Raw genomic sequence first — 57,671 nt, 5'->3', positions numbered from 1 at the left:
GTGACGCTGTTGGAGCATGCTGATGTCGTTCTCTCAAGAGATGCAGCAACGTATAATCATATCGAATCGCTCATGCGCCATCCCGATCATCTTGTCGGTGGGTGTCCTTCAGTCTACATTTCTGATTTAGCTAACAGAGAATTTTCAAAAGATGGTCAGCAAGAAGCGCGTTTCCCGTTGCTTGCGGTACGTAATCCCGATCAGATGAATATTCCCCTATCTCAAAAAATGAAGATGCACCATCTGTCAGAGCGGTGTCTTGATTTACTTGAATCACGAACCAATAAACCGGCGCGCGTACTGTGCAACGATCAAAGAGATATTGAATATGCTATGTCGTTTGGACGAGATATCCTATACACAAGCGACGTGTATGAATACTTCAATATTTTAAATAGCGTTGAAGCCGCTATCTCATTTCGTGTACATACAAGTCTACCGCTTTGGTCGCTTAGAAGACCTACTCTAAACCTTTCTTATGATGAACGTTCGGAAAGCCTGATTAACACACTGGGAATGGAAGCGTGCGACTTAAATATTATTGAGCGCCGAGAAACAATCTTCGAAGATTTAAAAAATCATGTTGAGAATATGCCAGAATCTGTCGCGATCCCCCCTTGTTGGGATACCCTTCATGATATTCAAGTCGAAGGAATCAATCGTTTCTTGACTAAATTGAGGCCGGTAAAATGAAAATAATTGCTGAAGCGGCCATGAATCACTTTGGTTCAGTTCCTTTGCTGTGGACCAATACAGAGGTTGCGTTAAATGCTGGTGCTGATTACGTAAAATTTCAACTAATACGCGATGAAACCCTATATGCCCCAGGTGATTACGAATATGGCACCTACGATATTGATGATGTTCGTTGGTTAAGGCACCACTCTCGAATTCCTCATGAACAATATAAAAGTATTGTAGAGCGTGCATCCACTAAAAGGGGATATCGCTGTGTTACATCAACCCCTTTCGATTTGTTATCGCTTGAAGAGCTTATCGAAACAGAACCTCCATTCATAAAGATTGCGAGCGGTGATAACAATTACAATGATCTTCTTGATGCTGCTGGATCCAGTGGCTTTCCAGTAATTCTCTCCACCGGTATGTCAACCATTGAGCAAATAGATCAATCGGTCGAACGGTTATTGAGTCATACTTCCAATATCGTTCTCATGCACTGTGTGGCGGAATACCCCCATGATTTGTCTAACGCCATGTTGGGCACTATTCCTTGGTTACAAAATCGATACGGTATTCCTATTGGTTTCTCTGACCACTCTGACGGTTACGCCGCCGCAGTTTTAGCGGCTTCTTTAGGGGTGGAATGGATAGAAAAGCATTTTTCATTATCACCCGCAAATGGCGGTCTTGATGTAAAGCACTCCCTAGACGGGGAAGCGCTCGCTGTGTTTTGTAAAATGGTAAAAGATACCCAAAGTGCGATGCAAAGTGTACGCTCAGAGCCAACTGAAGCGGAACTTTATACCGCAAAAAGAGCGCGCAGAGGACTTTACTTCAGGCACGCACTGCCTAAAGGTCACGTTATTACCAAAGAGGATATAGCTTATTTGCGTCCAGAAAGGGACTTTCCTCTGGAGTCATTAGATGTGGTTGTTGGTCAGACTCTGCTTACTGATGCCACTGCAGGTAAGCCTATAGACAAAACAGATATTAAATGAACATTGTTGCAAGCGTACTCATCGTTGCCGAAATAGGAAAAAATGTGGGGTGGGGCCATGTTGCTCGCGCTCAACTTTTGAGAGAAATACTTTCGCCTAAAATGGCTGTAACGTTAAAAGTCGTTAATCGAGAGCCGTGGGGTGATCCCTTGCTCGAAGATGAGTACGCTCTGCGCAATATTGTTGATGCCGATATCGTTTTTCTCGATGGATTATCTCTAAAGAAAGAAACTGAATGCTACGTAAGGGCGCCGAAGAAGATATCGCTGTCTTATATTTCAGATGTTAATGAAGATGTCGATTACGTTGTTGCACCTAGCTTAAATGGGATGACTGCACCAGCTCACTTTCTCACGGATTTGTCTGCTGTGCTATGCAACATCCCTTCGTCGAAATGGATGGAAAGTGCTTCGAAGCCTATCAAAGCCCGTAATACACGACTGATAGGTGTTTGTATGGGGGGAGGTGATGCAGATGGAGTGGCGCCTTCTATCGTTGATGCGTTAGCTGAGCAAGGATATGAGCCACTTGTTTATCCACCTCAGAAAAATAAATCGCTATCGCTTAACGAGTTTTTACACCGTAAGCTGAAAGATAAAGAATCGCAAGCTTTCTCCTATAGTGACCTAAAGGCGTGCAACGCAGTTATATGTCAAGGTGGTCTTAGTGCTGTTGAATTAGCGTTAATGGGAATGCCGACCGTGATTCGTCGGCGAACAAACTTTAGTGAGGCATATCGCTTTTTGTATTCATATGGGTGTGCACTGCCATCAACAGAAAATACTATTCCATCGCTGATAAATGCTATTGAGAAAATTGCCGATGACCCTCAATTGCGTCAGCGTATGTCGTTGGCGGGTAAATCGCTTAACACACACGTAGATAAATCGTTTTGGTTCTCGTTAACCAATAGACTGATGAGTAATTAATTATGAAAATATGCCGCTTCTGTCAGGGTAGTGATTTGAAAATTTGGACGGGTAATTATTATCGGTGTAATGACTGCCTGTATATTTGCACGGTACCTGTACCAACGCCAACTGAAATTAGTAACCATTACGCGCATTACCATGAAAAAAATCATCAGGCTTCGGAAGTAAAAAATAAGGCGCGCGCAGTATCTTACATACAAGAAGTGGATTGGATTAAAAGCCAAATTACCGATCCATTAGAAGGGCCTGTATTTGACTATGGTGCCTCTGGTGGCTACTTCCTAGATGCCTTGGTTGAACACGGTGGAATTAAAAACGTACGGGCCTTTGGAGATGACTTATCCATTGGCGCGGTAGAGACATTGACACAGAAAGGATATCACTTGAGTGTTGATAAAGTAGGAAAGGGGACGATGAACCTTGTCGTTCTGCGAGGAGTGTTAGAGCACTTGGTGGACTTTAGGGCGTTATTAAAACAGCTTACGGATTTAGTGTCAGAAGAGGGATATTTCTTTATCACTGCAACACCAGATTCGAGCTCTACGGTCGCCAATTTGTATCGGGATGAATGGGTTCAACATCATTATCCTAGCCATTTTCAACATTTTTCAGCGGCATTGGTTGATGAATTGTTTGCTGAGCTAAATTTTGTACTTGCTGATCATGTGGATCTCTATCGAGACTCTGTCTACCGTTCAGATCAGGACAATGAAAACTGGTTATCTTCCGTGCACAAACGAGATTCACAAAAGCGACACGCTTATTGGGGATCTATGATGACCAGGCTTTATAAACGCGCATAATTTCTGTTGTTTTGCAGCTTTATTTCAATAAATGTACTGGCAAGCGTTTTTCGTAATAGTCGTAAATAAGATTAATAAATTCTAAATCTGTTACATGACTGCTTCTCGAACGATTTTTTGCCAGTTTTTCGTTAAATCTATGTGCTGGTATTTTGAAAGCATGAACGTCTATCCCTTTCTGAAATTTAACAATATTCCAAAGCGACGTAGATAAAAAACCACACACTGTTTTAGGCGCGTGGGTTTGACTTATAAGGAAATTCTCGGCTGTTAGTTCAGTGTGTATAATCGTAATTTTTCCCGTTGCTGCAAGTGATTCGATCAAAGTATGATCTTCTCTCGGGTGTGGCAGGTAGAGCATTCGCTTACCTTTGAACTGGTCACAAATCTCATTTAAACATATTTCGTAATCGCTAGCGGTCATGTGATTTATTTTTACAAACGGTTGACCCAAAAAAAGAACGGAATCAGATTTCTGGTCATCATGGGTAAAACACAGTTGCTTCATCGGGTTGTTCACGACGTTAAAATAATCACAAGCTTCATAATCAAACACGGTAAAGAGGTCATATCTAACGGGCTTTAAGTTCCATAGACCATATTTTATTTTAACAGCTTCAATAGTGCGTTGCCTTTCAATGTTGCGGCTAACTGACATGTCATAATAGAGGCCATACCTCGTTAAACTGTGAATTGCTAATAATGTTCCAGTGCCATCATCCATGAGGATGGTCGAGGGATTTTGAAGAGAGTTGACGATATCCACAAAAATGTAGAGGCGTGCATCAGCAAAAAAGACAAAGTCTAAAGACTCTGCTTTCAACGTATCTAAATGTTGAGCATATGCCTTAGTACCTTCTTCAATATCGTGATCATTACGAGTACAAAATATAGTTTTTGCATGGGGAGGCAAAAGTTGTTTTATCATTAACCGCCACTTAGGGTTGTGATCGCTTGCCACGATAAAAAAGGTACTTTGTTCAATATTAAACTCTGTTATTGCTTCTAGCGCATTAATAACATGTAGCGGAGTTTGAACTAAAAATAGGGCAGTGCGTGCCATCAGTATTTTACCTTTCGTATATTTATAGTGTGACTTAGAAGGTCTTTTCAGAACACGCTCGACGACTGATAAAAACCGCCAAAAATCCTTCATTATTAACTATACAACTATCTGTGAACAGAATAATAATTATAGCGGCGTGGTGGTGTCCTACTTTTCATTACGAACGCCTTTATTTCCTGCACTTCTCGTGATTCATTGGCAAATATTTTATCAATAAATCCTAGGTAAAAGGCAGGTTTATAGAAAGTGATATCAAGGTATGTCGGTTTATACGCTTAACTGGTTAGATGTTGAGCAGTATCATGCTATAATACATCATGGAAAAGTTTAAAATGGTGGCAATTATGCAGGTAAATAACAGCAGCACATCATCCTTATTCAATCAAATTCAAGATAAACAGACTGATCTGTTTGAAAAGTTAGCGTCTGGCAAAAAGGTCAATAATGCTTCAGACGGCGCAGCGGCCCAGCAGATTATTGACCGTTTAACGTCTGAGGTTGAAGGCAATCGTCAGGCTGTGAACAACGTTTATGATGGCATTTCGTTAGCTCAAGTCGCTGAAGGCGGTTTAAGCAACATTAACGATGATGTAAATCGTATACGCGAGCTTACTATTCAGTCTGGTAACGGTGTGTTAAGCGACGGCGACCGTCAAGCGCTGCAATCTGAAATATCACAGCTTCAAGAGAATATCAGCTTTACCATTGAGCAAACCAATTTTGCTGGTAAACCTTTGTTGTCTGACAATGGCGCGTTGAGTTTTCAAGTTGGGGCGAATGGTGGCAACTCAGTTGATGTTAAAACCCAAGATATTGGTAGCCAACTATCTGACGTACTTTCTATCGATTTAACTTCTGGTAGCAGTATTGATGATGCGTTAAATGCTACCGACGAAGCGATTGAAATTTTAGGTGGCGCACGTGGCGATTTAGGTGCTACGCAAAATAGTTTGGCTAGTACTGCTCGAAATTTAACCCAATCCAATGTGAACACGGCAGAAGCACGTAGTCGAATTCAAGATTTAGATTACGCTCAAGCAAGCTCTCAACAAGCGGCAAATAATGTCCAAGGGCAAGCGGCTTTAACGGTTCAAGCCCAAGCGAATCAGCAGCAAGGGCAGGTTTTGGCACTGCTCAGTTAAACATTAAATTTGAGTGAGTTATTCGAAAGAAGCAGGGAAACCTGCTTTTTTTATTGCTACATTTCCGAAAACACCAGTTGCGCTGCGATCTTTTGTCGTTACAATTTACAAATGCGCTAAACTGTAAATAATAACAAAGCGTTCTCGGGGATTTGATGAAGGATATTTTGCTGGTTAGTGATAGCCAGGAACTAATTCATAGCTTAGAAACCATAGTCACCTTTTTGGGAGAGTCGTGTCAGTCACGAGGGCTTTCTGACTGTGAAAGTTACCTGAAAGAAAAGGGTGCAGATGCCGTACTTATTGAGTACGCGTCGTCGTCAGTGGTGAATTCACTGGTTGCTCGTTTTCCACACATACCATTCGTCGCCATTTTACATTCAAATGGTGAGGTGGCCGCTTCGTGCAATTTAGTCAGCGTGATCACCTTACCGCTTACTTACCCAGTACTTACGCAATCAATTCACCGATGCCAAGAATATAGCCGCAGAAAGCCGGGTAAAACCCGCGCTGGTGGCTCTAAAACCCGCCTGTTTAGAAGTTTGGTGGGCAAGAGTGATGAAATTCAGGTTGTGCGTCGTTTGGTAGAGCAAGTGGCTCCTACAGAGGCAACGGTGCTAATTTTGGGGGAGTCTGGTACGGGAAAAGAAGTGGTGGCACGTAATGTACACTTCTTGTCAGAACGTAAAGATGGCCCTTTTATTCCCGTTAACTGCGGTGCTATACCCGGCGAGCTTCTTGAAAGTGAATTGTTTGGTCACGAAAAAGGCGCCTTTACCGGTGCGATTAGTGCTCGAAAAGGCCGCTTTGAATTAGCTGAGGGTGGAACATTATTTCTAGATGAAATTGGCGACATGCCGTTGCAGATGCAAGTCAAACTGCTTCGGGTACTGCAAGAGCGTATTTACGAGCGAGTAGGTGGTAGCAAGCCTCAACAATGCAATGTTCGTATTATTGCGGCTACCCATCGTCATCTAGAAACTATGATCAAAGAAGATAAGTTTCGTGAAGATCTCTACTACCGCTTAAACGTGTTCCCTATCGATAGCCCTGCATTACGTCAACGAAAAGACGACATCCCGTTACTGCTGCAAGAACTCAACAGCCGTATTCAAGGGGATGGTGTAGATAGTGTGAGGTTCACTGAACGCGCAATAGAATCGTTAATGGAGCATAATTGGGCGGGTAATGTTCGTGAGCTATCGAATCTAGTTGAGCGCCTGAGTATACTTTATCCCGGTCAAATCGTTGATGTGGCCGACCTTCCAGAGAAATACCAGTACGGTGAAATTCAAGCGTACGAACCAGATTACCCCGAAGAATTGCTAGAGCGAGACGCGTTTAATGCGCTTTTTGCAGAATCAGCTTCGCAAGATCACTTTGATGAACCTGAGGAAGAGAACAGTTTACCTCTTTCTTCTTCGCTGCCTGAGGAAGGGGTTAATCTAAAAGAATACTTGTCTGAACTTGAAATTACCCTCATTCGCCAAGCCTTAGAGCAGCAAGAATGGGTCGTTGCTCGCGCTGCGGATAAGCTCGGAATGCGCAGAACCACCCTTGTTGAGAAAATGCGTAAGTACGATATTCAGCGTATGGAAGAAGTTTAACGTCAATTACCTGACGTTAAACTTCTTCCTTAATTTATCGTAACCATATGATAAATATAGTATAAAAACTGGCATGTCTTCTGCAAAGTAAAATCATATACACAAACCGTCTTTAAATTGACGAGAGCCATATGATTTTTGATAGCACACACGACAGCAGTACTTCGTCTTCTGAACAATTCACTTCATCTTATGATGTGCCTAGTGTCGAGCATGCGCTTGAGGCTACAACACCGTCGTATGTGAGTGAAGCAGAAGTGAGCTCACTTCGTCGCCAAGCCAGTCGTTTGGAAAACTTGCTTCAAGTCATGCCGGCAGGCGTCATCGTTATTGACGGCAAAGGGGTTGTACGTCAAGCCAATGACTTAGCTAAGGCATTGCTGGGTGAGCCGCTAGAAGAACAAATATGGCGTAGCATCATTGCTCGCTCATTTAATCCTCGTGCAGACGATGGTCATGAAGTGTCATTGGTAGATGGTCGTCGCGTTAAACTTTCTATAACGCCACTTGAAGACGAACCAGGGCAGCTGATTGTTATTACAGATTTGACGGAAACACGTCGGCTTCAAGCCAGTGTCAGCCATATGCAGCGTTTATCTTCATTAGGCAAAATGGTGGCATCCCTTGCGCATCAGATTCGAACGCCTTTATCCGCAGCGATGCTTTATGCCTCCAATTTAACGCGAAAAGATTTACCCCAGCATGCATCTGAGCAATTTGCTCGAAAGATGACAGACAGACTTAAAGAGTTAGAAAGCCAAGTTAATGACATGCTGTTGTTCGCCAAGTCTGGTGAACAACAAGTTGTGAATACCTTATCGCTTGCCAGCTTGCGAGAAGCAATTGAGCCTAATGCGCAAACCATCACTGCGCAGCAAGCACAGCAAATTGCTTTTAATGGCTTCGATTCAACGGATGCACTTATCACTGGGAATCTCACCGCGCTGCAAGGTGCTGTGCTGAACCTTATTCAAAATGCGAGTCAAGTTACGCCCAAGGGCTACACGGTTTCGATTAATGCAGTAGTACATGAAAATAGGGTGCTACTTTGCGTTAACGATAAGGGACCAGGTGTACCCAATACCCTAATCAATAAAATATTCGAGCCGTTCTTTACCACCAAAACCCATGGCACAGGGCTGGGGTTAGCCGTGGTGAAATCGGTAGCTAAAGCACATAACGGTTCGCTTAGCATGGTAAATCTTAATGAAGGAGGTGCTTGCTTCACGCTTGCATTGCCTTGTAACACTCAGGCTATCGGGCAACACAATAAGCCTCACTCAAATGTCGCTTAATTGCTAGGAGAATTAGAAATGTCTAAAACAACTATTCTTATCGTGGAAGACGATGCTGGATTACGCGAAGCGTTGTACGACACCCTATTACTAGGCGATTACGATGTTGTAGATGCCGACTGTGCCGAGGCTGCGTTAATGGTCTTAGCGGGTCGAAAGATAGACCTTGTGGTGAGTGACATCCAAATGGGTGAAATGAGCGGCCTTACTTTATTGAAAAGTATTAAGGCGAAATACCCTCAACTGCCTGTATTGTTAATGACAGCGTATGCCACCATCGATGATGCCGTGCAGGCCATGCGAGATGGGGCAACTGATTATCTGTCTAAGCCATTCGCACCTGAAGTGCTACTTAATCTTGTTGGGCGCTATGCACCTGCTCAAAAAGTAGAATCTTGCACGCCTATTGTGGCTGACCCTTCTAGTTTAAAACTACTCGAATTATCAAGAAAAGTGGCGAAGTCAGAAGCGACCGTGATGGTACTGGGTCCAAGTGGTTCTGGTAAGGAAGTACTTTCTCGCTATATACACGATCAGTCTACTCGCGCCGATGCGCCTTTTGTGGCAATTAACTGCGCCGCTATTCCTGAAAATATGCTTGAAGCTACCTTGTTCGGTTATGAAAAAGGCGCGTTTACCGGCGCGATTCAAGCGTGCCCAGGTAAATTTGAACAAGCCCAAGGCGGTACACTGCTATTAGATGAAATTACCGAAATGGATTTAGCACTTCAGGCGAAACTACTTCGTGTTATTCAAGAGCGTGAAGTAGAACGACTGGGTGGGCGCAAAACGATTAAACTAGATGTGCGGGTGATTGCCACCAGTAACCGCGATTTACGTAAAGCGGTAGAGCTAGGAAACTTCCGGGAAGATTTATATTACCGCTTAAATGTTTTTCCTATCACATGGCGGCCACTTGCTGAGCGTCCAGGTGATATTGTACCGCTAGCTGAACACCTGATTAATCGTCACACTAGCGTACAAGGCTTAGGCAATGTTCGCCTCAGTGCCGCTGCACGAAATAAATTGGCGCAATACACTTGGCCAGGTAACGTGCGAGAGCTTGAAAATGTTATTCAGAGGGCACTCATACTGTGTGAAGACGGCAGTATAGAGTCTGGTGACTTAATGATTGATATGGCGGTGCATGACGAGATGGCAGTAAAGCAGGACGAGCCCGAAGATAATAGTCGTTTAGGCTCAGAGCTTCGCCAGCAAGAACATCAAATCATCCTCGATACACTTACCCTGTGTAACGGTAAGCGTAAAGATGTGGCAGAAAAACTCGGTATCAGCCCTCGAACCTTACGTTATAAATTGGCCCGAATGCGTGAAGATGGGATTGAATTACCTGCTTAACATATCAAACTAGCTTGGTAACAAAGAGGGGGCTTTTATTCTTTATTTTAGGCCCTTATTTTTTAGCGGGATATCTACTTTGCTGTAGTGTATCTTGCCTTGCCTTGCCTTGCCTTGCCTTGCCTTGCACTTGGTTGTGCGTCACGGTAACGTGCGGAGCGTTTTGCGCTGCTCCGAACTATTTTACATTGCGCATTTACACCACTTTACACCTATTCACTTTCTTGACGCTATTTCCCCCTCTCTGTCATAAAATTGGCTACTTCCTTAAAAAATTGCGTAAGTCATTGCTTTAAAATGGCTTTTGTATGAATTTTAAAGTTGGCTTGCCACTTGCTAGTAGTCTTATAGTTATAAGTAGTTGTCTTATAGTTAAGTGTTAGTCATCAGAGCGCATTGTCATTAAACGACAATTCCCCATCAATATTCTAAGGAGTGGTTATGGATGTTAAAGCCAATAGTTTATACCAAGAAATGCAGAGCATGATTGGGCAAACTCGTATGCCTTCAAACGAACTTCAACCCTCAAATGAGATTAACCCCTCAGCGAGTGATTTTTCTACCATGCTTAAACAAGCGGTAGATGGGGTTAATGGCATGCAATTAGAATCTAAAGATGCACAACAGCGGTTTGAAATGGGTGACCAGTCATTGAGCCTCGCTGAAGTTATGCTTACAAAAGAGAAAGCAGGCATAGCCTTTGAGGCCACAGTTCAAGTACGAAATAAAGTGCTTGAAGCGTATAAAACCATTATGAACATGCCGGTGTAGTTGGAGTAAGTCATGGCTGAAGCAACAGGCACAAATTTAACCGTTAACGACCCTTCCATGGGGAACGATAACGAGCCTGAGAATAAATCAGGATTCATGGATACCTTAGGCAGTGCTGACATGATGCGCCAGATGGCGCTAGTGGTAGTGCTTGTTATTTGTGTCGCGATTGCAGTCTTTATATTAATTTGGGCGCAAGAGCCTGATTTTCGTCCGTTAGCAAAAATGGAAACCCAAGAGCTTATTGAAACCTTGGATTATATGGACGCCAATCAAATTGAATATCGTTTAGAGGGAAACACGGTATACGTTCGAAGTGACGAATTTCAAACTATACGCTTGGGTATGACACGTCAGGGCTTAACCGGCTCTTCTGATGCTGGTACCGATATTATCATGCAGGACATGGGATTCGGAGTAAGTCAGCGGGTAGAGATGGAACGCTTGAAACATGCCCGTGAACAACAAATAGCCGCCACTATTGAAGATATCTCAAGTATACAAAAAGCACGCGTTTTGTTGGCTATGCCAAAAGAGAACGTATTTGCTCGCCGAGAGAAAAAAGCCTCGGCTACGGTAGTACTTACCGCTAAGCGCGGCAAAGTGATTGCGGGAGAGGAAGTTGACTCAGTTATCGATATTGTGGCGTCAGCGGTACAAAACATGGAGCCATCTGCGGTAACGGTGACCGATAGCAATGGCCGATTACTAAATTCGGGTTCACAAGACTCGCTAAGTGCTCGAGCACGAAAAGAATATGAAATTGAAAGACAGCGCGAACAAGAATACCTAGAAAAAATTGACGCTATTCTTATTCCTGTTTTGGGAATTGGTAACTACACCGCGCAAGCGGATGTGAGTATGGACTTTACTGCACTAGAGCAAACTCAGCGTAGCTATAACCCCGATTTGCCAGCTGTTCGCAGCGAAATGATCAATGAACAAAATAGTGTGGGTGGTGGTGCCATGGGTATTCCCGGCGCGCTAACTAACCAACCGCCGTTAGACTCGAATATTCCTGAAAATCCAGAAGCAGGCGCACAAGCTACTTTGCCAGGAAGTACATCGAAAGTATCTACTCGTAACTACGAACTAGACACCACCATTAGCCATACCAAAAAACAAAGCGGCGTAATCCGCAGGTTAAGCGTATCGGTGGCGGTAGACTATCTTCAAGTTGCTGGTGAAGATGGTACTACGTCGGCAGAGCCTCGCAATCAAGAAGCGTTATTAAACATCCGCCGTTTACTACAAGGCGGTGTTGGATTTGATGTGACTCGTGGCGACTCGTTAGAAGTGGTCAGTGTTCCTTTCACCCGCATGGATGATGGTGTTATTGAAGAAGCGCCAATATGGGAACAGCCGGCATTTTTGCCTATACTTAAGTTAGTCATTGGTGGTTTAGTTATTATTGTGCTTATCATCTTTGTGATAAGACCCATGCTACGTCGCTTGATTAACCCTGACGAGTCGAAAGAAGCTGATGACTTTGATGCAGACGAAGGCCTAGATCTTGGTGACGAAACCATTAATATGCTGTCTACTGACTTCGATGAAGGTCAGGTAGGCTTTGCGGCAGATGGCTCACTAATGTTGCCAGATTTACATAAAGATGAAGACGTATTAAAAGCGGTTCGTGCACTGGTTGCGAACGAACCTGAATTGTCAGCCCAAGTTGTTAAGGGCTGGCTGATGCAAGATGAGTAAGTGAGAGCGTATTATGGCTGAAGAACTTGCCACTACTGAAGAAGCGTCCTATGACGTCAGTAAGCTAGAAGGGGTTGAAAAAGCCGCTATTTTGCTTCTGAGTTTGTCTGAAGAAGACGCTGCACAAATATTAAAACATCTTGAGCCAAAGCAAGTTCAAAAGCTGGGCTCTGAGATGGCAAAAGTGGATGATATGACACAGACAAAAATTACGTCTGTGCATAAACACTTTATTGAAGAGATTCAAAACTACAGTACCATTGGCTTCCAGAGCCAAGACTTTGTTAAGCGAGCGCTCACCGCTGCATTAGGTGAAGATAAAGCGGCTAACTTAATTGACCAAATTCTGATGGGAAGTGGGGCGAAAGGCCTAGATTCATTGAAGTGGATGGACTCGAAGCAGGTGGCCAGTATCATTCGAAACGAGCACCCTCAGATTCAAACCATTGTATTGTCGTACTTAGAGCCAGAGCAGAGTGCCGAAATATTGGCGCAGTTCCCAGAAAAAGTGCGCCTAGACTTGTTAATGCGTATTGCTAACCTTGAAGAAGTTCAGCCTGCTGCACTGCAAGAGCTTAACGAAATCATGGAGAAACAGTTCGCCGGTCAAGCGGGTACGCAAGCGGCTAAAATGGGCGGCCTGAAATCTGCTGCAAATATCATGAACTACCTTGATACCGCTATTGAAGGTCAGTTGATGGATGCCATCCGTGAACAAGATGAAGAGATGAGCCAGCAAATTCAAGATCTTATGTTTGTCTTCGACAATTTAGTCGATGTAGACGACAAAGGCATTCAAGCTATCTTGCGTGAAGTGCAACAAGATGCACTGCTTAAGTCAATTAAAGGCGCCGATGAAGAGCTTAAGAACAAGATTATGAAAAACATGTCGAAGCGTGCGGCAGAAATGCTTAACGACGACCTTGAAGCCCTGGGGCCTGTACGTATATCTGAAGTTGAAACCGCACAGAAAGAAATTCTCTCTGTTGCCAGAAGACTGTCCGATTCAGGTGAAATTATGCTGGGCGGTGGAGGCGGTGAAGAGTTCTTATAACCCTTCATTATTTATTCGCCATTGTGGTTAAAATAGGCCTTTGCGTTAATTTTCCAAAGGCCTCATAAACGTTACCTGGGTAGATTGATGTCATCAAATAAAGGCTTCAGCGACGACGAATTAAATGATGCAAAACCTTGGGATTTGCCCTTAGTTGAACAGCCCGAAAAGCCACAAGATAAAGACAAAACCAATGCGTTAAATTTCCGTTCAGATTGGAAATACGAGCCTCCAGAAGAGGAAGAAGCTGAAATTCTTCCGCCTACTGCACAAGAAATTGAAGCGATTAGACAAGCTGCTCATGATGAAGGCTACGGACAAGGCAAGGCGCAAGGTTTCGAAGAAGGAAAAGCCGAAGGCCTAGAGTTGGGGCTTAGTGAAGGACGTGAGTCTGGACACGCTGAGGGTCTTGAACAAGGGTTAGAAGAAGGTAAGGGCTTAATTTCTGCGCAAGTTGAAGTTTGGCAGCAACTTATCGAAAAGCTTCATACACCATTATCACAAGCCAACGACGAAACCCGCGACCAGCTAGTAAAGCTTGCAGTTACCCTTGCTAAATCGGTGACTAAAACCGAAATCACGTCGAATCATCAAGTGATTTTACAAGCCCTTAGCGAAGGAATGAAAGCCCTGCCGGTAAATCAAACACGGTATCAAATTCATATGCATCCTGATGATATAGCGCTAGTAACTGAACATTATTCGGAAGCAACGTTGAAAGAGAAAGAGTGGCAATTCATTGAAGCGCCTACCATGGAGCGCGGTGGCTGTGACATTGCGACTGAACAAAACGCCGTAGATGTTTCCATAGAACGCCGCTGTCGCGACGTAATCGATAAGTTCATGGTGAATCAGGGTTTATCAGATGAGTAGCCCTTGGCATGCACATTTTGATAGTTTGCAGAAACAAGTGTCATCGCCGCCTATTGTGGCCGCAGGCAAACTGGTCAGAGGCATAGGCCTTACACTTGAAGCTGTTGGGTGCCAATTACCCGTAGGTAGCCAGTGTCTTGTGCAAACCATTGAAGGCGAAATTGAAGCTGAAGTGGTGGGGTTTGGTGCCGATATCACCTATCTTATGCCTACCGAAGCAGTACGGGGCATCGTACCAGGAAGTCGGGTAATGCCACTAAACCGCCAAAGTGGTCTTGCTGTTGGCATGGGGCTGTTGGGTCGTGTGGTTGATGGAAACGGTAACCCTTTAGACGGGCTTGGCGAAATTCAAACTGAAACCCGCGTACCTACTACGCGGCCTCCTATTAACCCCTTAATTCGCCGCGCTATTACCCAACCTATGGATGTGGGTGTTCGCGCCATTAATGCACTGAATACCGTTGGGGTAGGCCAACGTATGGGGCTCTTTGCAGGCAGTGGCGTGGGGAAAAGTGTTTTACTCGGTATGATGACCCGGGGCTGCGAAGCCGATGTGGTTGTGGTTGGCTTGGTGGGAGAACGGGGTCGAGAAGTAAAAGAATTTATCCACGATATCTTAACCGAAGAAGAGCGTGCCCGTGCGGTAGTGGTAGCAGCGCCTGCTGATACTTCACCGTTAATGCGCTTAAAGGGCTGCGAAACGGCAGTTACCATTGCTGAATACTTTCGCGATCAAGGTTTAAAAGTATTACTGCTTATCGACTCTCTTACTCGTTATGCCATGGCCCAACGTGAAATTGCATTAGCAGTAGGTGAACCACCCGCAACAAAAGGCTATCCGCCTTCGGTATTTGCCAGGTTACCCGCATTGGTAGAAAGGGCTGGTAACGGTAGCGAGAAACAAGGGTCTATTACCGCATTTTATACAGTACTTACCGAAGGTGACGATTTACAAGATCCAATCGCCGATGCCGCAAGGGCGATTTTAGATGGTCACGTTGTGTTATCGCGAACGCTCGCTGATAGCGGTCATTACCCCGCCATCGATATTGAAGCATCTATTAGCCGTGTAATGCCTATGGTGGTCAGCGATGAACATCAACAAATGGCACGCAGAGTAAGACAAGTTTATTCGAACTATAAACAAAACCAAGACCTCATTTCTATTGGTGCCTATGCAAAAGGTTCAGATCCTCGCATCGATTTAGCCATTCGTGCAGAGCCTGCAATCAATGCGTTCTTGCAACAAGGAATGAAAAATGTGTTGCCTTATGATGAGTGCCTTGAAGGCATGGCTGCATTAGCGAAAGGCTTAGGGCAAGGGTAATCAATTATGTCTAAACAACTAGAGCGTCTGGCTGAGTTTGAACGAGAAAGAGAGCAGCGCATTGCGCAAATGTTCCAACAAGCGCAGCAAAATGTGATGCAGCAGAAACAAAAGCTGACAAGCCTTGAGCAATATAGAATTGATTACTTAAAAGGCATTCAGCAAACGGGAAAAGCGGGTGTTACTGCTACCCATTATCAACAGCATTTATCGTTTGTAGGCAAATTAGATAAAGCCTGCGAGCAGCAAATGAATGTGATAGCACAGGCTAATATGGCAGCCGATCAACGCAAGCAACTTTGGCTAAAGCAGCAGCAAAAAGTGAAAGCGGTAGAATTGCTTCTTAATAAACGCCATTTAGCTAAAGTGGCAAAAGAAGCGAGGGCAGAGCAAGCCATGATGGACGAATTTGCCACACAGAAATTTTTTAGAAGCGGAAAAACATTCTTCTAGGCAGTTTATCCAATTTGCTACTTACCCCAAGTCGTTCAATCCTTTCGATTTTTTAAATATCTCGTCGGTTAACCTCCACAATGGAACACTCTTTGCAAACTCACTACTAATTAACGTGTTTATACGCCTAACTTGAATACCGATACGGGAACTTTTATTAGCTAAGTATCGGCCTGCAGCCCACGGACACAGGGGGTGTAGAGATAAAACGATTCAATCTGGGTTTTCATGGTTCTGACTTTCAAAGTCTTAGCAGGACGGTAAAAATATGATGCAACAAGTTGCCGCACAAAAAACAGACATTGCCGCGTTGCCTTTTTCGGCCTCATCAACGGCAAAAGCCGTAGAAGCAGGTATGGGTTCAGAAGATTCATCGCAGAATAATAAAGCGTTTGAAGCGGCTTATATCCAAGCAAAAGAATCGAGTACAAAGTCTCTCGAGGCCCAGAACAAAAGTCATTCCACGCGACACACCAGCGCATCGGTGAACAACAGTACAAACCCTGCTATTGATAAGAAATCCGCTGATAGACATTCTCCCGACCCAGAGAGGGGGAATGTTGATTTACCTCCGGTGAAAGATGATGAAACACAAGCACGAAATGGTGATCAAACAGACAAAAAAGCCCAAGAAGGCGAGTTAACATCACCTGACGAAGGCACGGATGAATTAATCATTGCCGATGCACAGTCACGTCGAATCGACACTGACGCAAAGAAAGATGGCTCACTCCTTATTGATGATAAAGGTACAGGCAAAGAGGACAGCCAAAATGGCGGCGACAACAAAAAAGACTTCTTTGGCGGCCATATTGATTTACCACCAGAAGAGTTAACAAGTATTGGAAACGGGGATAGCGAAAGCCCCACAGATTGGATTGAGTATGTCACATCCATGATGGGCGCGTCTGGCGATGACACCGTTACTTCAGATGCAGAGGCTACCGCAATTACTGATGATTTATTAGACGCAGGCGAGATAGAGGATGCCGAATTAGCCGCGAAGCAATTAGCACAAGCTTTGCTAGCGGGTGATGAATTGGCGGGCGAGGATGTATTAAGTGCGTTGGCGTCTAATAACGGTAGTAACGAAAGCGATGCAGTAGTAACCGGTGCATTAACCTCGAAGAATCTTCCGGAGGATGTTGATACAAGCTCTGCAACAGAAATAACCGCTTATTTAATGAACTTGCTAGAGAATCAAGCCGGTGATGAACTTGGTCAAGATGCAGGCGAAGGGCTTAGTAGTGAAACCTTAGAAGCAATAAAAGCACTCACTGCGGCCTTATTGGCTAAAGCAAATGAAAACACTGCACCGAGCGAAGTCGATACGGGGCAGTCTGAAAAAGTCGACCCCTTAGCTAACCTGCTTGCGCAGTTTTTGGGTGATGCTAGCGAAAATGAAGACGAAAGTTCTGATGCTCAGACGCAAATTTCAGAGCAAGATCTATTAGCCGAACAAGAAGCAAATGAACAAGCCTTGAGTGCCGATGAGGCGTTAGTATTAAGTCTTCTTCAAGAGCAAATTACTGCGCAAACTGACACCAAAGAAGCACTAAATGCAGCGCTAGCTAACGGTGTTTCAAGCCAATCTACTGCAACAACGCAAACGAATAGCAACCCTGTCGATACAGTCTCCACAGAAGCTAGCGATATACTTACCGATAGCCAAGGTGAGTCTTTATTGCAGTCAATTGCGATGATGTCACCAGAAAGTGCACAAAAGGCGGCTGAAGCATTTGCCGAGCGCGTAGCGGCATCTTTACCTACTGCGACAACCGCAGCCCAACAACAAGCGGTTAAGTCTAACTTGATTGCTGGTATTAATGAGTTTCAGCAACAAGTCGCTCAAGGACGGGAGCCTGGGATAGATCTTTCGGCACTTGTGGCCGATGCGGCTTCTGAAGCGGGGTTAACACAAACGCAAATGCAGAATGTAGCGGGGCAAACTGACGTACTAGCAGGGCAGTTTATGCAATTGGTAAACGGTACCCAACAAAGCGCTCATCAAGTACTGCAAAGTGAACTCGTTAGCATTGACTCTCTCATGAATGAAAGTAATCAAGTTCGTGCGGAGTCAACCAAGACCCAGCTTCAATTTGATGGCGCTGACAAACCCGTCAATATTTTAAAGCCCGAAGGTCAGCAACAATTGCATGAGAAAATTCGCTGGATGGTGAATGCGCGAAACAGTATGGCAGAAATTAGGCTCGACCCACCTGAACTGGGCAGTATGCAGGTACGAGTGAATGTATCTGGCGATGCAGCCAGTGTGAGCTTCATTGTGCAGTCGCAGCACGCTAAAGATGCACTAGCCGATGCCATGCCTAGGCTAAAAGATATGCTAGCAGAGCAAGGCATCAATTTAGGTGAATCAGAAGTACGTAAAGATAACTCGTCACAAAATGGTGATGGAAGTGGCCAGCAACTTGCAGGTAACGGTGTACCTAGCCAAGATATCGACGGTGAGTTCGACGAGGGTTCCACGGTGATAGAGCAGTCTGTCACAAGGGAAGCGAAAGGCGGTATAGACTATTACGCTTAGTAGGTTGATAGCGAAGGCAAAGACTTAAGTAGGGTTGATGTACAATTGCGCTATCTGCTATAAGAACTGCAAATTTATGCAGGCTTACGTTGCCATTTTCGTCGTAAGCCTGATAATACGAGTTCCTCGTGGGATATTGACGGATTAGACATGGCTGAAGAAGAGTTACAGATTGAAGAAGGTGGTAAAAAGAAAGGCAAAATGATGCTGATTATTATTATCGCCGTAGTGTTAGTTGGCGGTGGTGCAGCAGCCTATTTTCTTTTATTTGCTGGTGGTGAAGAGCCTGTAGCTGCAGAGCAACTTGCCGAAACCGACGAGCAGGTGGCCACTGAAGCAGCGGCCCCAGGGGGAAGTGCTGAAGTAGGTACCGCCTTATATGTCGCCATGCCACGCCCTTTCGTTTTTAACGTTCCGGGCTCAGGTCGAGACCGTTTAGTGCAAATTAAAGTGCAGCTTCTAGTGCGAGGCTCAGACAATGAAGAGTTGGCTAAAACCCACATACCGTTGATTGAAGGCACTTTGCTGCAAGTCTTTAGTACATCAAATGCCGATGATTTGGTGACTGAAGCAGGAAAAATTGAACTGCGTGAACAAGCGGTGACTGAAGTACAAAAAGTGCTTAAAGACATCGCGGGAAGTGATGTGGTTGAGCGTGTGCTCTTCACTGGTTTTGTGATGCAATAACAGGTAGATAACTGTGAGTGATTTATTATCTCAAGATGAAATCGATGCCCTCCTACACGGGGTAGACGATGTAGAAGAAGACGAGGTTGGCGAAGCCGACTCCGATGCTTCTACGCTAGAGTACGACTTCTCCTCACAGGATAGGATTGTTCGTGGGCGTATGCCTACGCTTGAAATCGTTAATGAACGCTTTGCTCGTCACATGCGAGTGAGTTTGTTCAATATGATGCGCCGTTCTGCGGAAGTGTCAATTAACGGTATTCAAATGATTAAATTTGGTGAATACATTCATACGTTGTTTGTACCCACCAGCTTGAATATGGTGCGATTTCGCCCGCTTAAAGGTACCGGTCTTATTACCATGGAAGCCCGCTTGGTTTTCATTCTGGTAGATAACTTCTTTGGTGGTGATGGCCGCTATCATGCAAAAATTGAAGGGCGCGAATTTACGCCAACTGAGCGGCGTATTATTCAAATGCTGCTTAAGATTATTTTTGAAGATTACAAAGAAGCGTGGGCGCCAGTAATGGATGTGTCTTTTGAGTATTTAGACTCAGAAGTAAACCCGGCGATGGCGAACATTGTGAGCCCCACTGAAGTGGTCGTGATCAGCTCATTTCACATAGAGCTTGACGGTGGTGGTGGCGATTTCCACGTGTCACTTCCATACTCAATGCTAGAGCCTATCCGCGAATTGCTAGATGCGGGTGTGCAAAGCGATAAAGAAGATACCGATTTGCGCTGGAGTAAAGCACTTCGCGATGAAATCATGGACGTAAAAGTGGCACTGACAACCCACATGCTTGATGTGGATGTGTCATTACGCCAAGTAATGGAATTTAAACCAGGTGAAATTATTCCTGTGGAAATGCCAGAAACCATTACTGTGCTAATTGAAGATTTACCTACGTTCAGAGCTAAGCTAGGTCGTTCACGAGATAACTTAGCCCTGAAGATAGTAGAAAAGATTGCAAGACCGACTTCTGTGAAGTCTGAGTTACAATTATTAACCCGCGGCGGGCGCATTATAGATAATGATGCCGAGCTGCAAGTACTCGAAGAAGACCTGTAAGGTGAGGGGAATATCCCATGAGTGAAGACGGTATGGACGATTGGGCTGCCGCCATGGCGGAGCAAGCCGATTCTGAAGCTGACGATCAGGAAAATGATGATGTTCAGGTTGCAGAACTCGACGAATTAACCGACGACACACCCATAACCCAAGAAGAGAAAAAGAAGCTGGATACCATTTTGGATATTCCAGTCACTATCTCGATGGAAGTAGGGCGTAGTCAAATAAGTATCCGAAATCTGCTACAGTTGAACCAGGGATCTGTGGTGGAGCTGGACCGAGTTGCTGGTGAGCCATTAGATGTATTGGTAAATGGCACGTTGATTGCTCATGGTGAAGTAGTAGTGGTCAACGATAAATTCGGTATTCGGTTAACGGATGTTATTAGTCAAATCGAGAGAATCAAGAAGCTTCGATAAATCTTCTTACATAGCAAGGGGTTGCGCAATGCTGCCCCTTATATTTACGCAAGTAGTGAATGCGCAATCTACCCAATCAATCACTAATCCCACCTCTGTAGTGTCAATTTTTCTATCACTTCTTTTAGTGGTTGGAATTATTTTTGCGCTCGCTTACCTTATGCGTCGATTTAATGTCGGTACCATGGGTGGTGGGCAAATGAAGGTGGTCGCCAGTATGGTGGCAGGCACGAAAGAAAAAATAATGGTTATTCAGGTGGGCGACGAACAACACCTAGTGGGCGTGACCAGTCATAATATTTCCCATTTAAGTAAACTTGAAAAGCACTTAGAAACGCCAGTGGCAAATGGGCAGCAGGGCAGCGGTGACGCATTTAAACAAAAGCTGGTTGCCGCCATGGCAGGTAAGCTGAACCCTTCAATAAAGGAAGATAAAAACGATGCGTAAGTTTTGGACCGCATTTTTTGTAGTGTTAGCTTCTTTGGCGATTGCTGAGCCTGCACTGGCACAGCAAGGCATTTCAGCTGTTACCGTCGTGACTAACGATGACGGTTCGCAAGATTACACCATGACGTTACAAGCGCTGTTTATCATGACAGCGCTCAGTCTTATTCCCGCGTTTATTATGATGATGACGTCTTTTACCCGTATCATAGTGGTGTTATCAATTCTGCGACAAGCCATTGGTTTGCAGCAATCTCCTTCAAACCAAATTTTGGTAGGAGTGAGTTTGTTTCTTTCTATGTTTATTATGGCGCCGGTGTTTGAAGAAATTAATGAGCGGGCATTACAGCCGTATTTGTCTGAGCAAATGACAAGCATGGATGCTATAGAGCAAGCTAAAGGGCCCATGCGTGCGTTTATGTTGTCGCAAACCCGAGTGAAAGATTTAGAAACCTTTGTGCGTATTGCTGGTGATGAGGGGAAATATGCAGATACAGACGAAGTACCGCTAACTATCCTTATTCCTGCCTTTGTGACCAGCGAGCTAAAAACCGCGTTCCAAATCGGATTTATGCTGTTTATCCCGTTTCTTATTATCGACCTTGTTGTGGCCTCAATATTGATGGCAATGGGTATGATGATGCTTTCACCCATGATTGTTTCTTTGCCATTTAAACTCATGTTGTTTGTGTTAGTCGATGGCTGGAATCTCATATTTGGCACACTAGCTACCAGTTTCGGTATGGGTGTGTAGGAGGGCTTATGTCACCAGAAGTCTTTGTTGAAATACTCCGTGAAGCCATGTTTATGGTCATCGTTCTGGTGTCTGCGGTAATTGTTCCAAGCCTCATTGTAGGGTTAGTGGTTGCCGTGTTTCAGGCGGCAACCTCAATTAACGAACAGACCATGAGTTTCTTGCCGCGCTTACTTGTTACCCTACTAGCGCTTAGCTGGGGTGGTAACTGGTTAGTACAAAAGTTAATGGACTTCACTTTCCACATGGTAGAAATGATACCTCAGGTTATTGGTTAATATGGTCGTTGAACTGGCTACCATCAATCAGTTTCTTGCTGATTTAATGCTGCCTTTTATGCGTATTAGTGGCTTATTTGTGGCAATGATTGGCCTAAGCGCACAATCTATTCCCCCACAAGTTCGTGCTCTGCTAGGCATTCTGCTTACGCTGATTATTATGCCGGTAGTGCCACCAGCCCCCGTTGATGATTTAGTCAATTTAGGCACCTTTATTCTAGGTATTCAACAGCTATTAATTGGCGTAGCTATCGGGTTTATTTCCATGATGGTGTTAAATACTTTTGTACTGGCTGGGCAAATTATTGCTATGCAAACGGGCTTAGGTTTCGCCTCAATTGTAGACCCAGTCAATGGTATTAACGTCCCGGCCGTAGGGCAGTTTTACTTAATTCTAGCTACCTTGCTTTTTTGGACGTTAGACGGGCATCTATCTATGATCCACATGATTGTGTTGAGCTTTCATGCGTTCCCGATAGGAGAAGCATGGTGGACAGGGGAGCAGTTTAGGGAAATTGCCCACTGGGGCGGGTGGATGTTTATCTCCGCGATTACGCTATCATTGGCGCCCATTGTTTCACTCCTTATTGTGAATTTAGCGTTTGGTGTAATGACCAAAGCGGCACCTCAACTTAATATTTTTAGTATTGGTTTTTCTATTGCACAGGTGATGGGCTTGCTCATCATCTGGATAACCCTAGATAACTTTACCGCGCATTTTGAAACGCAGTGGCTGCGGGCAGAGCAGTTTATGTGTCAACTTCTTAGGATTTGCCCATGAAAATAAGTCAGGTGATACATGGCTGATTCCGATTCTAGCGAAAAAACAGAAGACCCCACGGGGAAAAAACTCGAAGACACTCGAAAAAAAGGGCAGATAGCCCGATCCCGAGAACTATCGACAACTTTAGTGCTGGTGGTCAGTGCCTTTATGTTTTTGTTCGTTGGGGGCTGGATTGCAGAGTCGGTATTCAAGCTGACGCAACGTATGTTCGTTTTGTCGCGAGATGAAACCTACGATACCACCCATATGTTTGGCGCATGGGGCGAAGCCATTTCTACGGTCAGCGTACCTGTATTGGTTTATATGACGGTGGCCATGCTAGCCGGAATATACGGTTCTATCGCATTAGGCGGCTACAACTTTACGTGGGAAGGTGCCAAGTTCAAAGGGTCTAAAATGAGCCCGCTTAGTGGGTTTAAGCGTATGTTTGGCATGAATGGTTTGGTTGAGTTAATTAAATCCATCGCCAAAGTGGTTGTTATCGTTGGGATGGCGTTAGGCGCACTGCTGTTTTTTGAAGATGAAGCGCTACACCTTGATTTAGAGCTGTACCCAGGCAATATTTTTCACGCGTTAGATATGCTGAAGTGGGCCTTTATTATGTTGGTTTGCGGCATGATACCTATTGCACTTATTGATGTGCCTTATCAAATGTATAAGCACAACAAAGAAATAAAGATGACTAAACAAGAGGTGAAAGACGAGCGTAAAAACTCTGAAGGTGATCCTTTGGTAAAAGGGCGAATTCGTCGCTTACAGTATCAAGCTGCCACCAAGCGCATGATGCAAGAAGTTCCTCAGGCCGATGTAGTTGTGACCAACCCTACCCATTATTCTGTCGCCATAAAGTATGATGACAGCGGCAATCGCGCCCCAGTGGTTGTGGCAAAAGGTACCGATGAATTGGCGATGCATATTCGTAAAATAGCCACCGCCAACGATGTGCCACTTATTCCATCACCAATGCTAGCCCGCGCAGTGTACTACTCTACTGAAATTGATGGTGAAGTACCTAACGCCTTGTTTATGGCGGTAGCGCAAGTGTTAGCGCACGTTTATCAGTTAAAAGCACACAGAGCGGGTAAAGGAAAACGACCCAAGCCGCTTAAACGTGATTTACCCATACCACCAGAACTGCGCCGCTAAGGCGCTGCTATCAGCTTAAATTAACGCTTAAATCGAAGCTTATAGCGAGCCACTCTTAACTGTAGTTCTGCGAATTGCGGCCCCCACTTACGTTTAATCGGTTTTGTATAAATCTGGCACGGTAGTTGTAATAGTCATTGAAAGATAGCGTTTAGCGTCAATTTTCCGATAGAGAGACTCCCTGCAATGCAGTTATCCGGTTACCTACAGCGATTCGATAAAAGTCAGCTGCAGAACATTACCAGTGGCTTAGGCGCTCCCATTGTTCTTCTTGCCATTATGGGCATGGTTATTCTTCCCATGCCGCCATTTTTACTCGACGTATTGTTCAGCTTCAATATTGCGCTGTCTTTAGTCATTATTTTGGTCGCGGTATTAACCCAAAAACCGGTTGATTTCGGTATTTTTCCCCTTGTGTTGTTGATTGCTACCGTACTGCGGTTGGCGTTAAACGTTGCCTCCACGCGTGTCGTCCTGCTATATGGACATGAAGGCGGGGATGCTGCAGGTAAGGTTATCGAAGCATTTGGTGCTGTGGTAATTGGAGGCAACTATGCGGTGGGGGTGGTGGTCTTTGCTATCTTGCTCATTATCAACTTTAAAGTAGTGACCGCGGGTGCAGGTCGAATTTCAGAAGTAAGTGCTCGCTTTACTCTTGACGCTATGCCAGGTAAGCAAATGGCTATTGATGCCGATTTGAATGCGGGTTATATCGACCAAGATCAGGCGCGTGCTCGCCGAGAAGAAATAACCGCCGAAGCAGATTTCTATGGCTCGATGGACGGTGCGTCAAAATTTGTGAAAGGTGACGCTGTTGCCGGCCTCTTTATCATGCTTATCAATATTGTGGGTGGCCTTTTTATTGGCATGATTCAACACGGGTTAAGTTTTGGAAATGCCATCGAGGTTTACACCATTTTAACCATTGGTGACGGTTTGGTGGCGCAAATACCCTCACTGTTACTGTCTGTGGCTACCGCTATTATTGTTACCCGAGAAAACGAAACCCAAGAAATGGGCAAAGAAATTCGTAGTCAATTGGGTAATAGCCAAGCCCTTTATATTGCCTCTGGTGTGTTATTCGTTATGGGTATTATTCCCGGCATGCCTCATTTAGCCTTTATTGGTTTTTCAGTGCTTATAGCCGGTTACGCCTACTGGCAGGGGGTTGCGGCTAAACGCGAGGCAGAAAAGCCTAAAACCCCAGCAAACATAGTGAAAGATGACACTGTTGCGCCTGAAATAAAAGAGCTTGGGTGGGATGATGTGCAGCATGTCGACACCATCGGCTTAGAAGTCGGGTACCGACTAATCCCCTTAGTAGATAAGTCTCAGGGCGGAGAACTGCTCACTCGTATTAAAGGGGTTCGTAAGAAGTTATCTCAAGAGCTAGGCTTTCTTATTCCACCGGTACACATTCGTGACAATCTAGATTTAGAGCCTAACCTGTACACCATTGCGATGTTGGGTGTAACCATTGGCGATGCGCAAATAAGCCACGATGAAGAGCTTGCGATTAATCCGGGTCAAGTATTTGGCAAACTGGAAGGTCGTGCTACCAAAGACCCTGCCTTTGGCTTAGATGCGGTATGGATCAAACCGAATAAGCGTGAGCATGCGCAAACACTGGGTTATACCGTGGTTGATGCTGCTACTGTGGTTGCTACTCACTTAAGTCAATTGCTGACAAACAACGCCTACCAACTACTTGGACATGAAGAAGCTCAACAGCTACTAGATATGCTAGCCAAGCAGCATCCTAAATTAGTTGAAGGGTTAGTCCCTGATATTCTGCCGTTGAGCACTATCGTTAAAGTGCTGCAAACCTTGCTATTTGAAGGGGTGCCTATTCGTGACATGCGTACCATTGTACAAACCCTGAGCGAATACGGCCCACGTAGCCAAGACCCAGATGTACTGGTGTCTGCGGTACGAATTGCGCTTAAACGTCTAATCACCCAAGAAATTACCCAAGGGGCGAAAGAGATACCCGTCATAACCTTGGCGCCAGAGTTGGAACAGATGTTGCACCAGTCATTACAAGCAGGTGGCGAAGATGGCGCTGGTATAGAACCAGGACTGGCCGATAAGCTGCAAAAATCATTGCAGCAAGCTAGTCAGCAACAAGAATTAGAAGGTGAGCCTGCGGTACTTCTCACTTCCGGTATGTTGCGCCCCGTACTATCTCGCTTCTTAAAGTATTCGGTCGCGGGTTTACATGTACTTTCCTATCAGGAAGTACCCGACGATAAGCAGATAAAAATAGTCAGTTCGGTCGGTCAATAATCTGACACTGGGTGATTGGAGAGTTTTCAATGAAAATCAGACGTTTCTTTGGCAAAGATATGCGAGAAGCTTTAAGCCAAGTTAAAGCGGAATTGGGTAGCGATGCCGTTATCATGTCGAACCGAAAGCTTGCTGACGGTATCGAGCTGGTAGCCGCTTACGATAAAGAGCCAGAAGCCAAACTGTCGATTAAAAAGCCTGCACCTAGAGCACCAGGTCAAGCGAAAGCGGCTGTACCTAGTCTTAGTGAAATCATCGGTGATGATGGTCCAGATAGCTTAAAAGCACTGTTGGAAAAACAACATGGTGGCAGCATTCAAAGCTCATCTTCAGCACCTAGTGCCAACGCTCAGCATGCCAATCAAATTGCCTCGCACTTAGACTTTTCAGAAGCCTTTATCGACGATGTAGAAGCAAATCAAAACACCTCTGAATTCCCTAGCCATCAGGCATCTAGCCTGAATGAAAGTATTGATAAAAGCAGAGCTCCTCAGTCTGACGAATTGTCTCAGATTAAAGAAGAGTTGGCGTCACTACGAAATGTACTTCAATACCAAGTGGCCGATTTGATGGAAGCAAAAAGTCGTCGTCAGCAACCTGTACATCACTATTTGATTCAGCGTCTAACCGATATGGGACTGAGTCAATCACTGGCAGAGCAACTAATTAGTTACACGCCGTCGCATTACAACGAGCGTGACGCTTGGGTTTATCTTTTAAACCTATTGGCTAATCGCATTAATGTGACAGGTAACGATATACTTACGCAAAAGGGCGCAGTTGCGTTAGTGGGTCCTACCGGAACAGGTAAAACCACCACAGTCGCTAAATTAGCTGCTCGCTATGCACAGAAATATGGTGCTGACTCCGTTGCCATGATTACGATAGATACCTATCGTATTGCAGCGTTTGAGCAATTAGCCACATATGGAAAAATTATTGGCTGCACAGTGCGTAAAGCACAAAGTAGTGAAGAATTATCAGATTTATTGTTTCAATTACGCCATAAGAGACTAGTGTTAATTGATACGGCAGGCTTTAGTCAGCGAGATAGTCGATTAATTAAACAGATAAATCAATTTGATAACGGTCAAATGCAGCCAGTGAAAAAATACCTAGTAGCGCAAGCGAATACCCAATATGCTGCGTTACAACGTATTATAGATGCGTACGAAGGGGTGGAACTTAGCGGTTGTATCTTTACAAAGCTTGATGAGTGCTACTCTCTAGGCGAAGTGCTTAGCGCAGCGGTGGAGTACCAGTTACCTGTCAGTTATGTAACAGATGGACAGAAAGTTCCTGAAGACATTAAGATTGCAGAAGCAAAATCTTTAGTATCTGCTGCTGCAAAGCTTTATAAAAAGTACGGTTTGAATCATACTACTAGTAACAATGTGGTTAAAACAGCACGAGCAGTATGATTGATGATCAAGCGAGTAGCTTACGAAAAATGAAGCAATCACGATTAATCAAAGTTATCGCCGTCACCGGAGGTAAAGGTGGCGTTGGTAAAACAAATATTACGCTAAACACGGCTATTGCTATGGCAAAGCAGGGAAAGCGGGTAATGGTATTGGATGCAGACTTAGGTCTGGCCAATGTGGATGTAATGCTAGGATTGCGAGTAGAGAAAAACCTCTCCCACGTATTATCTGGTGAGTGTACCTTGGACGATGTTCTCGTTACGGGCCCTCACGGTATAAAAATAGCACCAGCCACATCAGGTTCTCAATCAATGGCAGAGCTATCACCAACGCAGCATGCAGGGCTTATTAGAGCTTTCAGCGAATTGCGTTCGCCCATTGATGTGCTTATCGTCGATACCGCAGCAGGTATCTCCGATATGGTGCTAAGTTTCTCCAAAGCCTCTCAAGATATTATGGTGGTAGTGTGCGATGAGCCTACTTCACTCACCGATGCCTATGCGTTAATTAAAATTCTTAACAGAGAGCACGGTGTCTTTCGCTTCAAAGTGGTCGCCAATATGGTCCGCGATGTTAGAGAAGGGCAGGAACTCTTCAGCAAACTATCGAAAGTAACAGGGCGATTTTTGGATGTTGCGCTAGAATTGGTGGCAACGGTTCCTTTTGACGAGAACATACGACGAGCGGTACGTAAGCAAACGTCAATTGTAGATGCTTATCCAAGTTCTCCTGCGGCAGTGGCGATTAGCCAGCTAGCAGCCAAAGCAGCATCTTGGCCTATTCCTGCGCAACCAGGAGGTCACTTAGAGTTTTTTATTGAACAACTAATAGCAGATAAAGCAGTAGGAAGTCAGCGTTGAATAGCAAAGCAGCCGCTTATCAACAGCAAACGGACAAGTCACAGTTAGTTGAGCGTCACGCTTCGCTGGTGAAGCGAATAGCACACCACTTAATGGCGAGACTGCCAGCCAGTGTACTTGTCGACGATTTAATCCAATCCGGTATGATTGGACTGCTAGAAGCTGCACGAAATTTTGACGGTTCCAAAGGCGCAAGCTTCGAAACCTTTGCGGGTATACGTATTCGTGGCGCGATGCTTGATGAAATCAGAAAAGGTGATTGGACACCTCGTTCCGTGCACAAAAACGGACGAGCCATTACCGAAGCAATCTCTCAAGTTGAAGGTGAAACTGGTCGTGACGCGCGAGATGTTGATATTGCAGCTAAAATGAATGTAAGCATGCAAGATTATCATCAAATGCTTAACGAAGTGAATGCCGGTAAATTGGTGGGGATCGAAGATTTAGGGGTTTCTGAAGATGTTATTTCTACAGAAAAAAACCGAGGTAGCGACGCGCCGTTAGAAGATTTGATGCAAGGGGCTTTCCAAAAAGCGCTAGCACATGCTATTACTACATTACCCGAACGGGAAGCGATTGTACTTTCTTTATACTATGATGAAGAACTGAACCTTAGAGAAATTGGCGAAGTTCTTGATGTTAGTGAATCGCGAGTGAGCCAAATTCATAGTCAGGCCATGTTAAAACTCAAATCACGAATGAAATCGTGGCAAGTTGACGAAGAATAGAAATTAATAACAATTAACCCCTCATTGGAGGCTATTTTGGATAAAAGTATGAAAATTCTCGTGGTTGACGATTTTTCTACCATGAGACGTATCATAAAGAACCTGCTAAAAGATTTGGGTTTTGCCAATATCCAGGAAGCGGACGACGGTAACACCGCGCTACCTATGCTACAACAAGGTGATTTTGACTTTGTTGTAACAGATTGGAATATGCCAGGTATGCAAGGTATCGATTTATTACGCGCTATACGTGCAGATGATAAGTTGAAACACCTACCGGTTCTTATGGTGACAGCAGAAGCGAAGAAAGAACAAATCGTTGCCGCAGCGCAAGCTGGTGTGAATGGTTATGTTGTTAAACCTTTCACTGCCGCTACGTTGAAAGAAAAATTAGATAAAATCTTCGAACGTTTAGGTTGATCCAGACGCTCACCAGAGAAATGAGGTTTACTGGATGTCGACAAATGAAAGTGTCTCTATAACGCTCGAAGAAGCCAAAAAATTGGTAGCGTATCTTGAAGAGGGCGATAACGCATCAGCGAACGCTGTCTTAGAAGCTGTTTCGATGAAAGAGTCCATTGAGCTCTTTGCTGAAGTTGGTAAATTAACGCGTCAACTTCATGACTCGTTAAATAACTTCCAAATCGATGAACGTATTAAAAATTTAACCGTTGATGACATTCCTGATGCGCAAACGCGACTCATGTACGTTATCGAAGAAACGGAAAAAGCTGCCAATACCACCATGGATGCAGTTGAAGAGAGTATGCCAATTGCTGAAGTGCTCTCTACCCGCATCGAGAAAATCATGCCGGAGTGGAAAAAACTGATGAATCGTCAACTTGAGTTGGGTGAATTCAAAGTTTTATGTGCAGATTTAGACGAATTGCTAGAAGACGGATCGAAACAATCGGCTAAGCTTACATCATTGCTTACCGAAGTGTTAATGGCACAAGGTTACCAAGATCTTACCGGTCAAGTTATTCGCAGAGTGATTGAACTCGTAAAAGAAGTGGAAGATAGCTTAGTTAATATGCTTACGATGTTCGGTGAACCCGAACAGGCGGAACTAGGCAAGCCATCTGAAGCGAAAGTCGAAAAAGTTAACAAGATCGATAGTGTCGAAGCCGAAGGTCCAATTATTGATGCAGACCAACGCGATGATGTTGTATCTGGCCAAGATGACGTAGATGATCTTTTGTCTAGCTTAGGTTTTTAGGGGAGCGGGCGCATGGCGTTTGATGTTGACGAGGATATATTACAGGACTTTCTAGTTGAAGCTGGGGAGATCCTTGAACAATTACAAGAACAGCTCGTTGATCTGGAAAATAATCCTGAAGATGCAGATTTACTTAATGCTATCTTTCGTGGTTACCATACCGTAAAAGGTGGCGCCGGCTTTTTGTCGCTTACCGAATTAGTTGAAATTTGCCACGGTGCAGAAAACGTTTTCGATGTAATGCGAAACGGACAACGTACTCTTACGCCTGAATTAATGGACACCATTCTTCAGGCCACCGATGTAGTCGTAGAGATGTTTGAGCGTGTTAAAGCGCAAGAACCCCTAGTGCCTGCAGACGCAAAACTTGTTGATTTGCTACATAAGTTAAGCACCCCAGAAACCCCAGACGAAAATATCTTTGGTGACAGCAGTGACGCGGGTGAAACTCCTGTTGCCGAGGAAGAGTTCGCGTTGGAAGAAGCGCCCGTATCTGAAGGGCCTGCTGATAGTGGCGATGGCGGCATTGACGAAATTTCTGAAGATGAATTTGAAGCCTTGCTTGATGAACTTCATGGTTCGAGTGCGCCGGGCAAACCTGCGCCTAAGGCAGAACCAAAAGCGGCTGCACCGGCAGCCGGTGGTTCAGGTGATGATATTACCGACGATGAATTTGAAGCACTGTTAGACGAACTCCACGGCAAAGGTAAATTCAAAGAAGAAGAACCAGCGCCTGCGGCTGCACCGAAAGCGGCAGCACCTAGTGGTGAAGAAATTACCGATGATGAGTTTGAAGCACTACTTGACCAATTACATGGCTCAGGGCAAGGGCCTACGGCTCAAGGGACTGAGCCTGAAGCAAATACACCGCCTGTAGATAAAAAAGCGACGGAAGCGATTCAGAAGGCTAAAGCAGAACAATCTGCCGCTAGTACGCCTGCTAAATCAACGCCTGCCGGGAAAGCACCCGCACCTAGTCCAGCAGCTAAGAAGACGGCAGAGCCGGCTAAACCCGCTGCTAAAAAAGACGATAAAAAAGCAACGCCTGCTCCTCCTCAAGCAGAAACCACAGTACGTGTTGATACCAAACGCCTAGACCAAATTATGAATATGGTTGGCGAGTTAGTATTAGTACGAAATCGTTTGCTGAGTTTAGGAATAACCAATGCCGACGAAAGTATGTCGAAGGCAATTGCTAACCTAGATGTGGTAACGGGCGATTTGCAGGGTGCGGTTATGAAAACCCGTATGCAGCCAATTAAAAAAGTGTTTGGCCGCTTCCCTCGCGTTGTTCGAGACTTAGCACGTACTTTGAAAAAAGAAATCACCTTAGAATTAGAAGGTGAAGAGACAGATTTAGATAAAAATCTGGTAGAAGCACTTGCCGACCCACTGGTTCACTTAGTGAGAAATTCGGTAGATCACGGTATTGAAATGCCAGATGATCGTGTGGCTACAGGTAAAACTCGAATGGGAACCGTGAGACTATCGGCTTCTCAAGAGGGTGACCATATCCTACTTACCATCGAAGATGACGGTAAGGGAATGGATGCAGAAAAACTAAAAGAGATTGCTATAAGCCGAGGTGTTTTAGACGCCGATGCGGCTGCGCGTATGTCTGATGTTGAAGCGTTCAACCTTATTTTTGCACCAGGGTTCTCAACCAAAACTGAGATAAGTGATATCTCGGGTCGTGGTGTAGGCATGGATGTGGTTAAAACAAAAATTAACCAGCTTAACGGTACTATTAATATTGATTCCCAGCTTGGAAAAGGTACTCGACTCGATATTAAAGTTCCACTAACGCTTGCGATATTACCTACCCTAATGATTGTGGTTGGCAAACAAACATTTGCGTTACCGTTAGGAGCGGTCAACGAAATTATCAATATGGACATCAAGAAAACCAATACGGTTGATGGCCAATTAACCATGATAGTTCGTTCTAAAGCGATACCACTGTTCTTCCTCGGAGAATGGTTGATCCGCGGACCTAAAAATATAAGCAAAGAAAAAGGTCACGTCGTCGTGGTTCAAATAGGCACCCAGCAAGTTGGATTTGTTGTTGATGCGCTAATAGGCCAAGAAGAAGTGGTTATAAAACCATTAGATGCCTTATTACAGGGAACGCCTGGTATGGCGGGAGCAACTATTACATCTGACGGTGGAATTGCACTCATCTTAGATGTCCCTAGCTTACTGAAGCGTTATGCTCGAAAGCCTTTAAAGTAATACGGCGTAACAGATAGGAAATTAACATCCATGGTCTTTAAAGTCCTGGTCGTGGACGATTCTACTTTTTATCGTCGTCGAGTTCGTGAAATTCTCGACGATGATAGAGAACTTGAAGTTATTGGTGAAGCTCGTAACGGGCAAGATGCTCTAGACAAAATAGATACACTGCTACCTGATGTAGTTACAATGGATGTGGAAATGCCGATAATGGATGGTATTTCGGCGGTAAAAGCCATTATGGAAAAACGGCCGGTGCCTATTTTGATGTTTTCGTCTCTTACGCACCATGGTGCGCAAGCAACGCTAGATGCGTTAGAAGCCGGTGCATTAGATTTTCTGCCAAAGAAATTCGAAGATATCGCCCAAGACCGTAAAGATGCAGCACGACTGCTCTGTACAAAAGTGAGATTGATTGCACGGCGTGGTGTCGGCATAAAACGCCCTGTATTAAAGCGTATTGAAAGTAGAAAGTTCCCTGATAACGCGCCAAAACAAGCGTTTTTCAAAAGTTCTAGTCTACTTAGCGGAAGGAAAGATGCCACGAGGCAGCCCACAGTTTCCTCGATTAAGGCTTCTGGTAAAAGGTATAAGTGTTTAGCAATTGGTGCATCTACGGGTGGTCCAGTGGCATTGCAGAAGATATTGGTATCACTGCCATCAGACTTTCCTTATCCAATTGTACTGGTACAACATATGCCCGGTACCTTTACTAACGCATTTGCACAGCGGCTTAATTCTCATTGCGACATTAGGGTTAAAGAAGCTGAACATGGCGACATATTAAAACCAGGGTGTGCTTATTTAGCCCCCGGTGGCAAACAAATGTTGATAGAGGGTTCCGGCTCTCATAAGAAAGTAGTAATTACCGACGCTAACCCGTCTGATAAAATCAATTATAAGCCGAGTGTTGATTTAACCTTCGGTTCGCTAGCCAAAGCTTATGGTGGCGATTTATTGGGTATTATTTTAACTGGCATGGGCGCTGATGGACGAGAAGGCTGCCGTTCGATGAAAGATAACGGCGCTACCATTTGGGCTCAAGATCAGGATTCATGTGTTGTTTATGGCATGCCTCAAGCGGTAGCTGCTGCAAACATATCGGTTAATAGTATAGATATAGATGACATGAGCAGCTGTATTCTAACCGAAATGAGATAGCTCAAATGCAGCGTTAGTGCTGTCTTTGAATGAACAACAACCCAAGTAAATATAAGCTGGGAATTAAAACGATGAAGGTGTGGACAGTTGCAAACCAGAAAGGCGGAGTTGGTAAAACAACAACGACAGTAACCTTAGGTGGTTTGTTAGCTCAGCGCGGGAAGCGAGTATTGATGGTTGATACCGATCCCCACGCCTCATTGAGTTATTATTTCGGCATAGATGCAGAGTTGCTGAGTCAATCTGTCTACGACATTTTTATTAAGTCTTCTGACATCACTGCCGATATGGTCATGGACTGTTTGTGTCCAACTAAGCTAGATAATTTGTACGTTTTGCCCGCTACCATGGCATTAGCCACATTAGACAGAACAATGGGAAGCGAACAAGGAATGGGCTTAGTGCTGAAAAAAGCGCTGGCCAAAGTAGAGAATGAATTTGATGTCGTCATTATTGATTGCCCGCCAGTACTTGGTGTACTTATGGTCAACGCATTGGCAGCATGTAACAAAGTGATAGTGCCGACACAAACAGAGTATTTGGCGCTGAAAGGCTTAGATAGAATGATACGCACCATGGAAATAATGGGGCGCTCTCTGCAAAAGTCTTTTGACACTGTAATTATTCCTACTATGTTCGACAAACGCACTAACGCAGCACTTGAATCAAGAAAGCGTTTAATGAGCGATTATGGAGAGCGGGTTTGGCAAGGTGTAATTCCCGTAGATACGCATTTTAGAGATGCGAGTTTAGTACAGTTGCCAATTTCCGCAGCATACCCGAAAACCCGAGGGGTAACGGCTTACAGCAAGTTACTTGAGGTTTTGGAGAAGTAAAGTTAGATGAGCAATCAAGGACCTTTTGCACGGGAAGACGTTGTAGAGGCTTATCTCGATAGCCTATTAAAAGAGCCAGATGATCCGGCAGACGTTACTGCGCGAACGGCAAAATTGCTTGAGCAGGCAGTGCAAACGTTAGCCGAAGAGGCAACGATTGATGAAGCACCTACCACTGAACAAATAGTGGTTGAAGAAGCCATCATAGAAGCAGTGTCATCTAGCACAGGCAAAGATGTCGAAGAAACTACGCAATACGAAAAAAGCGACTACAATGAAATAGATAATGAGACTGCAGAGTCAGTCAATGCCTCCTCAGAAGAGGGGCAATCAGAAGAAAAAGAATTGTTGGTCGACAGCCTTGAAAATAATTTTCAGGCATTATTTTTTGAAGTGGCAGGGCTAACGTTAGCGGTGCCATTAACCACCCTAGGTGGTATACATCAAATTGAAAAGATAGGCCCTTTATTTGGGAAACCAGATTGGTTTATGGGGGTGATGATACATCGCGAAGAAAAGCTTAGCGTTGTAGATTCTGCAAGGTGGGTCATGCCAGAAAAGTATGATGAGCGTCTCGCAGAGTCATTGAACTACCGATATCTTATTATGTTAGGGGATAGTTCGTGGGGATTGGCCAGCGAGAAACTGGTCAACACGGTCACCTTGGCAAAAGCTGACGTCAAATGGCGTGAGTCTACCGGTAAGCGTCCCTGGTTAGCAGGGATGGTTAAAGAGAAAATGTGCGCGTTAATTGACGTTAACGAATTAATATCTATGCTTAACAAAGGCTTAGGCAGTAACGACCAGACGCCGAGTATTGGGAGCCAGGTTCATGAGCGACGAAAGAACGAACAGTAATACCACCGATAGTAATGATGAAGTCCTTCAATGGGTGACATACCGCTTAGGTGAAGAAACATACGGTATTAACGTAATGCAAGTGCAAGAAGTATTACGTTACACTGAAATTGCACCTGTACCCGGCGCACCTGACTACGTACTAGGTATTATTAACCTACGTGGTAATGTTGTTACGGTCATTGATACACGTGCACGTTTTGGGTTACCACCAACAGAAATAACAGATAATACCCGTATTGTTATCATCGAATCTGATGAACAAGTCGTGGGTATACTTGTTGATAGCGTGGCTGAAGTGGTTTACCTTCGCTCGTCTGAAATTGATAGTGCGCCAAACGTGGGTACTGAAGAAAGTGCTAAGTTTATCCAAGGGGTAAGCAACCGAGACGGTGAGCTTCTCATCCTAGTTGATTTAAACAAACTCTTAAGTGACGAAGAGTGGGATGAACTAAGTTCAATTTAGTCAGCCTACACGTCTAAAGGGCAGGTAACTGGGTTATCTGCCTTTTTTATTTCCGGTTTATATAGGTACGAATTAAGGCATCTTCGCATATGGATCTGCAGTTTATTGCTCCAACAGTCAACGAACTACTATTGCTTGCACTTGTAATAGTGCTTGGTATTTTTGCGATATGGTTGACGTTAAAAGAGCGAAAAAACCATGCGGCGATAGTTGAACTTCAAGACCTTGTAACTCGTCGTACCGACGATATGGATACCCAGATTCGAAATTTTGGTCATCAACAAAACGAAGCGCAAACCAGAAGCTTAGTGGTTACTCGCCATCTGCAAGCCCTTCAAGCTAAGCAAGATGATTTCGAAAATCAGATCCGCGAACTAAAACTCCAAGACCCCTCTTTGAGGCTCTATCAGCGAGCGGCCGAGTTAGTAAAGCAAGGCGCAAGTATCGAAGAAGTGATGGAAGCCTGTGATATTCCCCGTGCCGAAGCAGAAATGTTGTTTATGGTACACAAACAATCCCCTTCCCAATAATACACTCAAACGCACGTTTAGACGTCTAGACGTAAAGATGTTGACATCTGTGTGGTAATTGCCACAATACAGTCATAGTAATTTATGACTGGAGCCTTCTATGCCAATTCGTATACCAGAACAACTGCCTGCGCAGAATGTGTTATTGGGCGAAAATATATTCACCATGGAGAGCAATAGGGCGGCGAATCAGGATATACGTCCTCTTAAAGTGGGTATCTTAAATTTGATGCCTAATAAAATTGAGACTGAAGTACAGCTGTTGAGATTACTTTCTAACACGCCACTTCAAATTGATGTGGACTTTATTCGTATCGATAATCAGGCGCCCAAAAATACACCTCAGTCTCACATGGATGCTTTCTACCACGACTTTTCGCAAGTGGCAGACAAAAAATACGATGGACTTATCGTGACTGGCGCACCTCTAGCTTTGCTAAAATACGAAGACGTAAAGTACTGGGATACCATGACCACCATTTTAGAATGGGCACAGCGTCACGTTAACTCAACGCTATATTTATGTTGGGCTGCACATGCTGCCATGTACCACTTCTATAACTTTACCCGCACGCTGCGCAAAGAAAAGTTTTCTGGCGTGTTTGAGCATAAAGTAAATGACCCTCATAATGAATTATTGCGTGGCTTCGACCCGGTATTCTATGCGCCTCATTCCCGGTATGGTCATATTGATACCACGAATTATAATAGTGTAGATGGGTTACATGTGGTGGCAGAGTCTGAAGAAGTAGGCGCTTATATTGTTGCTTCAGAAGATAAGCGCATGGTGTTTGTTACGGGCCATCCAGAATATGATGCTGATACCCTTGGAGATGAATATTTCAGGGATGTTAAAGCTGGGCAGTCACCCGCCATACCAAAAAATTATTTTTCGGATAACGATCCGACCAAGCCACCCATCGTCAGGTGGCGCTCCCACGGGAGTCTGTTCTTCACAAACTGGTTAAACTACTATGTTTACCAAACAACGCCGTATGACTTAAATCAGTTAGCTGAAAAATCACAGCCAAAGAGGTGACGCGTGAGTCAACATCCAGATTCTAGCGCGCAAGCAACACTGCTAAGCGCTGCTCAACAACGTATTCTTGTATTAGATGGTGCGATGGGTACCATGATCCAGCAGCATAAGCTGGAAGAGGAAGATTATCGCGGCACCCAGTTTGCCGATTGGCATTGTGATGTAAAAGGCAATAACGACCTTTTGGCCATCACACAGCCAGATATTATCTACCAAATTCATTGCGATTACTTTGAAGCTGGCGCTGATATCGTTGAGACCAACACTTTTAACGCCACCACAATAGCCATGGCGGATTACGACATGGAAGCGCAGTCCCGAGATATCAACATTGCTGCCGCCAAATTAGCCAGAAAAGCGGCTGATGAGTTCACAGCGAAAACCCCTGATAAACCAAGATTTGTTGCCGGTGTATTAGGTCCAACGAATCGTACTGCGTCTATCTCTCCTGATGTTAACGACCCAGGTAAGCGCAACGTGACGTTCGACGCCTTAGTAGAAGCTTACACAGAGTCTACCGAAGCGCTAATCGAAGGCGGCGTAGATTTGATTATGCTTGAAACCATTTTCGATACGCTAAATGCTAAAGCGGCAGCTTTCGCCGTGGAAACCGTGTTCGAAAAACTAGGTAAGTATTTGCCAGTGATGATTTCAGGCACCATTACCGATGCCTCAGGCAGAACGCTTTCGGGGCAAACCTCTGAAGCCTTTTATTATTCAATGCGCCACATTAGCCCGTTTTCGTTTGGCTTGAATTGCGCTTTGGGGCCTGACTTGTTACGCCAGTATGTCGAAGAAGTCTCAACTATTAGCGAGTGCCTTGTCTCTGCTCACCCCAATGCGGGTTTACCCAACGAGTTTGGCGAATATGACTTAGAAGCGCCTGAAATGGCCGAGCATATCAAAGAGTGGGCAGCGTCAGGTTTAGTGAATATTGTGGGCGGCTGCTGTGGCAGTACGCCAGAACATATTCGTGCTATTGCCGAGGCGGTAAGCAGCATAGCACCAAGAAAGGTCCCTAAGTTCGAACCCAAAATGCGTTTGTCTGGCCTTGAGCCGTTTGTACATTAGGAGGCAGCGTGAGCGCACAATTTTCTACATTTATTAATATTGGTGAACGTACTAACGTTACCGGTTCAGCACGTTTCAAACGCCTTATTCTAGAGGGTGATTATGAAACGGCTCTTGATGTTGCCCGCCAGCAAGTGGAAAGCGGCGCGCAAATTATCGATATCAATATGGACGAGGCCATGCTTGATTCCAAGCAGGCCATGGTCACCTTTTTAAACCTGATTGCTTCAGAGCCTGATATCAGTCGGGTTCCTATTATGATTGACTCATCAAAATGGGAAGTGATTGAAGCGGGGCTAAAATGCGTGCAAGGCAAGGCGATTGTAAACTCAATCAGCCTTAAAGAAGGCGAAGAAAGCTTTCTTGCCCAAGCACAAAAAATCAAACGTTATGGTGCTGCCACGGTAGTCATGGCATTTGATGAAACTGGGCAGGCCGATACGCAAGCTCGAAAAGTTGAGATTTGTCAGCGCAGTTATAAATTACTGACAGAATCTATCGGCTTTCCGCCAGAAGACATTATCTTTGACCCGAATATCTTTGCGGTAGCAACGGGTATAGAAGAGCACGATAACTACGCCGTAGACTTTATAGAAGCAACTCGAAAAATTCGCGAGCTTTGCCCTTATGCGCATATCTCGGGGGGGCTTTCTAATATATCGTTCTCGTTTAGAGGTAACAACCCTGTACGCGAAGCGATGCACTCGGTGTTTTTGTATCACGCCATTCGTGCTGGTATGGATATGGCTATTGTGAATGCGGGGCAGCTTGAAGTTTATGATGAAATACCAAAGGAGCTTCGCGAAGCGGTAGAAGATGTCATTCTTAACCGCCGTAGTGACTCTACTGAACGCTTGCTCGATATCGCCCCTAACTATCAAGGCGACGGCAAAGCAGCGGCAAAAGAAGATTTAAGCTGGCGAGAGCAAGACGTCAGTAAGCGTTTGGCCCATGCGCTTGTTAAAGGCATTACCGATTACATCATCGATGATACTGAAGAAGCCCGGTTACAAGCTGAGCGCCCGCTGCATGTAATTGAAGGGCCGTTGATGGACGGCATGAACATTGTTGGCGACTTGTTTGGTGAAGGCAAAATGTTCTTGCCTCAAGTTGTGAAATCGGCGCGGGTAATGAAAAAAGCCGTGGCTCATTTACAGCCTTACATTGAAGCCGAAAAATCCGATGGTACTAAGAGCAATGGCAAAATATTGCTTGCCACCGTGAAAGGTGACGTACACGACATTGGTAAAAACATTGTAGGCGTTGTGCTGCAATGTAATAACTTTGAAGTGATTGATCTTGGGGTGATGGTTCCCGCCGCCACTATCTTGCAAGTGGCAAAAGATGAAAACGTAGACATGATAGGCCTTTCTGGTCTTATTACGCCTTCACTTGATGAAATGGTGCATGTGGCAAAAGAGATGGAGCGCCAAGGCTTCGACTTACCGCTACTAATCGGCGGTGCAACCACATCTAAAGCACATACCGCGGTGAAAATTGAGCAAAATTACCATGCACCTGTAGTGTATGTTCCCAATGCGAGTCGCGCCGTTGGCGTATGCCAAAAGCTGCTCAACCGAGGTTCTCGGGATATTTACGCCGAAGAACTGGCAAAAGAATACGACAAAGTACGCGACCAGCATGCTCGTAAGAAGCCTCGAAGTAAGCCTGTGACCTTAGCGCAAGCGCGAGCTAATGCCTTCGCGCCAGATTTTACAGAAGCACCGGTAACCCCTAAAAAATTAGGCGTAACGCCAGTGGATGTAGATATCGCTACGCTGCGTCCGTATATCGACTGGACACCCTTCTTCCTAACTTGGTCTTTGGCTGGTAAATACCCACGAATTTTAGAAGATGAAGTGGTCGGGGAAGAAGCAAGATCTTTATTCGCCGATGCAAACGAGATGCTAGATAACATTATAGCTAACAATTCTTTAGCCGCTAAAGGGGTTATCGGCCTGTTTCATGCCAACCGCGTAGATGATGATATTGAAGTGTATACCGATGAGTCGCGCTCAGAAGTGCAAGGTGTAGCGCATCATCTTCGTCAACAAACGTTGAAAGATAAATTTGCTAACTATTGTTTGGCTGATTACGTTGCCGAGAAATCATCAGGCATCAACGACTATATTGGTGCCTTTGCCGTGACTGGCGGAATAGGCGAAGATGAACTTGCCGATAGTTTTATTAAGGCAGGTGATGACTACAACGGTATTATGGTGAAAGCCGTGGCTGATAGGTTAGCCGAAGCATTTGCCGAATACTTACACGAACAAGTGCGTAAAGTGTATTGGGGCTATGCCGAGAGTGAAAACTTAACCAATGACGATCTTATTCGTGAAAAGTACCAAGGTATTCGCCCTGCGCCAGGTTATGCCGCGTGCCCAGAGCATACCGAGAAGCAGCTTATCTGGGATTTATTATCAGCGGAACAACACACCGGCATGAAACTAACCGAAAGCTACGCCATGTGGCCAGGTGCGGCGGTGTCGGGTTGGTATTTCTCCCACCCTCAAAGTAAATACTTTGCCGTGGCTAAAATACAAAAAGACCAAGTGGAAGACTATGCCACGCGCAAAGGTTGGACACTGGAAGAAGCTGAGAAATGGTTGGGGCCTAATTTACATGACTGAGTCGTTCTCAAAGCCGTTTAGCCAAGCGTGCGAAAACAATAAAGCGCCAATTTTAGCTGTGCTTAATCGCACGTTTGCTAATTGTAAAGGCGTATTAGAAGTTGGCAGTGGGACAGGTCAGCACGCGGTATATTTCGCTGAAAACTTGCCGCATTTGCAATGGTACTGTAGCGACCAACCTGACTATCATGAAGGTATTATAGCCTGGTTAGAAGAAGCTTCGTTACTCAATGTCACAAAGCCCGTGGCGTTAACTATAGGTAAAGACAGCTTTCCATCGCTACCCATTCAAGGTATCTACAGTGCTAATACCGCCCACATTATGCAGCGTCATGAAGCTGAACTGTTGATGAAATCAGTAAGTGAATACTTACCTTCGGGTGGTGTTTTTTGTCAATATGGCCCCTTTACTATTGGCGGCGAATTCTCTTCTGAAAGTAACAGAGTATTTCATGAATCACTTATCGAACGTGGATATGGTGGCTATCGTGATATCAGCGAGCTGACAGCATGGAGTAATGATTTGGTGCTGCGTGAAATACATAAGATGCCTGCCAATAATTTATTGCTGGAATGGCATAAGCGGTAGTAACAAAATCGACGTAATGAATGTGTTATTTCAGACTGCTAGCTTTGGCTAAGGTTATAAATTCGTCAACAAACCCTATCGGGTCTACCTCTTTTCGGTGTCCTAAATACAAGGTTTTTTGTAAGCCCTTTTCACCTAAGGGCTTATACGTTAACACCGCACTTTCTTTCGCTTCATCAACCAACCATTTAGGTAGTGCGGTAACACCGCGCCCTGCGGCCACCATTTGCAAAATAATTTCAGTGGTTTCAATGGTTCTGTGTTGTTTTACGCTTGCGCCAGCTGGGGTAAGAAACCCAGCAAAAATATCTAAGCGATTGGTTTCCACCGGGTAGGTAATCAGCACTTCATTGGTCAATTGCTCTGGTTTAATGTAGGCGTATTCAGTCAAAGGGTGTTCATTGTGCATCACCAATACCTGCTCGTAATCTAATACGCCAGTGTAGCTTATTGCATCTAAATATAATGGGTCGGGCGTTAGCAATAAATCGATGTCGTAACCATGCAAGGCTTGTAAGCCTCCGAATGAAAAAGCACGTCTTACATCAACGTCTACATCAGGGAAGGCCTTTAAAAAAGGCGCAACGACTTTTAGCAACCATTCAAAGCAAGGGTGACATTCCATACCAATACGCAATATACCTTGCTTGCCTTCCGCCATGCGACGAAGCTGTGCTTCGATATGCTCGAATTGAGGAAGCACTCGCTGAGAAAGCCCAACCAGGCTTTTGCCAGCTTGGGTTAACACTAACGTTCGCCCTTCCTTTTGCCACAGTGGCAACGAAAAGCTTGCTTCAAGCTTTTTCATCGAATGACTAAGCGCTGACTGGGTAACGAACAACGACTTGGCGGCTTCTGTCATTGTGCCGTGTTTATGAATAGCGCTAATTATTTTAAGGTGCTGACGTTCAATCATAATTTATGAATTTTTCTCATGCATTGCCGTAAATATACCATTATTTTTAATCAATTTTGTCATGCTCGTGAGGTAGCTCGCGATAACATATAGGCATAGACAAGTGATTAATCGTTAATGACATCCACCGCAGTGGAAAGTCGGTTACCTATAATATCCCTTATCACAGAGGTAATTTCCCTAAAGGTTTTGCGACCGGGAGCGGTATTTCTCCATGCCAAGGAGTGCTGCCTTTCAATAGGCATGCCCTCTATTTCACAAACATGAAGTGCTTCAGGGTGATGCAACTCTGAATGAATATATAGCCCAGGCAAAAATGCTACGCCCATTCCCATTACTACCATTTGGCGCAGTGTATCTAGGCTTGTTCCTTCATAATCTCGTTGCAGGTTTGCGCCAATTTCATCGCAAATATGTTGCACTTGATGATGAAAGTGGTGTCTATCTTCTAGCGTGAGTACCTTTTCTCCAGCAATTTGCTCGGGGCGAACAAAGGCATTTCCGGCAAGCTTATGATCAGAAGGCACAACGAATTTAAGCGGTTCGTTAAACAGAGGCTCAGTTATAAGCTGCGAATATTCACTGGAAAGTGGTGAGATAATTAAGTCGTATTCACCGTGCAGCAATCCATGTTGTAGTGCCTGTGGTGCAGCTTCTCGCACGTAGAATCGAAGCCCTGGCTTGCGCTGATGCAATTCGGGTAAAATATGGGGCAACAAGTAAGGACCAAGCGTAGGGGGGATACCAAGGCGGAAGGTAACCACTTCACCTTCAGCCAGATCCCGTGCTATTTCATTGAAACGGTGATTAGCTTGAAGTACTTCTTCCGCCGCTTCGAGTAGCGCTTTGCCTTGAGGCGATAATAAGGTGCCAGTTCTTGAACGTTCAAATAAGACTAAATCCAAACTGCTTTCAAGGGCATTAATTTGACTCGTTAAAGTAGGCTGACTAATTCCTAGGCTTGTGGCAGCTTGACGAAAGCTTAAGTATTTAGCTACAGCAACAAAATAACGAATTTGGTTAATCGATGGAGTTTTACCGTTTAGTAACATGGTTATTACGTCGCCTAATTTTTATAATTCTTACGCTTGATAGGTGTAGGCTATCACGAGCTGGTATATTAAACTATTAATCTATCAGGCGACACTGGCGCAGACAGTAAAAAAATAATTATTCAATGGAGATATTTATGGATCACGTTATTTCAGGTGTAGCTAAATTCCAGAAAGAAGTTTATCCAGGAAAAAAAGCAGCTTTCCAAAAACTGGCGAACGGTCAGAACCCAGAAGTGCTTTTTATCACGTGTTCAGACTCTCGTATAGATCCAAACTTGGTAACGCAAACCGAGCCGGGTGAATTGTTTATCTGTCGTAACGCGGGCAACATCGTGCCGCCGCATAGCAACCAAACGGGCGGTATGACTGCCTCAATCGAATTTGCTGTTGCAGCACTAGGCGTTACGCATATCGTTGTTTGTGGACACACAGACTGTGGTGCAATGAAAGGCGCATTAAAGCCAGAAGGGCTTTCTTCATTGCCGCACGTTAAAGAATGGCTGGGCCATTGTCGCGCTGCGACTGAAGTTGTTAAAGAGCGTAGTGGTTGTTCTGAACTAACCCACGATCACCTAGAAGATGTAACGAAAGAAAACGTGGTACAGCAAATTCAGCATTTACGTACACACCCTGCTGTTGCCGCAAAAATTGCGAACAAACAAGTTACGCTTCATGGTTGGGTTTATAATATAGGTAGTGGCGAAGTGTTGTGCTACAACAGCGAGTCTGGTGAGTTTGAGGTAATGGATCAATCTCACGCAGAAGCGCAGCTTAAGCGATAAGCACTTTTGCGCGATAAGAATTTAGGAAACATTTCATGTTTAAGTTAAATGTAAGTAATTTACGTGGTGACATCACCGGTGGTTTAACCGCCGGTATTGTTGCTTTGCCGCTAGCCTTAGCGCTAGGGGTAGCCTCAGGACTTGGTCCGATGGCCGGCCTTTATGGCGCTATTGCGGTGGGTTTCTTCGCCGCGTTGTTTGGTGGCACACCCTCACAAATCTCTGGGCCTACAGGGCCTATGGTTGTTGTATTAGCAGGTTTGTTTGCCAGCCTCTCAGGCGATGCAAGCTTGATCTTTACCGCAGTTATACTCGCCGGTATTTTTCAAATTATCTTCGGCTTCTTAAAAGTTGGGGAATATATCCGCCTAGTTCCATACCCTGTTATTTCAGGCTTTATGTCGGGTATTGGTGCCATTATTATCATTCTACAATTAGGCCGCCTGTTGGGGCATGAGCCTCCAGGTGGCACTATTGGCGCATTAAGCTATCTACCCACAGCACTTGCAGATATTAATTTTGCAACGCTAGGCTTAGGTATTGGTACATTAATCATTGCCTACAAATGGCCTGCGTCACTAGGTAAATATGTGCCGGGTGCGCTAGCAGCACTTATCATTGGTACTCTTGCAAGCTTGGCGTTATCTGTACCTATCTTAGGTCAAATTCCTACGGGCTTACCAAGCATCCAAATGCCAGTATTCGAGCAAGGTACAGCATTATTAATTTTAGAAGCTGCGTTTATTCTTGCAGTACTTGGCGCTATCGATAGTTTGTTGACGTCATTGGTAGCAGACAACATGACCCGTACCCGTCACGATAGTAATAGAGAGTTAATCGGTCAGGGTATTGGTAACACTGTAGCGGGTTTCATTGGTGGTATTGCGGGAGCAGGTGCAACCATGCGAACGGTTGTGAATATTCGTAGCGGTGGTAAAGACCGTATTTCGGGTATGGTTCACGCATTGGTATTACTTGCGATAGTCTTGGGTCTTAGCCCGCTCGCGGCGCAAATTCCTCATGCTGTACTCGCTGGTATTTTGGTTAAAGTGGGTTTAGACATCATTGATTGGAGCTACTTGAAACGTGCTCACAAGGGGCCTCGTTGGGACTTCGGTCTGATGATTTTGGTACTTGCACTAACTGTGTTTGTCGACCTTATCACTGCTGTGGGTGTGGGTGTGGTATTTGCGGCTTTAGCTTACGTACGTCAAATTGCTCAGTTGCAACTTGAAGAGCTTCGCAAAATTCCAGAGTCACTTAACGATCCAGAAGAGAATGCGTTACTTGAGTCGCTTAAGGGCAAGGTCTCTATATTCAGCTTCGGTGGTCCATTGAGTTTTGGTGCCGCTGCTGATGTAGGTCACCATGTACGAGACAACGTAAAAGCGGGCTCAAAGGTGATGATCTTAGATTTCAGTCGTGTGCCTACTGTGGATGTGTCTGCAGCAATGGCGGTAGAGACAGTGACCGTGGATGCCATGGCGGCAGGTAGACAATTAGTGATTTGCGGTGCTAATACCGCGGTGAACGAAGTGTTAGAAAGTATCTGTGTGAATCATCCAGGTATCGTTATTTACGACAATTTGCACGATGCATTGCTTTATGCGAAAAAAAAAGTGACGCAACCACCAAATCAAGAAGTTAATTTTAACGCGATATCACAATCTTAACTTACTGATAATTAAGTTATTTAATAAAGGTCCTTCTCATGAAGGGCCTTTTTTTTGCACTTTTTTCATCGCCTGTCACTTTTTATTAATTGAATGTTCAATTTAACTTAACGTAACTGTCACATCCGCTTTTTAATCTACTTGGGTGAAAAACACTCAAGTAGATTAAAAAGGGAACAATACACATGACGCGTTACCATCTTATTGCACTTAGTGTGCTGGCCGGTTTATCAGGCACATCGAATAGCCACGCCGAAGCTATAGCCGAAGATAAATCTAATGAAATAGAAGAAATTACAGTTGTTGGCCGAAGCGTGTCATACGCTAATAACGCCGCCTCTGAAGATATGCAAAAACAACAAGCTAATTTAAGCAGTGTGCTTGCTGTGGTAGATAACTTACCGGGTGTGTTAATTAACGAAGGGGACACATTTGGGGCCGATGATTGGTCCACTTCTATTGTTATTCGTGGCTTTCAAGTTAACCTAAACGAACAACAAATTGGCATGACAGTAGATGGTATTGCCAACGGAAATTCAAATTATGGCGGTGGCGCTAAAGCAAACCGCTATATCGATACCGAAAACTTACAAACCATCGAAGTATCGCAAGGTACGTCCGATATTGCTTCTCGCTCTCACGAAGCGCTGGGTGGCACCCTAAACTTCACTACTATCAATCCTAGTGAGGAAGAAGGCTTTGTTGCGAGTGTTACGGCGGGTGAATTTGATGCGTCAAAATACTATGTGCGTTATGACACTGGCGAGATCTTAAAAGATACGTATGCCTGGATTAGTCTTTCTACACAAGAAAGCAGTGATTTCATGGATCAGGTAGCTGAAAACACCCGTGACCATCTAGCGCTGAAAGTTACCTCTATGGTGGAAAACGTTGCGTTAACTGGTTACGTCTCGTATGACGATACCCATGAAGATAACTACCAGCGTATCTATAGCCTGGAACAATATGCGCAAAACCCTGACTGGGATCAGCTTACCAGCGAGTGGACGGGAATTCCTTACCAAGATCAATCTTATCGTCGAGGCTGGTCTACGCTACGGGAAAACCTATTGGCTTACTTAAAAGCTGAATTCTCTGTTGGCGCGGTCGATATTTCTACTAGTGCCTATTATCATGAGAACGAAGGGCGTGGTGATTGGGTACCGCCTTACCTTGTAGACGTAAAAGATGACGGCACTGAAGGTCATTCAGAGTTGGTCAATGGGAATACGGTTTACGGTGGGAGCGCACTTGGCAATATTTATTTTGTCGACCGCGATGGCATGCAGCTTTCTCCTATTGCTGGCTGCGCAAGCTCAATTACTTTTCCTTATGGTGGCGCGGGCGCACAGTACGATCCAAGCTGTCATGAACAAGGTGCAATTCCCGTTGGCTCATACCGACACACCCACTACAACAAAGAACGTATCGGTTTTAATGCAGATGGTATCTGGTACGCTAAGTTAGGTGAATTCGATAACACGCTTCGCTTTGGTTTATGGTGGGAAGATTATGAGCGTGATGAATACCGAGATTGGCATAAAATTACCGACTCAGTGATTGGTTACGATTTTAATAACTCGCCTTACTGGGTACAGTATGACCGCAGCTTCCCAGTTGATACTCTAATGTATTATGTAGAAGACGAAATTGATTTCGGGGTAGCGAAAGTACGTCTAGGCGCTAAGCGTTTCAACGTTGATATTGCTAAAAACGATAATTTCGACAGCGCTAACAACCTAGATGTTAATTCTGATTCTGACACGCTATTTTCTGCCGGTTTTGTTGCGCCTATCGCAGTAGATGGCTTGGAACTCTTCGCTGGTTACGGTGAAAACTTCGCTTCAATTAAAGATGCACAACTTGAACGCGACGACACGGATTTACGCTTCATTGAACCAGAAACCGCAGAGAACATTGATGTGGGTCTTCGTTATTCAAGTGCTAAATTCAATGCTAATATTACTTATTACACCATTGAGTTTAATAACCGCATTCAATTCACCAGCAATGAAACTGCTAGCGGCATCGACTTCTTAGAAGCCGCGGCAGGTGGATATAGAAATGTGGGTGGTATTGAGTCTAGCGGTTTTGAAATGTCTGCAGACTTTGCGATTACCGATAACCTTACTGTATTTACGTCACTAACATTAAGCGAGTCGGAATACATTGAAACCATTGGTGGCACGGGTACGCAGTATGACTCACTGGCTAGCGCACAAGCCGCTATTGCCGATACTACTAACGCTGAGTCTTCACTGGTAGCCGTAAAAGGAAATACGGTTATTGGTACGCCAGATACCATGGCAGTTATTAGCCTAGACTGGAGTAAAAACAATTATTTCGCAGGTATATCGACAAAGTATGTCGACTCTCGTTTCATCGATATTTACAATACGGCTGAAGTAGATGACTATTTAGTTAGCGACCTTTATATTGGTGGTTACATTAGCAATATAGGTCAAGGAATGGAAGAACTTGAAGTTCGCTTAACCGTAAACAACGTGCTAGATGAAGATTATGCGTCTACCATTGCCCCTAATGCATTTTGGATAGGTGCGCCACGCGCGGTTGCCATTAATGCGCGTTTAACGTTTTAAGTCACTGTAAGACGAGCTTCTGTAACGCACATTTCGAGTGCGTTACAGCGGTTCATACGGTATGGAGTAGTTACATGCCTAAAGTAGGAATGGAGCCCATTCGAAAGAAACAGCTAATTGATGCCACCTTGGTGGTCATAGCTGAGTACGGGTTTCACAGCGCCACAATTAGTTTAATTAGCAAACAAGCGGGTCTTTCAAGCGGTATTATTAGCCATTACTTCGGTGGTAAGCAGGGGTTAATTGAAGCCGCTATGCGATACCTGCTTGAAAAGCTTAAACTCCAAGGGAGTTTTAGTAGTCATTTAGAGCGTATTGACACCATTATAGAAAGCAACTTTTCGGTTGAGCAGCAAGAGTCATCGGCAACGAATACATGGCTAAACTTTTGGGCTTTGTCGTTACATAATGAGGGCTTACATAGACTTCAGCGCATTAACCACAAACGATTAGAAAGCAACCTAACTTATAGTTTTACAAAGCTTATTCCTAGGGAGCATGCGAAAGAGGCAGCATTGTCTACCGCAGCCATGATTGATGGTTTTTGGTTACGTAATGCCCTTGAAGGTGAAGAGCAAAATACTAAGGAAAATGTGACTAAGGCAAGCAATGCAGTTAAGCGTTATGTACGATTGGTGCTATCTCAATATCAATAAACCGGTGTCTTATTACCAGTAAAATCGGTATGTAAGTCGCCGGGAAGGTGACGTTAAAAGCGAAGGTGACGTTAAAAGCCTTTAGTCATAAAAGCTGCAATTAAAAATTACTGTCATCAACGAAGCCCACACGGACCAAACGTCCGCATGGGTATCAATTTACGTTACCAAATACGAACACGCTCTTCTGGCGGAAGATACAAGTCATCGCCAGGTTGCACGTTAAAAGCTTCATACCAGGCGTCGTGGTTGCGTGGGGCTTGTGCACGGTAACGACCCGGAGCATGCGTTCCACCACGTAGCTGGTTTAACATGCTTTCCTCTGTACGCTTTTCACGCCACACTTGTGCCCATGCAAGGAAGAAACGCTGATCGCCAGTTAGGCCATCAATAACCGGCGCTTCCTCACCATTTAAGCTTAGTTTGTAAGCATGATAAGCCATCGATAAACCACCTACATCACCAATATTTTCTCCTAAGCTATTACGGCCATTAACGAAGTTACCTTCAATCGGCTCATATTGGTTGTATTGCTCGGCTAACATGTCGGCTTTTTTCTCAAATGCCGCGCGGTCTTCGTCAGTCCACCAGTTACGCTGAATACCATTAGCATCAGACTTAGAGCCCTGATCGTCAAAACCATGGCCCATTTCATGGCCAATAACCGCACCAATTGCGCCATAGTTCACTGCGGCATCAGCGTTAGGATCGAAAAACGGCGGCTGAAGAATAGCGGCAGGGAAAACAATTTCGTTAAACGAACTATTGTAATACGCGTTAACCCGTTGCGGGGTCATGCCCCAACGCTCACGGTCGGTTTTTTCTAGCTCTTTCGCAATGCCTTCAGCTTTGAAAAATTCTCTAAGGTTGCGCACGTTTCCTACCAAGTCATCGCTGTTAATGGTTAGGCCGTCGAAAGATTGCCATTTGTCGGGGTAGCCAATTTTAGGGCGAAACGCCATAAGCTTTTCTTTCGCGTTAACCTTGGTATCTTCACCCATCCAATCAAGGTTATCGATACGCTCATTTAGTGCAGTGCGTAAATTTTCAACCAGCTCTGCCATTTGTGCTTTCGAACTTTCAGGGAAATACTCAGTAACGTATATCTTACCAATGGCAAACCCTAAAGATTCAGTACCAGCCATTTGGCTGACAGCTCGTTTCCAGCGAGGGCGAGGCTCTTGCTGACCACTTAACGTAGTGCCATAGAAATCAAAGTTGGCTAAATAAATATCTTCCGATAGTAAGCCTGCGTTGTTTTTAATGGTGTGGTAAGTCAGGTAAGCCTTCCAGTCATCAAGGCTGGTCTCATTGATAATATCAATGACATCTTTGATAGGCTCAGGTTGGGTGATATTAAGTTCAGGGGCTTGAAAGCCGGTTTGTGCTAGAAAAGTGTCCCAATCAAATTGAGGATAAGCATCGGTAAGTTTACTGCGTTCAATTTGATTCAATGTAAGGTCGCGGTCGCGGCGTTTTTCACGCGGCCACTGGATGTTTGCTATTTCGGTTTCAAGTTGAAGAATAGTGGCTGCTTCCTCTGCGGTATTTTCAACGCCTGCAAAGTTTAACATCTGTTCAATGTGCGCAAGGTAAGCTTCACGAATTTTTACGAACCTTTCGTGATCGCTAATGTAGTAATCGCGATCGGGTAAGCTAAGGCCACCAACACCAACGCTAAGCTGGTACTCATTAGGATCTAAACGGTTGTACCACATGCCAGTATCAATAGGAGAGCTAGCACCGGTGAGCCAGCTTTTACCAAATACTTCGGTCAAATCTTTAGTTGAAGCAATAGCATCAATAGAGGACAACACATCAGAAATAGGTGTAAGGCCTTTTTCATTAAGGGTTTCTACATCCATATAGGCGACGAAGAAATCATGAACAAGCTGCTCATCAGCGTTCAAGTTTTCTTTTTCCATTAACCCGTCAATAATATTTTTAACCTGCTCTTCACTGCGCTCGGCCAGGGCAGTAAAAGCACCAAATCGGGTTTTATCTGCAGGAAGCTCGTAATTGTCGTACCAGGTACCGCCAGCGTACATGAAGAAATCATCGCCAGGTTTAACCGCTTCGTTTCGGGCAGATAAATCTACGCCAAATGAACCGAGTTCAGCCTGACCCATTTCTTCTTCCATCGCCATCTTGTCAGCTGCTTGTTGTTTATTTTGTTCTGGCTGACCACAGCCTGCTAAACCCAGCGATGCTGCTATGGCTAGCGCGAGTAGTTTTTGTTTCATATCGTTTTCTCATTATGATTATTCACCGCTAATAAAGGATTAGGGGTGTTTGTCGTTTTAAGGGTAGGGGTTATATCGTTATTAAAAGGTAAAACATCTTGGGCCTGATTGAAATAAGCCACAATATGTTCTGATTCTTGTTGTAAAAATGATGCTACAGCATCATGAAAGGGGGCCGAAAATAGTTCATGTTGCGATTGGCAGTAGATAGGTTCAAACCCGCGAAGGATTTTATGCTCGCCTTGAGTGCCGGGGTTAAAAAGTGGAAGCTTTTTTTCAATGGCAAAAGCAATACCTTCAAAATAACAGCACGCAAAATGTAAGCCGCTGACTTCCTCTAACGCGCCCCAATACCTGCCATATAAGCCAGTATCATCAAAAAAGAACAAAGCGCTGGCTATAGGAGAGTCATGTTTGTATGCAGTGACAATAAGCATATTCTTGGCCATGGTGTTACGTAACTGCCGAAAAAACGTCTCGTTTAAGTAGCCTGTATGCCCGCTGCGCTTTAAATACGTTGCTTGATAACACTGCAAGAAAAAATCGAGGACCTCATCGGTTATTTCACTGCCGGTTAAATGGCGGTAGTGAATGCCTTGTTCAACAAGCTTTCGCTGTGTTTTTTTCATGTCTCGGCGCTTGCGTGATGTTAGCGCATTCAAAAAACTGTCGAAATTGGTATATTGATAATTGTGCCATTGAAATTGAACGGCGTAGCGGGTGAGCAAGCCTGAATGATTGGCGAGTAACGCTTGAGTGCGGCTATTAGTAAATAGCCAATGACAGGAAGAGACGGCTTCTTCGCCCATGGACTGCACGGTTTGAGAAATAAGGGCTAAAAGCGCGTCACTAAAGGGCGCCTTTTCATGCGTTAGTATTCGCGAACCAGAGACCGGCGTGAAAGGAATAGCGGCAACCCATTTCGGGTAATAAGGAATACCATGTTGATGATATGCATTTGCCCATGAATGGTCGAATACATATTCGCCGTAACTGTGCGTTTTTAAATAGCCGGGTATAATGGCTATTACCGTGCTTTCAACTGACGCGGAGAGTGTCTCTTCGTTAATCGAGGCTTGGTCATTAATAGGCACTTGCTCAATTAAAAGGTGCTGCGGTATCCAGCCTGACGCTTCATCGCAGCACGCGCTTTGTTCTAGCGCATTTAAAAAGTCGTAACGTAAAAATGGGCCTTCGCCTTCGGCAAGCGCATCCCATGTAGCTTGGGGAACATCCGACACCGCACTGACAACTTTTACCTTATATTCCATGCTTACGTTTACTTTATTCACTTTCGTTCAACGACGCTAAAGATTACCATTAATAGTAATATAACGAGATTGAAAAGTATTTTAAGAAGGTTTCGATTAATAAAATGTCAGAATTTGACAGGAAATTCATTACCGACGCGATTACCCGCATGCTTGCACGACGAGAGCATAGCTTTTCAGAGGTTTGCCGCAAGCTTTCACAAAAAGGCATCGAAAGTGATGCTTTTATGCCTGTACTGGAAGCCTTTAGGGAGGCAGATATTCAAAGTGACGAGCGGTTTGCCGAAAGTCGTGCCCGCGCTCTGTATATGAAGGGCTCTGGGCCAAGAAAAATTAAACTCGATTTGCAGCAATACGGGGTAGATGAACTTGCCGCTGAACGCGCCCTTGATGAAATAGAACCTGACTGGTTTGAAAAAGCAAAATGGGTTAAAGATAAAAAATTTGGCCACTTCAAAGAAACCGATTTTAAGCTACTGATGAAGCAAAAGCAGTTTCTCCAATATCGAGGTTTTTATAGCGAACACATCGAATTTGCCGTCAAGGGTGAATAAAAATCGCATAAAATTCATTTATGCCCTTTATAACGGGTATAAAAGGGCTTATTTATACTGCTAGAGCAGGCTATGGGCTTAACAAAAAAGCGCTAACCATGGTATTGTTGCGCACATCCGTGCGAGGGTATGAAATGCACCTTAAACTAGGCAATTGATAGAACGATTAATCTGCCAGTGGCATCAATCCCGCACATTTTCATTCAATGTATTAAGGAAGTTAGGTTTTCAATGACATTATCAACTGCTGACTTACGCCAAAAGTTTAAAGATTATTTCAAGAGTCATGGTCACCAGCCCGTGGCTAGCTCGTCTCTCGTGCCAGCAGATGATCCAACCCTTCTTTTTACTAATGCGGGAATGAACCAGTTTAAAGATACGTTTTTAGGTGCGGAAAAACGCAGTTATACCCGTGCGGTTTCTTCTCAGCGCTGTGTTCGTGCTGGTGGTAAGCATAATGATTTAGAAAACGTTGGTTATACCGCCCGTCACCATACTTTCTTTGAAATGCTAGGTAACTTCAGTTTTGGTGATTATTTCAAAAAAGAAGCCATTGAGTTTGCATGGAATTTCTTAACAAAAGAAATCGGCCTTCCCAAAGAAAAGCTTCTGGTTACCGTTTATTCAGAAGACGAAGAGGCCTTTGATATTTGGGAAAACCACATTGGTGTTCCCAAAGAAAAGATAATCCGTATCAGTACATCAGATAACTTCTGGTCTATGGGTGACACGGGGCCATGCGGTCCGTGTTCAGAAATATTTTACGACCATGGGGCGCATATTTGGGGCGGGCCTCCAGGAACACCAGAAGAAGATGGCGATCGTTTCATCGAAATCTGGAACCTGGTATTCATGCAATACAACAAGCAAGCTGATGGCACGATGGAACCATTGCCTAAGCCGTCTATCGATACCGGTATGGGGCTTGAGCGTATTTCAGCTATTTTGCAAAACGTGCATAGCAACTACGAAATCGACTTATTCCAAAACCTAATTCAAGCTGCGGCTACAATTGTTGGCAGCGAAGATTTAGAGAATAAATCTTTACGGGTTATCGCTGATCACATCCGTTCTTGTAGCTTCCTAATTTGTGATGGCGTAATGCCTTCTAATGAAGGCCGAGGCTATGTGCTTCGCCGCATCATTCGCCGTGCAGTACGTCATGGTTACCAGTTAGGTGCCAGCGATATTTTCTTCTACAAACTAGCATCGGCACTAAGCAAAGAAATGGGTGAAGCTTACCCAGAGCTTGTAGACCAATTACCGGTAGTTGAAAAAGTATTACGAGTAGAGGAAGAGCAGTTTAGTAAAACCTTAGCCCGTGGTATGGCAATGCTAAACGATACGCTAGAAACCCTTGAAGGTGACACTATTCCAGGTGACGTGGTGTTTAAGCTTTATGATACTTACGGTTTCCCCACAGATTTAACTAACGATGTTGCCCGTGAGCACGATTTAAAAATTGATGTGGATGGTTTTGAAAGTGCAATGCAGGCGCAGCGCGCCCGTGCGCAACAAGCCAGTAACTTTGGTGCCGATTATAACAATACGCTTACTGTAGACCATGCGACATCATTCACGGGTTACAGTGATGTTGAAGGCGAAGCAAATATTGTAGAGCTTATTGCCGATAATGCGTTTTGTGAGCGTTTAGAAGACGGTCAGGAAGGGGTCGTAGTATTAGACCAAACGCCTTTCTACGCTGAAAGTGGTGGACAGTCTGGTGATAAGGGTGTGCTTCGGGTAGCAAATGGCGAGTTTGTTGTTACCGATACCCAAAAAATGGGTAATGCTTTTGCGCATAAAGGGAAAGTGAAGGGCACCATTACAAAAGGTGAGCGAGTTACTTCTGCGATTGATAATTCAAACCGTGATGCTGTGAAGAAGAATCACAGTGCTACACACTTACTTCACGCAGCACTTCGCGAGACGTTAGGTGACCATGTCACGCAAAAAGGTTCATTAGTAGAAGCGCAGCGTATGCGTTTCGACTTCTCTCACTTTGAAGCGGTAACACCCGCTCAGCTTATTCAGGTTGAGCGCAGAGTTAACGAAGAAATTCGTGCAAACCATGCGTTGAAAACCCAACTAATGGATTTAGATGAAGCCAAAGCATCAGGCGCAATGGCATTATTCGGTGAAAAGTACGACGAGAAAGTACGTGTAGTCACTATGGGGCCTTTCTCTGTAGAACTATGTGGTGGAACGCATGTTAACCGTACTGGCGATATTGGTTTATTCAAAATCACCAGCGAAGCGGGTATAGCATCAGGTGTACGCCGTATAGAAGCAATTACCGGTGAGCAAGCGCTACACTATGTTCAAGACCAGCAAGCAACGCTGATAGCGCTGTCTGGTTTGTTAAAAGCCGATACGCAAAACCTGGTTGAACGTGTTGCTGCGGTGCAGGCTCATACTAAAGAATTAGAGAAATCTCTCACTTCTGCGACACAAAAACTGGCGAGTCAGCAAGGTGCTGATATGCTTAGTAACGCTATTGAAATAAATGGTGTAAAAGTACTTATTGCTAAGTTGGAAGGTGTTGAAGCAAAATCACTGCGTTCAATGATGGATGATATTAAAAACCGAATTGGCGAAGGCATCGTAGTATTAGGTGTGGCAAGTGAAGATAAGGTCAATCTTATCACTGGGGTGACGAAAAACCTTACCGGTAAAGTGAAAGCAGGCGAGCTGGTTAACTTTATTGCCGCACAGGTTGGCGGAAAAGGGGGAGGTCGCCCTGATATGGCTCAAGCGGGTGGCGATAAGCCAGAGCATCTAAGCACTGCATTAGAATCAGTTAACGCTTGGTTAGAAGATAAGCTATAATCAAATCTGAAACTTGCAGTGAGTTTTTGAAGTGACACAGAAACATGGAATCACTGTTGCTACCGTCGGGTCGTGCCGATGAGTGGCGGAGTAATTAAGGATATGTTCAGTATTAAGGAACAGGAGCAAGCGAATGCTTATTTTGACTCGTCGAGTTGGTGAAACACTTATGGTTGGTGATGATGTAACTGTCACTGTACTAGGTGTTAAAGGGAATCAGGTCCGAATTGGTGTGAATGCACCAAAAGAAGTTTCTGTGCACCGTGAAGAGATTTACATGAGAATTCAAGCTGAGAAGGGTGGACAACCTGGAACGGCTGAGTAATCAATCTCTGCACAAAAATCGGTCAGCTTATGCTGGCCTTTTTTGTTTCTGGGCCTTTTTTAAAATTAATTTCAAAAAAAGTAGTTTTTTTTCGAAATTTACTAAAAAGGTTCATTTCGCATTAGTGCGTGCAATCTAAAATTAACCCGCTAGAATTTGATTATAACCTAACCAAAACACAGGTTTTTTGTACGAATCGTACAAAATGACAGCGAGTAAACATTTTTATCTAAAAAAGGTTTGACTCCGGCCAGTGAATCCGTAAAATGCGGCACCACTTAAGGAGAGGTGGGTGAGTGGCTGAAACCAGTTCCCTGCTAAGGAACCATACCTAATACTGGTATCGAGGGTTCGAATCCCTCCCTCTCCGCCATTGTTCGTTGATGGTGTGACGGTCAACAAAAGTTTTATTGCGCGTGTGTAGCTCAGCTGGATAGAGTACCTGGCTACGAACCAGGCGGTCGGAGGTTCGAATCCTTCCACACGCGCCATATAAGAAAACCCACCATCTGGTGGGTTTTTTTATTTCTGCTGATTAACTTTCTATTCTTTTACAAATCTGCACAATTCGCTTCAACCTAACTATACACTTTAGTCTCCTATCGCTGCCTTGCACTAACTCCTGTTCGAATTATGA

Annotated in this window: 51 protein-coding genes and 2 tRNA genes (1 of these 53 cut by a window edge); 48 read left to right on the top strand and 5 right to left on the bottom strand. The window is 44.6% G+C overall.

Features of this window, described 5'->3' with window-relative positions; all coding sequences use genetic code 11:
• The 4 genes in view from JKP82_RS01265 to JKP82_RS01250 are tightly spaced (at most 35 nt apart) and all read left to right on the top strand, a layout consistent with a single transcriptional unit that may run on beyond the window.
• A protein-coding gene (locus JKP82_RS01265) for a polysaccharide pyruvyl transferase family protein (RefSeq protein WP_159529353.1) crosses the window boundary here: on the top strand, positions 1–693 show its 3' portion. Its footprint begins 375 nt before the window's first position; 693 of the gene's 1,068 nt are visible here — the last part of the coding sequence; its start codon lies beyond the left edge, outside the window; the stop codon is at positions 691–693.
• Positions 690–1,679, top strand: a complete 990-nt coding sequence (locus JKP82_RS01260) for an N-acetylneuraminate synthase family protein (RefSeq protein WP_159529355.1) — start codon at positions 690–692, stop codon at positions 1,677–1,679. Before JKP82_RS01265 ends, JKP82_RS01260 begins: the two co-directional genes overlap by 4 nt.
• Positions 1,676–2,608, top strand: a complete 933-nt coding sequence (locus tag JKP82_RS01255; RefSeq protein WP_159529357.1) for a glycosyltransferase family protein — start codon at positions 1,676–1,678, stop codon at positions 2,606–2,608. Before JKP82_RS01260 ends, JKP82_RS01255 begins: the two co-directional genes overlap by 4 nt.
• A 35-nt stretch (positions 2,609–2,643) precedes the next feature.
• Complete coding sequence (locus JKP82_RS01250) at positions 2,644–3,414, top strand: class I SAM-dependent methyltransferase (RefSeq protein WP_159529359.1); 771 nt, start codon at positions 2,644–2,646, stop codon at positions 3,412–3,414.
• A gap of 19 nt (positions 3,415–3,433) precedes the next feature.
• On the opposite strand, the gene JKP82_RS01245 is transcribed toward JKP82_RS01250, so the two are convergent.
• The gene (locus tag JKP82_RS01245; RefSeq protein WP_159529361.1) at positions 3,434–4,477 is read right to left on the bottom strand and encodes a glycosyltransferase family 52; all 1,044 of its coding nucleotides are present in this window, start codon (positions 4,475–4,477) and stop codon (positions 3,434–3,436) included.
• 347 nt (positions 4,478–4,824) lie between these two features.
• Between JKP82_RS01245 and JKP82_RS01240 the strand changes: the two genes are divergently transcribed.
• The 35 genes from JKP82_RS01240 (at position 4,825) to JKP82_RS01070 (ending at position 42,130) form a co-directional block, all read left to right on the top strand.
• Positions 4,825–5,622, top strand: coding sequence for a flagellin (locus tag JKP82_RS01240; RefSeq protein ID WP_218395592.1), 798 nt, complete (start codon positions 4,825–4,827; stop codon positions 5,620–5,622).
• Between the two features lie 155 nt (positions 5,623–5,777).
• A complete protein-coding gene (locus JKP82_RS01235; RefSeq protein ID WP_159529363.1) occupies positions 5,778–7,229 on the top strand; it encodes a sigma-54 dependent transcriptional regulator in 1,452 nt (483 codons plus the stop codon).
• A 131-nt stretch (positions 7,230–7,360) separates the two neighbouring features.
• On the top strand, positions 7,361–8,524 hold the full coding sequence (locus JKP82_RS01230) for a sensor histidine kinase (protein WP_159529365.1): 1,164 nt from the start codon (positions 7,361–7,363) through the stop codon (positions 8,522–8,524).
• 18 nt (positions 8,525–8,542) lie between these two features.
• Positions 8,543–9,883 (top strand): sigma-54-dependent transcriptional regulator, encoded by a 1,341-nt coding sequence (locus JKP82_RS01225; protein ID WP_013785108.1) that lies wholly within the window; start codon positions 8,543–8,545, stop codon positions 9,881–9,883.
• Between the two features lie 441 nt (positions 9,884–10,324).
• Positions 10,325–10,654, top strand: coding sequence for a flagellar hook-basal body complex protein FliE (fliE, locus tag JKP82_RS01220; protein WP_159529367.1), 330 nt, complete (start codon positions 10,325–10,327; stop codon positions 10,652–10,654).
• A gap of 12 nt (positions 10,655–10,666) precedes the next feature.
• A complete protein-coding gene (gene fliF / locus JKP82_RS01215) occupies positions 10,667–12,361 on the top strand; it encodes a flagellar basal-body MS-ring/collar protein FliF (protein WP_159529369.1) in 1,695 nt (564 codons plus the stop codon).
• Between the two features lie 13 nt (positions 12,362–12,374).
• Entirely contained in the window at positions 12,375–13,415 is a 1,041-nt protein-coding gene (gene fliG / locus JKP82_RS01210; RefSeq protein WP_013785105.1) for a flagellar motor switch protein FliG, read from the top strand.
• Between the two features lie 87 nt (positions 13,416–13,502).
• The gene (fliH, locus tag JKP82_RS01205) at positions 13,503–14,288 is read left to right on the top strand and encodes a flagellar assembly protein FliH (protein ID WP_218395512.1); all 786 of its coding nucleotides are present in this window, start codon (positions 13,503–13,505) and stop codon (positions 14,286–14,288) included.
• On the top strand, positions 14,281–15,615 hold the full coding sequence (gene fliI, locus JKP82_RS01200) for a flagellar protein export ATPase FliI (RefSeq protein WP_159529373.1): 1,335 nt from the start codon (positions 14,281–14,283) through the stop codon (positions 15,613–15,615). Before fliH ends, fliI begins: the two co-directional genes overlap by 8 nt.
• 6 nt (positions 15,616–15,621) lie before the next feature.
• Positions 15,622–16,068, top strand: coding sequence for a flagellar export protein FliJ (gene fliJ / locus JKP82_RS01195; protein ID WP_013785102.1), 447 nt, complete (start codon positions 15,622–15,624; stop codon positions 16,066–16,068).
• Between the two features lie 268 nt (positions 16,069–16,336).
• Positions 16,337–18,613, top strand: a complete 2,277-nt coding sequence (locus JKP82_RS01190; protein WP_159529375.1) for a flagellar hook-length control protein FliK — start codon at positions 16,337–16,339, stop codon at positions 18,611–18,613.
• A gap of 150 nt (positions 18,614–18,763) precedes the next feature.
• Positions 18,764–19,300 carry a flagellar basal body-associated protein FliL gene (fliL, locus tag JKP82_RS01185; RefSeq protein ID WP_159534395.1) on the top strand — a complete coding sequence of 179 codons (537 nt, stop codon included), beginning with the start codon at positions 18,764–18,766 and terminating at the stop codon, positions 19,298–19,300.
• Positions 19,301–19,313: 13 nt separating this feature from the next.
• A complete protein-coding gene (gene fliM / locus JKP82_RS01180; protein WP_159529377.1) occupies positions 19,314–20,372 on the top strand; it encodes a flagellar motor switch protein FliM in 1,059 nt (352 codons plus the stop codon).
• A gap of 17 nt (positions 20,373–20,389) precedes the next feature.
• The gene (gene fliN, locus JKP82_RS01175; RefSeq protein ID WP_013785098.1) at positions 20,390–20,791 is read left to right on the top strand and encodes a flagellar motor switch protein FliN; all 402 of its coding nucleotides are present in this window, start codon (positions 20,390–20,392) and stop codon (positions 20,789–20,791) included.
• A 28-nt stretch (positions 20,792–20,819) separates the two neighbouring features.
• Entirely contained in the window at positions 20,820–21,239 is a 420-nt protein-coding gene (fliO, locus tag JKP82_RS01170) for a flagellar biosynthetic protein FliO (RefSeq protein ID WP_062087066.1), read from the top strand.
• Positions 21,232–21,990 (top strand): flagellar type III secretion system pore protein FliP, encoded by a 759-nt coding sequence (gene fliP / locus JKP82_RS01165; RefSeq protein WP_159529379.1) that lies wholly within the window; start codon positions 21,232–21,234, stop codon positions 21,988–21,990. The genes fliO and fliP overlap by 8 nt, the downstream gene beginning before the upstream one ends.
• Before the next feature lie 8 nt (positions 21,991–21,998).
• Entirely contained in the window at positions 21,999–22,268 is a 270-nt protein-coding gene (gene fliQ, locus JKP82_RS01160) for a flagellar biosynthesis protein FliQ (protein WP_218395510.1), read from the top strand.
• 1 nt (position 22,269) lies between these two features.
• On the top strand, positions 22,270–23,049 hold the full coding sequence (gene fliR / locus JKP82_RS01155) for a flagellar biosynthetic protein FliR (RefSeq protein WP_218395508.1): 780 nt from the start codon (positions 22,270–22,272) through the stop codon (positions 23,047–23,049).
• 18 nt (positions 23,050–23,067) lie between these two features.
• The gene (gene flhB, locus JKP82_RS01150) at positions 23,068–24,198 is read left to right on the top strand and encodes a flagellar biosynthesis protein FlhB (protein ID WP_218395506.1); all 1,131 of its coding nucleotides are present in this window, start codon (positions 23,068–23,070) and stop codon (positions 24,196–24,198) included.
• A gap of 186 nt (positions 24,199–24,384) precedes the next feature.
• Positions 24,385–26,484, top strand: coding sequence for a flagellar biosynthesis protein FlhA (gene flhA, locus JKP82_RS01145; protein ID WP_013785092.1), 2,100 nt, complete (start codon positions 24,385–24,387; stop codon positions 26,482–26,484).
• Positions 26,485–26,513: 29 nt separating this feature from the next.
• Positions 26,514–27,905, top strand: coding sequence for a flagellar biosynthesis GTPase FlhF (gene flhF / locus JKP82_RS01140; RefSeq protein ID WP_218395503.1), 1,392 nt, complete (start codon positions 26,514–26,516; stop codon positions 27,903–27,905).
• On the top strand, positions 27,902–28,768 hold the full coding sequence (locus JKP82_RS01135) for a MinD/ParA family protein (RefSeq protein WP_159529387.1): 867 nt from the start codon (positions 27,902–27,904) through the stop codon (positions 28,766–28,768). Before flhF ends, JKP82_RS01135 begins: the two co-directional genes overlap by 4 nt.
• Entirely contained in the window at positions 28,765–29,496 is a 732-nt protein-coding gene (locus JKP82_RS01130) for an RNA polymerase sigma factor FliA (protein ID WP_013785089.1), read from the top strand. Before JKP82_RS01135 ends, JKP82_RS01130 begins: the two co-directional genes overlap by 4 nt.
• Before the next feature lie 36 nt (positions 29,497–29,532).
• Positions 29,533–29,916 carry a chemotaxis response regulator CheY gene (gene cheY, locus JKP82_RS01125; protein WP_013785088.1) on the top strand — a complete coding sequence of 128 codons (384 nt, stop codon included), beginning with the start codon at positions 29,533–29,535 and terminating at the stop codon, positions 29,914–29,916.
• 34 nt (positions 29,917–29,950) lie between these two features.
• On the top strand, positions 29,951–30,715 hold the full coding sequence (locus tag JKP82_RS01120; protein WP_159529389.1) for a protein phosphatase CheZ: 765 nt from the start codon (positions 29,951–29,953) through the stop codon (positions 30,713–30,715).
• 12 nt (positions 30,716–30,727) lie between these two features.
• Entirely contained in the window at positions 30,728–32,947 is a 2,220-nt protein-coding gene (locus tag JKP82_RS01115; protein WP_159529391.1) for a chemotaxis protein CheA, read from the top strand.
• A 30-nt stretch (positions 32,948–32,977) separates the two neighbouring features.
• Positions 32,978–34,108 (top strand): protein-glutamate methylesterase/protein-glutamine glutaminase, encoded by a 1,131-nt coding sequence (locus JKP82_RS01110; protein ID WP_159529393.1) that lies wholly within the window; start codon positions 32,978–32,980, stop codon positions 34,106–34,108.
• Positions 34,109–34,179: 71 nt separating this feature from the next.
• Entirely contained in the window at positions 34,180–34,944 is a 765-nt protein-coding gene (locus JKP82_RS01105; RefSeq protein ID WP_057793285.1) for a ParA family protein, read from the top strand.
• A gap of 6 nt (positions 34,945–34,950) precedes the next feature.
• Positions 34,951–35,802: a chemotaxis protein CheW gene (locus tag JKP82_RS01100; RefSeq protein WP_159529395.1), complete on the top strand. Its 852-nt coding sequence runs from the start codon at positions 34,951–34,953 to the stop codon at positions 35,800–35,802.
• Positions 35,777–36,268, top strand: a complete 492-nt coding sequence (locus JKP82_RS01095; RefSeq protein ID WP_013785082.1) for a chemotaxis protein CheW — start codon at positions 35,777–35,779, stop codon at positions 36,266–36,268. Before JKP82_RS01100 ends, JKP82_RS01095 begins: the two co-directional genes overlap by 26 nt.
• An 89-nt stretch (positions 36,269–36,357) precedes the next feature.
• Positions 36,358–36,798 carry a DUF2802 domain-containing protein gene (locus tag JKP82_RS01090; protein ID WP_159529396.1) on the top strand — a complete coding sequence of 147 codons (441 nt, stop codon included), beginning with the start codon at positions 36,358–36,360 and terminating at the stop codon, positions 36,796–36,798.
• 100 nt (positions 36,799–36,898) lie between these two features.
• On the top strand, positions 36,899–37,837 hold the full coding sequence (gene metA / locus JKP82_RS01085) for a homoserine O-acetyltransferase MetA (RefSeq protein WP_159529398.1): 939 nt from the start codon (positions 36,899–36,901) through the stop codon (positions 37,835–37,837).
• 3 nt (positions 37,838–37,840) lie between these two features.
• Positions 37,841–38,908 (top strand): homocysteine S-methyltransferase family protein, encoded by a 1,068-nt coding sequence (locus JKP82_RS01080; protein WP_159529400.1) that lies wholly within the window; start codon positions 37,841–37,843, stop codon positions 38,906–38,908.
• An 8-nt stretch (positions 38,909–38,916) separates the two neighbouring features.
• Entirely contained in the window at positions 38,917–41,541 is a 2,625-nt protein-coding gene (gene metH / locus JKP82_RS01075) for a methionine synthase (RefSeq protein ID WP_218395500.1), read from the top strand.
• A complete protein-coding gene (locus tag JKP82_RS01070; protein ID WP_159529404.1) occupies positions 41,534–42,130 on the top strand; it encodes a DUF938 domain-containing protein in 597 nt (198 codons plus the stop codon). The genes metH and JKP82_RS01070 overlap by 8 nt, the downstream gene beginning before the upstream one ends.
• Before the next feature lie 25 nt (positions 42,131–42,155).
• On the opposite strand, the gene JKP82_RS01065 is transcribed toward JKP82_RS01070, so the two are convergent.
• On the bottom strand, positions 42,156–43,046 hold the full coding sequence (locus JKP82_RS01065) for a LysR family transcriptional regulator (protein WP_159529406.1): 891 nt from the start codon (positions 43,044–43,046) through the stop codon (positions 42,156–42,158).
• Between the two features lie 107 nt (positions 43,047–43,153).
• Positions 43,154–44,098, bottom strand: coding sequence for a hydrogen peroxide-inducible genes activator (locus JKP82_RS01060; RefSeq protein WP_159529408.1), 945 nt, complete (start codon positions 44,096–44,098; stop codon positions 43,154–43,156).
• 137 nt (positions 44,099–44,235) lie between these two features.
• Between JKP82_RS01060 and JKP82_RS01055 the strand changes: the two genes are divergently transcribed.
• The 4 genes from JKP82_RS01055 to betI all read left to right on the top strand — a co-directional run bounded on the left by JKP82_RS01055 (position 44,236) and on the right by betI (position 49,812).
• Positions 44,236–44,883, top strand: a complete 648-nt coding sequence (locus JKP82_RS01055) for a carbonic anhydrase (RefSeq protein WP_159529410.1) — start codon at positions 44,236–44,238, stop codon at positions 44,881–44,883.
• 35 nt (positions 44,884–44,918) lie between these two features.
• Positions 44,919–46,556, top strand: coding sequence for a SulP family inorganic anion transporter (locus tag JKP82_RS01050; RefSeq protein ID WP_159529412.1), 1,638 nt, complete (start codon positions 44,919–44,921; stop codon positions 46,554–46,556).
• A gap of 185 nt (positions 46,557–46,741) precedes the next feature.
• Entirely contained in the window at positions 46,742–49,156 is a 2,415-nt protein-coding gene (locus tag JKP82_RS01045; RefSeq protein ID WP_218395498.1) for a TonB-dependent receptor domain-containing protein, read from the top strand.
• A gap of 74 nt (positions 49,157–49,230) precedes the next feature.
• Positions 49,231–49,812 (top strand): transcriptional regulator BetI, encoded by a 582-nt coding sequence (betI, locus tag JKP82_RS01040; protein WP_232370582.1) that lies wholly within the window; start codon positions 49,231–49,233, stop codon positions 49,810–49,812.
• A gap of 164 nt (positions 49,813–49,976) precedes the next feature.
• On the opposite strand, the gene JKP82_RS01035 is transcribed toward betI, so the two are convergent.
• Positions 49,977–52,055, bottom strand: coding sequence for a M13 family metallopeptidase (locus tag JKP82_RS01035; protein WP_159529416.1), 2,079 nt, complete (start codon positions 52,053–52,055; stop codon positions 49,977–49,979).
• Complete coding sequence (locus tag JKP82_RS01030) at positions 52,052–53,326, bottom strand: GNAT family N-acetyltransferase (protein WP_218395495.1); 1,275 nt, start codon at positions 53,324–53,326, stop codon at positions 52,052–52,054. The genes JKP82_RS01035 and JKP82_RS01030 overlap by 4 nt, the downstream gene beginning before the upstream one ends.
• A gap of 104 nt (positions 53,327–53,430) precedes the next feature.
• Here JKP82_RS01030 and JKP82_RS01025 point away from each other — a divergent pair, with 104 nt between their 5' ends.
• The 5 genes from JKP82_RS01025 (at position 53,431) to JKP82_RS01005 (ending at position 57,525) form a co-directional block, all read left to right on the top strand.
• On the top strand, positions 53,431–53,880 hold the full coding sequence (locus tag JKP82_RS01025) for a regulatory protein RecX (protein WP_159529420.1): 450 nt from the start codon (positions 53,431–53,433) through the stop codon (positions 53,878–53,880).
• Between the two features lie 231 nt (positions 53,881–54,111).
• Entirely contained in the window at positions 54,112–56,709 is a 2,598-nt protein-coding gene (gene alaS, locus JKP82_RS01020) for an alanine--tRNA ligase (RefSeq protein WP_159529422.1), read from the top strand.
• A 133-nt stretch (positions 56,710–56,842) separates the two neighbouring features.
• Positions 56,843–57,034 (top strand): carbon storage regulator CsrA, encoded by a 192-nt coding sequence (gene csrA, locus JKP82_RS01015; RefSeq protein ID WP_013785064.1) that lies wholly within the window; start codon positions 56,843–56,845, stop codon positions 57,032–57,034.
• A 282-nt stretch (positions 57,035–57,316) separates the two neighbouring features.
• Positions 57,317–57,407, top strand: a tRNA-Ser gene (locus tag JKP82_RS01010).
• Positions 57,408–57,448: 41 nt separating this feature from the next.
• Positions 57,449–57,525: transfer RNA gene (locus JKP82_RS01005), tRNA-Arg, on the top strand.
• The last annotated feature ends 146 nt before the right edge of the window (positions 57,526–57,671 follow it).

The sequence above is a fragment of the Alteromonas lipotrueae genome (assembly GCF_019249215.1).
Classification (GTDB): domain Bacteria; phylum Pseudomonadota; class Gammaproteobacteria; order Enterobacterales; family Alteromonadaceae; genus Alteromonas; species Alteromonas lipotrueae.
The sequence above is the reverse complement of the archived record's forward strand: the minus strand, read 5'-3'. Positions and strand labels throughout refer to the sequence as shown.

Coding starts and splice junctions, on each gene's coding strand:
- fliH (WP_218395512.1), top strand. CDS start 13,503: ATGTCATCAAATAAAGGCTTCAGCGACGACGAATTAAATGATGCAAAA.
- JKP82_RS01100 (WP_159529395.1), top strand. CDS start 34,951: ATGAGCAATCAAGGACCTTTTGCACGGGAAGACGTTGTAGAGGCTTAT.
- fliG (WP_013785105.1), top strand. CDS start 12,375: ATGGCTGAAGAACTTGCCACTACTGAAGAAGCGTCCTATGACGTCAGT.
- fliP (WP_159529379.1), top strand. CDS start 21,232: ATGCGTAAGTTTTGGACCGCATTTTTTGTAGTGTTAGCTTCTTTGGCG.
- JKP82_RS01035 (WP_159529416.1), bottom strand. CDS start 52,055: ATGAAACAAAAACTACTCGCGCTAGCCATAGCAGCATCGCTGGGTTTA.
- flhF (WP_218395503.1), top strand. CDS start 26,514: ATGAAAATCAGACGTTTCTTTGGCAAAGATATGCGAGAAGCTTTAAGC.
- JKP82_RS01260 (WP_159529355.1), top strand. CDS start 690: ATGAAAATAATTGCTGAAGCGGCCATGAATCACTTTGGTTCAGTTCCT.
- JKP82_RS01095 (WP_013785082.1), top strand. CDS start 35,777: ATGAGCGACGAAAGAACGAACAGTAATACCACCGATAGTAATGATGAA.
- JKP82_RS01235 (WP_159529363.1), top strand. CDS start 5,778: ATGAAGGATATTTTGCTGGTTAGTGATAGCCAGGAACTAATTCATAGC.
- fliR (WP_218395508.1), top strand. CDS start 22,270: ATGGTCGTTGAACTGGCTACCATCAATCAGTTTCTTGCTGATTTAATG.
- flhA (WP_013785092.1), top strand. CDS start 24,385: ATGCAGTTATCCGGTTACCTACAGCGATTCGATAAAAGTCAGCTGCAG.
- JKP82_RS01105 (WP_057793285.1), top strand. CDS start 34,180: ATGAAGGTGTGGACAGTTGCAAACCAGAAAGGCGGAGTTGGTAAAACA.
- fliN (WP_013785098.1), top strand. CDS start 20,390: ATGAGTGAAGACGGTATGGACGATTGGGCTGCCGCCATGGCGGAGCAA.
- JKP82_RS01065 (WP_159529406.1), bottom strand. CDS start 43,046: ATGATTGAACGTCAGCACCTTAAAATAATTAGCGCTATTCATAAACAC.
- JKP82_RS01190 (WP_159529375.1), top strand. CDS start 16,337: ATGATGCAACAAGTTGCCGCACAAAAAACAGACATTGCCGCGTTGCCT.
- JKP82_RS01230 (WP_159529365.1), top strand. CDS start 7,361: ATGATTTTTGATAGCACACACGACAGCAGTACTTCGTCTTCTGAACAA.
- JKP82_RS01135 (WP_159529387.1), top strand. CDS start 27,902: ATGATTGATGATCAAGCGAGTAGCTTACGAAAAATGAAGCAATCACGA.
- JKP82_RS01255 (WP_159529357.1), top strand. CDS start 1,676: ATGAACATTGTTGCAAGCGTACTCATCGTTGCCGAAATAGGAAAAAAT.
- JKP82_RS01115 (WP_159529391.1), top strand. CDS start 30,728: ATGGCGTTTGATGTTGACGAGGATATATTACAGGACTTTCTAGTTGAA.
- JKP82_RS01070 (WP_159529404.1), top strand. CDS start 41,534: ATGACTGAGTCGTTCTCAAAGCCGTTTAGCCAAGCGTGCGAAAACAAT.
- JKP82_RS01090 (WP_159529396.1), top strand. CDS start 36,358: ATGGATCTGCAGTTTATTGCTCCAACAGTCAACGAACTACTATTGCTT.
- JKP82_RS01050 (WP_159529412.1), top strand. CDS start 44,919: ATGTTTAAGTTAAATGTAAGTAATTTACGTGGTGACATCACCGGTGGT.
- JKP82_RS01110 (WP_159529393.1), top strand. CDS start 32,978: ATGGTCTTTAAAGTCCTGGTCGTGGACGATTCTACTTTTTATCGTCGT.
- flhB (WP_218395506.1), top strand. CDS start 23,068: ATGGCTGATTCCGATTCTAGCGAAAAAACAGAAGACCCCACGGGGAAA.
- fliE (WP_159529367.1), top strand. CDS start 10,325: ATGGATGTTAAAGCCAATAGTTTATACCAAGAAATGCAGAGCATGATT.
- fliF (WP_159529369.1), top strand. CDS start 10,667: ATGGCTGAAGCAACAGGCACAAATTTAACCGTTAACGACCCTTCCATG.
- fliQ (WP_218395510.1), top strand. CDS start 21,999: ATGTCACCAGAAGTCTTTGTTGAAATACTCCGTGAAGCCATGTTTATG.
- JKP82_RS01245 (WP_159529361.1), bottom strand. CDS start 4,477: ATGGCACGCACTGCCCTATTTTTAGTTCAAACTCCGCTACATGTTATT.
- metA (WP_159529398.1), top strand. CDS start 36,899: ATGCCAATTCGTATACCAGAACAACTGCCTGCGCAGAATGTGTTATTG.
- JKP82_RS01240 (WP_218395592.1), top strand. CDS start 4,825: ATGCAGGTAAATAACAGCAGCACATCATCCTTATTCAATCAAATTCAA.
- alaS (WP_159529422.1), top strand. CDS start 54,112: ATGACATTATCAACTGCTGACTTACGCCAAAAGTTTAAAGATTATTTC.
- csrA (WP_013785064.1), top strand. CDS start 56,843: ATGCTTATTTTGACTCGTCGAGTTGGTGAAACACTTATGGTTGGTGAT.
- fliI (WP_159529373.1), top strand. CDS start 14,281: ATGAGTAGCCCTTGGCATGCACATTTTGATAGTTTGCAGAAACAAGTG.
- JKP82_RS01025 (WP_159529420.1), top strand. CDS start 53,431: ATGTCAGAATTTGACAGGAAATTCATTACCGACGCGATTACCCGCATG.
- JKP82_RS01055 (WP_159529410.1), top strand. CDS start 44,236: ATGGATCACGTTATTTCAGGTGTAGCTAAATTCCAGAAAGAAGTTTAT.
- betI (WP_232370582.1), top strand. CDS start 49,231: ATGCCTAAAGTAGGAATGGAGCCCATTCGAAAGAAACAGCTAATTGAT.
- JKP82_RS01030 (WP_218395495.1), bottom strand. CDS start 53,326: ATGGAATATAAGGTAAAAGTTGTCAGTGCGGTGTCGGATGTTCCCCAA.
- fliJ (WP_013785102.1), top strand. CDS start 15,622: ATGTCTAAACAACTAGAGCGTCTGGCTGAGTTTGAACGAGAAAGAGAG.
- JKP82_RS01045 (WP_218395498.1), top strand. CDS start 46,742: ATGACGCGTTACCATCTTATTGCACTTAGTGTGCTGGCCGGTTTATCA.
- fliL (WP_159534395.1), top strand. CDS start 18,764: ATGGCTGAAGAAGAGTTACAGATTGAAGAAGGTGGTAAAAAGAAAGGC.
- JKP82_RS01225 (WP_013785108.1), top strand. CDS start 8,543: ATGTCTAAAACAACTATTCTTATCGTGGAAGACGATGCTGGATTACGC.
- fliO (WP_062087066.1), top strand. CDS start 20,820: ATGCTGCCCCTTATATTTACGCAAGTAGTGAATGCGCAATCTACCCAA.
- JKP82_RS01120 (WP_159529389.1), top strand. CDS start 29,951: ATGTCGACAAATGAAAGTGTCTCTATAACGCTCGAAGAAGCCAAAAAA.
- JKP82_RS01060 (WP_159529408.1), bottom strand. CDS start 44,098: ATGTTACTAAACGGTAAAACTCCATCGATTAACCAAATTCGTTATTTT.